Genomic DNA, 42,310 nt, shown 5'->3' on the forward strand with positions numbered 1-42,310 from the left:
GTTCGTTAGTGGTATTACGCTGCTGTTTGGCATACGTCCTGTTTTTGGCTACAGCGAAGTACAGCTCATTCAAATTTCCTGCCGCCTGAATCGGGTGAAGTACCAATTGGTAATAGGCATCCTTCTGATCTGCGGGCAGCTTACTGTTAATAAATTCTGCCTGAACCAATAAGCTTTTAAAGTCGTCAACAACTTTTTCAAATTCCCTGTAATGGTTTAAGCTATAAGTATCCGCATCTAATAACTCAGGTTTGATACGTCCGTTATATTTTAGGGTTAGGTCAATTAAACGTGCAATATCACGGGCATGGGTGCTTCCAAACTGTTTTTCTGCCCAACTGATGGTGTATTGCTGAAGTTTCTCGGCCGGTAAGGCATCGGGTGCCCAGGCATAGTCAAGAAAAAATTCAATCGGAAATTCCATCGGTTTCAGGTCACCCACGTTTACAATCCACACCTGGTTGGCGTCGTATTCATAAGCCAGGTTCATCTGTTCCCAGGTTTTCTGGATAGGGTTGGTATTAATCCATTTGTAATTTCTTGGATCGCCCACATAATCAAAATGGTAGTATATTCCATAACCACCGCTTCTTGGTGCTTCGTCCAGTTTTGGTAACTTCCTGATGTTACCCCAGTTATCATCGGCTAATAAAAGCGTCACATCGTCGGGTACACGCATACCTTTGTCGTAATATTCCTGTACCTCTTTATATAAGGCCCAGATTTGCGGGGTTTGCTCAGCCGGTTTTTTAGTTACTTTCTCAATAATGCTGCGTTGATCTTTCACTATTCTTTCCAGCAAGCTGGTGGCCGTTCCTTCGGTCATAGGTTCATCACCATCACCACGCATCCCTACAGAAAGAATCACTTCTTTATCGGCTACCCGTTGTAAACCAGTTTCCCAAAACTCCCTAAGCTGTTTTTCGTTTTGCTCATAATTCCACTTTCCCCCTTTATACCTGCGCCATTCGTCATGTGCACGGGTTAGAGGCTCGTGATGTGAAGTGCCAATTACCACACCATATTCATCGGCAAGTACCGGGTTCATCGGGTCATCAGCAATAAATGCATTACCCCACATGGCAGGCCATAGGTAATTTCCTTTTAAACGAAGGATCAGTTCAAACACATGAGTATAAAACTTGTGGTTAAAACCGCCGAAGGTTTTATGGGCCCATCCTGATAGTGCCGGGGCTTCATCGTTAAGAAATATACCTCTGTATTTTACCGCAGGTGATGCAATTTCATGGCGTCCTGCTGTAATATATAATGATTCATTCTTTTTAACAGGTACATCAGCCCAATAATACCATGGGGAAACGCCTATCTGGTAAGATAATTCGTAAATACCAAAGATGGTTCCACGTTTATCACTACCCGCAATCACAAGGGCACTATCTACACCGGGTAGCGGGTTTGCTACTACCTGGATAAGGGTGCTTTCCCATTTTCCAGCAATTCCGGCAACCTGAATTTTTTTATCTCTGATCAGTTGGTCAATCACCTGGCTATGTCCAATGGTGCCGATAATGACCATTTGCTGTTTTGAATTCGCGTTTAAGAGCGCTGGTTTGATACCGGTAACCAGTTCTATGTCTGTCAAGAGGTTTTTTGCGGCATGCATTACACCTTTAAAATCATTGTCGCTGACTAATATGCCGCTTACCTTGCCATTTTTGGCTAAAGTAAAACTACCGGGGCTATGCGCTGTTGCAACAAAGGGATCTGCGCCAGCAGCGTAGCTGCAGAGCGTGCCCGTGGCGAGCAGGAGGAGTATCAGTAATTTCTTCATACGTTTAAAATTTGGTTGGATTTGGCTGTTAAATTAAAAATTGGTCACTGCCCAAAACGCTTTTTTGGGCTTCAACTGGGCATCAAAAAGTAAAGGGTAATTTTTTCTTCCACTTACCGGATATTGGTCCAGCCAGGAATAACGATCGGAAACGTTCCAAAACGTCACATTCGTAATGACGTCTTTGTATTCCCTGAACACCTTAAAGAGCATTCCATAACGATCTGCCTGTTGCTGTTCCAACTCGGGAGTAAATAGGTCTGATTCACCTGCTTTACGGGCTCTTCTTTCTTTCTCCCAAGGATATATCGATAGGTCGAGTTCTGTAAATTGTATTTTTAATCCGAGGGAAGCGTAGCGATCAATGGCTGCCCGCAAGTTCTCGGCAGAGGGTTCCTGTAATGACCAATGCGCCTGAAGTCCCACACCATGAATCGGAGCGCCTTTTGCCAGCAGATCTTTTAACATGGTGTATATTCTTTCCCTTTTTTCTGGAAACTCGGTGTTGTAGTCGTTATAAAATAACTGCGCATCAGGGTCTGCTGCATGTGCATATTCGAACGCTTTCAGGAGAAAGTCGTCACCGAGGATCTGGTACCATGGTGATTGTCGCAATGATTTGGATGGGTCATCATCAATGGCTTCATTAATAACATCCCAGGCATAAATTTTACCTTTATATCGGCTTACCACTGTGGTAATGTGATCTTTTAAACGTTGTAATAGCACGGTTTTAGTTACCGTTTTTCCATCCTTTCCTATAAATATCCACTTGGGTGTTTGTTCATGCCATCCTAAGTTATGCCCCCTGATTTTCAGGCCATTTTGTAAGGCAAAGCTGACAATAGAATCGGCGTCTTTCCAATTAAATTTCCCTTCCACAGGTTGAATAGGGCCCATTTTCATGGCATTTTCTGCCGTAATGCTATTGAATTGCTTTTTTATCAACGCTGCTTCATCACCGGTTAGGTTTCTGGTTCCTACGGCAACGCCAATGGGAAAATAGCTTTTATAAACGTCTTTTAAACCCGGCTGTGAATAGGATAGGTTGGGCAGGCTCACCACCATGCAGAGTGGCAGCAAAAAAGCAAGTTTTTTGATCAGGTACAGGAACATATTTGGTTAATTTAGGTTGTAGGTTTAAAATCCGATGGAATTCCCTCCATCAACAGGAATTATTACTCCCGTAACATATTTAGCTGCATTGCTGCATAGGTAAAATACCGCTTCCGCCACATCTTCTGGTTCTCCCATCTTTCCCATTGGCGTTCTGGAAAAAACCTTGTTTTTCCGTTCCGGGTCTGCGTCTAAAGCCTTTGCCGACATGGCTGTTTTAATAAAACCAGGTGCCACACAATTTATTCGGATTCCCATAGGCGAAAGTTCGGAAGCCATAGCCCTGGTCATGCCTTCGATACCTGTTTTAGCTGCCGAATAAGCAATTACCTTGGGAATACCGTATTGGGCTGCCATTGAACTGATGTTAACAACAGAGCCACTTCCTGCTTTAACCATGTGTTTTATAGTCTCCCGGCTAATGGCGAACACGGCGTATAAGTTGGTTTCAATGATGCAGGCAAAATCTTCATCGGTAACCTCCAGAAATGGCTTTTTCATGTTAATACCCGCGTTATTTACCAGGATATCCACCTGTTGGTATTCTGCAACAATACCGTCTACCAAAGCAGGGATGCCCGACAGCTGCTGCAGGTCGCATACCCGGTAACTGCAAAGTTCGCCCAGGTCTGCAGCAACCGCTTTCAGGTTGTCTTCATTACGGCCAATCATGACCACATGAATGCCTTCCTGCACTAACTTCTTTGTAATGGCTAATCCTAGTCCGGTGGCACCGCCTGTAACGATGGCAATTTGTTTATTCATATAATTAATTATCTTTTTTTCTTATAGATGAAGCCCTGATTACCAGGGCTGAATTTAACGTAACTGTACTAGTAAAGCTGGGGTCTGTGTCGTCGTCTAACCGGTTTAGGATGATTCTGGCGATGGTTTCGCCCATTTCATTACCGGGGTAGTTTATTGTAGTGATGGCCGGTTCGGTTACTTGTGATATAAGGTCATTATTAAAACCCACAATAGCAATGTCATTGGGTACGCTTAGGCCGGCTTGTTTTAAAATAGTAAGGGCGTAGGCAGCAGCCGAATCATTCGTGATGAACAATCCGTCGGGAAGTTTATTCCGCCTCAAAACTTCATTAATAGTTTGTTGAACAGCTTGTTCTGAAAGGTCGTTTGAGAAAAAAAGTGCTGGGTCAAAGTCTATCTTCCGCTCTTCCAAAGCTTTTTTATAACCTTCAAAACGATCCTTATAAACATTACGGGTAATATTTCCGGTAATGTGCAAGATTTCTTTGCATCCTTGGTCCAACAAATGACTAGTTGCCGTGTAGCCAGCTTTGAAATTGTCAATCAACACTTTGGTTGCATCAATTTCTTTAGCAATACGATCGAAAAATACAATAGGAATACCTTTTTTAATAAAGGTATCAAAGTGGGTGAAATCCTTTGTGTCGGAAGACAGGGAAACGATCAGCCCATCTACCCGGCTGTTAAACATGGTGATGGTATTGGCACGTTCTTTAGCTTCCTGCTCAAAAGATTGTGCGATAATGAGGTTGTAACCAGCATTATTTACAATTTTCTCAATTCCGGAGAGAACCGATGACATGAAAAGACTGTTCAGGCGAGGTACTATAACGCCTATGGTATTGGTTTGTTGTTTACGTAAATTACTTGCAAATTTGTTAGAACGATAGCCAAGTTCATTTGCCAGGGCGAAAATTTTCTTTTTTGTTGTTTTGTTAATTGCTGGGTGATCAGAAAGCCCTCTGCTTACTGTAGCTGCCGAAATATTTAATTTTTGGGCAAGGTCATATATAGTGATTTCTTTATGGCGCATTCGATTTACTGTACTTGTTGTAGCAAGTTAGGGTAAATTTTGTAAAAATGCAATCGGTTGCATAAAAATTTTATCCGGTTAGATATATTAATGTAAGACTAAACTTGTATAAAATTCGTTAGATAGGTGTTTGATAAAATATGAAATTAAAAAATGAATCTTAGGATATCACCATTAAATATGGCGACTATCATAGGGCTCAAATAAAGTTTTTTCATGATTTGTTCGGTTTGGCTTGAATTTGGATAGGTTCAGCATATAATTTTAAGTCAATGTTGAAAAGATGTGTTAAATTTTTGTTAAAATTTGTTTGTGTATTTTGTACACTAAGAAATAATTACCATATTTGTAGTATCAAACATCAGGGGAGCCTGATTAACAGTTAAAGTTTATGTCTGCTTTGAGTCGCGGTATAAAGGTTAAAAACCTTTCCAGCTTAAAGAGAATTAAGAGAAACCCGTTCATACAGGTTTATATTTGGTTAGAATAGGGATGTGCGTGGATGCGGCACCCCTTTCTTTTTTTTAAGGCCAGATTATCAATGAGTTACAATCCAGTAAATCACTTTTCTTTACTCCCACTTTCACTAATTACTACCCGTTTTTAATGGTTTTTTAGTACTAAACTGATTAAATAGTACTAAAAATAGCACTAAAATATTTGTGCTTATTTACCCTTAGATTTCCTCAAAATGTCCTTTTCAATGTTCTGAGCTATGATTTTCTCTAGGGTAGGAATTCCTAGTTCTTTAGTCTTAATAGATTTTGGTGTCTTCATTTCTTTTACTAATTGCTTTAATAAGTCCTTAGGAGTGTTATTATCAAGCTTGGTGTTGATATGATTTATACCGGTTGATATAGTATTGATTAATGTGTCTACCTGCTTTTAAGCCTTATAATCTCTAATTCTGATTCGTTGGTGTTATTCCATAAATGGATAAATGATGCTGATATAGGTATTTTTTTATGGTCTAAAGTATCAGGAGCAAGGAATTAGTCATTTTTATGCGTGTTGATTTTAGTACTATTTATTAGTACTATTTAAGGTAGTGCAGGAAATAAAAAAATCAAGTCTTCAGTTTATAAATTTATAAAACTCAGGCAATAAAAAAGGCTACATGTAAATGCAGCCTTTAAATGATCCAATAATATTTACGACTACTGCATTTTACTTTTGATAAGTTCAACCAACTTAGGGTAAAGAATCTGACCGTAATTTTTATGAATCGTTATATTATCTTCATCAACTAATATTGTCATTACTTGACGATTAGTAATTTCGGGTATTCCGACTGTTATTGAACTGAGTGCACTATCAAAACTAAATCTTAATTCTTTACCAATATTATCTAGTTCAGAATGTACATATTTTTCAAATTCATTCAATAAAATAGTTAATTGATTGCAGGTTAACTGCGTGGTGTTTTTAATAATTGTTTAGTAGTTTTTATATTCTTCCATTTTAATTTATATCATTGTTTTTTGTCTGCAGTATTGCTTTATCGATTAGTTCTAATATTTTGCTACGTTTCAATTTTTGGTTTTCTTCACCTGGCAGTTGTCCGATGAATTCTTTGATTTCTTTCGTATCATCGTCACATTGGAATATTATAGTATGAATACCCAAGTCAGGGAATAAGTGGCCTATTAAAATGTAACCGCCCTCACTTTTTTCATTAAGTACATATCCGTACTTTTCGATCAACACATTAATTAGTTTTGTTAGGTTTATAGTTTTCTCACTCATAAATTTATATTTGGTTGAATCAAACCTAACTAAATTTTCGAAATTTTATGAAAATTAAGAAGGCTACCAATTTCAGTAGCCCTTTATTCTTTTTAGCTCATTTTGCCATTAAGAAATCTAGCAGTACAGGGTAATACTCTTCATCTGTCTTTTCCAATATGCTTACAAAATCTTTGTCAACTATATGTATAACATCTTTACCACCAATAATCATATAAATAGCATCGTTCCGATAACCACAATCTATTATTTCATTTTTATTCAATTTTTCGTTGTATAATTTTTCAAAATCTTTTCTGATTATGAATGTACCGTTAATTATAAAGCATTTCTAAGAGCTAACAGTAATTTATCTATTTCGTATCTACTCCATTTTTTCAGAATATACATAGGAGGATCTAACTTAATCTTTCCAATTTTCTTTTAACCATTGAAACATACTTTTGTCATCCTTCCTAGTTTTAAATTCCAACTGGTTCTTATCAATGGAAGATGCCATAGAGAAAGTTGAAGCCTGGACAACAGAATATAATACCTTTAGACCACATAGTTCCTTGGGCGGATTAACGTCTCATGAGATGTGGAAAAAAAGCAATAATAGTCTTGATTTACGAGTTTAGGGTGTCTTAAAATTGAGGGAAGGTCAGGTTCTACATTTCCAAAAACCTCATGTCCGTTTTCCGTGTTAAAATAAAGCTAACACACACCTATAAATCTACGCGACATGAATCCTGTACACATATTTGGTGAAGAAATTATTGATGATAAAACCGTTAAGCAGTTGCAAAATTGTTTGTTGGAAGACTCTATTGGCGTTTTAACCGCCGATGGACATTATGGTTATAACCACCCCATCGGTGGAGCCATTGCCTATAAGAATCACGTATCTGTATCAGGAGTGGGCTTTGATATCGGATGCGGTAACAAAGCTGTACGTACTGATTTAACGCTCAAGGATATCAACATCACCAAAATTATGGATGAAATTCAACGAAGGATTTCCTTTGGTGTGGGGCGGAAGAACAACGAGCAGGTAGATCATGAAGTGCTGGCCAGGATAAGCGAACATCCTCTGAAACACATTTCAGCCATGGCCAAACTAGCAAGCGATCAATTGGGCACAGTGGGTTCTGGAAATCATTTCGTTGATGTGATGGTTGATGAGGATGGTTTTATTTGGGTCGCCAATCATTTTGGCTCACGGGGTTTCGGGCATAAAATCGCATCAGGCTATATGGCCATGGCATCTGGAAAAAAATGGGGTGAGCGCCATAAAGAAGGAAGTATGGACGGAAAACCAGTTTTGCTCCGTTTGGATGAGCAATTAGGTCAGGAATATTGGGAGGCAATGACCGTCGCTGGTGCCTACGCCTATGCAGGCCGCGATGTGGTGATTAACAAAGTCCTTGAAATTTTAGGCAATCCTGAGGTCACCTTAAGTATACATAACCATCACAATTTCGCCTGGAAAGAAACACATTTCGGTGAACAATACTATGTAGCCAGGAAAGGTTGTACGCCGGCATTTCCTGATCAACTTGGTTTTATCGGTGCAAACATGCGCGACCAGTCGGTCGTGGTCCGGGGGCTGGAGTCGCCGGTTTCGGCCAAAGGATTGTATTCCACGGTGCATGGTGCTGGCCGTGTTATGTCAAGAACACAGGCTGCCGGCAAAAAGAAATGGGTGTTTGATAAAAAAGCTGGTCGCAAAATACCAACTATGGTTGGTGGTGGCTGCGTAAACTTTGCAGAGACCCAACAAGAAATGCGTAACCTTCAGATCCAGCTGCGTGGGGCAGGTGCCGACGAATCGCCGCAGTGTTACAAAAAGTTGACCGATGTGCTGGAATACCAGGGCATAGGACAAACTATAGAAGTGATTACAAAATTAACTCCTGTAGGAGTAGCCATGGCGGGCGATGAATATGACCCTTATAAGGATTGATACCAACTACAGCCTTAAATGCTGTAATACGTAACCCAAAGCTTCGGCAGAAGACAATCGTTCCGCATCTGGATCAATATCTATTTCTTCCAGCACCAGCTTAGTACTTCTTTCGTCAGTATAACTATCTATAGCTGCAGGCATCGTTAAACCTGTTAAACTTTCAATCAGCGATATATTAACCTGATAGGTGGCTGCATCATCAAATTGCAGAAATAGATTTTCTGCTGCAAACTTTAAAGCCAGGCCTTTTACAATCCCGCTATCAATAAATAGCCTGTTTTGGCTCATCATAAAACCAACCCGGTAAAGTCTTCCATCTGCTTTAGGGTAGACCACCACTTTCCAGAATAAAATGGGTAGCTGAATAGTATCCCCCAGAATGCGCGTCACAAAAAACGGATTATTATAAGATAATACCGGACCGCTGAATACACATACCCTTAAGCCGTGGTTTACCGTTTCAGTATGAAGGATGTAATCCTCTAAGCTCAACCAAATATCCTGATTTAAGCCGGCATGCTGCGGTACTGCATTGGTGTAGTAAAAAGTTGTGTCAGCAGCGCGACGTGCCAGGGCAATAGTTTCGCCCCATTGCACATCCTCGCGTTTGGCGAGGTGCCCTTTGTCGAAATTACTTTTTGTGGCCCGGTACAATTCTTCACCCCACTGTTCGTCATCATTAATTCTTGGATCCTTGCGCCAGTTGTTTGTACGTGGTGCATTCTTAAATAACTTGCCATCGATGTTAACGGCTGTAAAAAAAGGAAATTTGTGTGTAGCAGATAATTGGATAGAATAGTTAATATAATGTAGAAGCGGTTCGCCAAGTTCTTTGGTAGTCACTATATCTTCCAGCTGATCGCTGTTTAATTGCGGCATAGCAACCGGCAGCAGCGCCCCGGTTTCACTTAGCAAGAAGTTGCTGTTGTAACCTTTATATAGTTTTTCATCGAACATTTACTAATCTAACCATTTATTTGTCTTTAACACAACGGAATCCCACATGTTCAATACTGCTGTCTTCAGTGCTTTTCATCCGTCTGGCTACCCGGTAACCGGAGCAATAGCTGTCATTGCATAAAAAAGATCCACCACGCATTACCCTCTTTCGGGCTAGCGGTTCGTTAGGGTCGTAGCTTTTTACCGGACCTTTCGGATTATACACTCCATTCTTTACGTCAGCATAATAACCACTGTGATATAAGTCTGCGCACCATTCCCATACATTGCCAGCCATATCATATAAACCGTAGCCATTAGCAGCAAATGACTTTACGGGCGCTGTACGGGCAAATTGATCCAGCAATGTGTTTGTCGCAGGGAATTCACCCTGCCAGAAATTGGCCCGCGGTTTACCCACATTCACTGATGTATTTCCCCAGGGATAAATATTATCCTTTAATCCCCCTCGGGCAGCCCATTCCCATTCCGCTTCAGTTGGCAGTCGTTTGCCGGCCCATTTGCAATAAGCCTGGGCATCAAACCAGGAAATGTGTACTACCGGATGATTTTCCTTGCCTTTCAGGTTACTTCCAGCGCCATGGGGCTGGCGCCAGTTTGCACCCGCTTTCCATTCCCACCATTGGTTATGGTCTTCCAGGGCAACCTGTGTGCCTGGTGATTTGAAAACCAGTGAAGCGGGCACAAGCACACTTTCATCAGGCTTAGGTGTTCCAGGGGGAACTTGATTTTTCAATACTTCCCAATCTGGTTTTTGTTCAGCGGTGGTAATATACCCCGTTGCTTTTACAAAAGCTGCAAATTGTTTATTGGTTACTTCAGTCTCATCCATCCAAAAATCATTTACCATCACCTGGTGTTTGGGATATTCATCGGCCGCTGCCTGATCATTGTCGCCACCCATGGCAAAAGCACCTCCTTTAATGTGTACCATGCCTGCATGGGAGCCAGCATCAATAGGCTTAACCACTGTTTCCACAGCAGCAGATGCAAAACGCGATGGCACTTTCGAGACGCAGCATGAGGCTTTGCTTCCTGTAATAACCACCATTGATGTGTCCTGGAGCGCCACCGATTTTCGATCAACACGCTTTTCGCCGCTGCAGGAAATCAATAGTATTGCCGGCAGCACCCCTATAAATAATGAAAATTTTTTCATATCAGGTTTATAAACTTGTCACCCCATAACCACTGCGCGGCAGTTCTTGTACCTTACTCTTTCTAAAATCTTTCATGTTCTGTGGCTCCTTGTCTTCAATTGTGCTAAACTCCACCACGCCTGTTTTCTTCGCCCAGTCAAAATACTTTGTTGAAAGCTTACTTACGATATCATGATGCTGGCGCGCTACATTATTAGTCTCTCCACGGTCGCTGTCCAGGTCATAAAGTTCCCAAGTATAAGAAGGATAGGTAGAAACCAGTTTCCATTTTCCGTCCCTTACTGCACGGTTACCTGCGCGTTCCCAAAATAAGGGTTCATTTCGCGGCACTTCTTTTTCTTCGCCGAAAAGTATTGGTAAAAGACTTTTGCCGGCAAGTGGGTGTAGGGTAACTTCATTCAACTTGTTCGGATAGTTTGCCGATGCTAGTGCGTAAAAGGTAGGCGCGAGGTCAATGACGTGCCCTGTACCTTTCTCTACGGCGCCAGCTTTTATTTTGGAAGGATACCAGGCAATAAATGGAGAACTGATGCCTCCCTCATACAGGTAATCTTTATAGGCTAAAAATGGCGTGTTTGAAGCGTAAGACCAGTTTTTGCTTTGCGATTCATAAGAGCCTATCGTGCCTACCGGTCCCGTGTTTCTAATGGCGCCATTATACCATTTCACCATTTCCTCGGCTGGAGCACCATTATCAGAAATAAACACAATCATGGTATTGCCATCTTGTCCTTCTGCTTTCAGTTTATCCAACACTTTGCCAATACCCTGGTCCATGCGGTCCACCATCGCAGCAAACACTTCCATTTTTGCTGCCCACTGGGTTTTTTGATCATACGAAAGCCTGTTCCATTCATAAACATCAGCATCCTTAACAGAAAGGGGCGTATTTTTGTCAACCACACCTAATTTTAACTGTCGATCATAGCGTTGTTTTCGCAGTTCGTCCCAGCCGATATCATATTTTCCTTTGTATTTGGCAATGTCTTCCGGTAATGCATGTAATGGCCAGTGGGGTGCCGTATAAGCCAGGTATAGAAAGAAAGGTTTGTCTTTTTTGCCTTCAGCGTCCAAAAATTTCACCGCATGGTCGGTAATCAGGTCTGTCTGGTAGTATTTGCCGGCCTCCAAAGGGTAGGGCTTTCCGTCTATGAAATAAGGGATTTGCTTGCCGCCATTGTAATCTCCCTGGTCGAAATAACTTCCATTGCCTAACAGCAGCGTATGGTCAAAACCCCGTTGCCATGGTAAACTTTGTCCCTTTCCATTCACGTGCCACTTGCCCGACATCAGGGTAGTATATCCATTGGCTTTTAATACTTCCGCCAGCGTCAATGATTCCTGGTTCAGGTAACCCTGGTAAGCTGGCAGACCCAGGTCGTTAGAAAAATAACCTACACCTGCTTTGTGCTGGTATTGTCCGGTCAGGAGCGATGCGCGGGTAGGAGCGCAAATGGAGTTGTTATAAAACTCCCTAAGTCGCAAGCCTTCTTTTGCCAGCCTGTCGAGGTTAGGGGTTTTGATTTCAGAGCCATAGGCACCCAGATCTGCATAACCCAGGTCGTCGGCCAGGATCAGAATGATGTTCGGTTTATCCTTTTTTACTGTAGCCTGCGAATAAGCCGCGATGGCGAAAGCGGAGCTGATGATAATTAATATTAACTTTTTCATAAACTGTTTTAAATAGAAATACCTGTTTAATTGTTGCGTCTGTCTGTTGCGGGTGCCGAAGCTGCCGTTGCCGGACGTAGTTTCTCATAATCCACCACATCATTGGCTAAAGCCCATTCTTTATAGGCGGCGGCCAGTCTTTTCACCACTTCCGGATGTTGCCCCGCAAGGTCTGTGTTTTCTCCGCGGTCCGTTTCCAAATCATAAAGTTCATATTGTGGCGTTGGTCCCGCCAGGGCTACCAGCTTCCATTTGCCATCGCGTACCGCTTTTTTTCCGCTACGTTCCCAGAAAAGGGGGGTGCCTCGTTCTACCGCGTTAGCTTCCCCTGTTAAAACCGGTAACAAACTTTTTCCCACCAAAGCATTAGTTTTTAAATCTTTGTACTGCGCAGGATAATTAACGCCTGCTAATTGATAGAAAGTAGGTGCCAGGTCAATCAGGTGTCCTGTACCCTGGGCAATGGTGTTTGCCTTTATCTTTTCTGGATACCAGGCGATAAATGGGGCGCTGATGCCACCTTCGTAGGGCGAATCTTTGTAATTGCGTAATGGCGAATTGCCGGTTTGCGACCAGTTGCTGTTTTGTCTTTCGTAAGATCCTGCAGTGCCCACAGGACCGGTGATCCGCGAGGTGTAAACAGGCAAACCATTACCACCTTGCGCACCATTATCAGAAATAAAAATGATCAGCGTATTTTTATCCTTTTTAAGTTCTTTTAACTTATCAAGCAATTGCCCGATTCCCTGATCCACATGATCAATCATGGCAGCATATACTTCCTGACGCCTTTGCCAGTATTGCTGTTCATCGTAGGTTAGTTTATTCCATGGTCGCAACTGCTGGTCGGCTGCCGCTATTTTTTGACCTTCCGCTATCACACCTTTTTCAATGGCGTTTTTATACCTGATGGTTCTTAATGAATCCCAGCCCATGCTGTAACGGCCTTTATATTTGGCGATATCTTCAGGTAATGCCTGTAACGGCCAGTGGGGTGCATTGTATGCCAGGTACAAAAAGAATGGTTTTTTTGTGGTGTTTTGTTCCGTCAAAAATTGCAAGGCATGCCCCGTAATTTCATCCGTGAGGTATTTGCCGGGTTCCAGGTAATAAGATTCATTGTTCAATAGCAGTTTTACTTCAGCTTTTTCTTTTGGAGCCACTTCAAAAAAATTGCTGGCGCCAGGGATAAAGCCAAAGAACTTGTCGAAACCGCGTTGATTAGGCCATTGGTCCTCATCGTCGCCTACATGCCATTTCCCTGACATGAGGGTGGAGTAACCGCCGCTTCTCAATACTTCAGCCAGGGTAAGCGATTCTTTATTCAGGAAACCCTGGTAAGCCGGCAAACCCAGGTTAACGTTAAAATAACCGACCCCTGCCTTATGCTGGTACTGGCCCGTCAGTAGCGATGCACGCGTAGGCGCACAAATGGAATTGTTATAAAATTCTCTCAGTTTCAAACCTTCTGCGGCCAGTTTGTCCAGGTTGGGGGTTTCTATTTCCGTGGCCCCATAAGGACCGATATCTGAAAAACCCAGGTCATCTACCAGGATCAATACAATGTTTGGCCGCTCTGTTTTTTGTGCAAAAGCAGGCGCCAGGGTTCCGAGCAGTAAGACCGGAAGCCAGTGTTTTAGGGTCGAAATGTTTTGTAATAGCGTTTTCATGCCAGTATATTTTTAGAGTTTGAGTTTAAAAGCCTACCCAGTCTGGGTGCTGCGTAAGTTTAGGATTAAGGTCTATTTCCCGCTGTGGGGTTGGAAAGTGTACGTGTCGTGCAACAGCAAGTGTTTTTCCGGCAGCTTTCAATACTTTAATGTAATAGTCAGGTCCCCGGCGTACCAGGTCAAACCATCGCTGGTATTCGTATACCAGTTCCTTTCGCCGTTCCTGAAATAGGGTGTCTCGAAATTCATCCTTGCTCAAACCAGGACTCAACTCCTGCAGCTTATCGATTCCGGCGCGGCTTCTCACTTCGTCGATGGCGGCATAGGCTTCGGCAGTTGGGCCGGCCAGCTCATTAATGGCCTCTGCATGGATCAGCAAAACTTCCGCATAACGGATGATCGGCAAGTTTTTTGACGACTGGCTCTGGTTACCCACCACTGCCGGGTCGTAGTACTTGTGGAATTGAGGATTGGCCAGCGTGTACAATTTGCCATCCACCGGACTCACAATTTCTGTGATAAAGGTTACCGCCCGGCGGCTATCGTTTGCCGCATAACTTTGGTACAAACCGCCCGCTATATGTAAAGCATCGGCATAATCACCGTTGATGCCGGGTACATCTGCTGGAGCAGACCTACCCGCCAGGCTGTTGCCCTGGTAACCTGCATTGCCTAAAAATTGAGCAGAAAAGATATGTTCTTTACCATTTTTTGTGGCCACGTTAAATACATCAGCAAAATTTGTAAAGAGCTGGTATTGGCCACTCTCCATCACCTCTTTGCTTTTATCTGCCGCTAGTTTCCATTCTTTTTGGGTCAGGTAAACTTTTGCGAGTAAACTTTTAGCCGAGCCTGAAGTAGCGCGCCCAATATCGGCATTGGAATAAGTGGCAGGCAAACTTTCAGCGGCTTGCAGATCCGATACAATCTGCTGGTAAACTTCATTTTCAGTTGATTTAGCTACATACAGGGCATCCTGATTTAATGAATTCAGCTCATGTAATACCAGTGGAACGCCACCAAACCAACGTACCAGGTTGAAGTAATGGAGGGCTCTTAAAAACTTCGCCTCGTTAATTAGCCTTTTTCTTACGTCTTCAGCGATATTGGCGCCATCAATTTGTTCGATGCGATCTATAGCTACGTTTGAGACATTAATGGCGTTATAACTTTGTCGCCATAGTTCCTGCATCCTGTCGTTGGAAGCATCGTGCGTAAGGCCAGATAAGGCGCGTACATGTGCGTTTCTTGCCCTTGGGCCAGCCTCATAGTCGTCTGTGGCCATTTCTACGCCAATTTGAAATAGTCCGTTGTATAAGGATTGTCCGCTTTCGTATAACTTGCGGTAAGCGGCCGTAACTGCTGCGGTGGCCTGTTTTTCATTTTCGTAAAATTGGTCAGTCACCAATAATGCTGCAGGTTTTTCGTCCAGCTTGGTGCAGGAAGCCAGGCCAAGGAACAGGCTGGCCAGTACTATTAATATATACAGTTTCATAACATGAGTTTTAAAGAATGTGTGGAGTTAAAAACTTAATCGTGCACCAAGGCTAAGGGTTCTGGCTACTGGATAAATGCCCGCGTCAGTGCCTGGTGATACATTACTGCCAGAAGTGACCTCAGGATCAAAACCTGTATAGTTGGTCCAGGTTAACAGGTTCTGCCCGGACACAAATAGGGTTAGTCCGCTGAGTTTTGCCCTGCTCAACGCTGTTTTAGGTACACTGTACCCAAACGTGAGGTTTTGCAGACGTAAAAAAGAGCCATTTTCAATAAAGCGGTCAGAGAAAATGGGTGCGGGATCTAACTTTGCGCGTGGCACTTCCTGGCTCGGGTTTGTCGGCGTCCAACGGTCTAAGGCCGATGCCGCGGCATTCTGCTGACCAGTAAACAACTCCAGGTTCTGCCTGTTGGTATTCAGGATCTGGTTACCATAAGCGCCTTGTAAGATGATGGATAAATCAAAACCCTTCCAGGAGAAGTTGTTGCTCAGTCCAAAGGTGAAATCAGGTTGCGCATTGCCGATGATTTCTTTGTCGGCAGCCGTGGTAAACATGCCGTCGCCATTAACATCCTTGTACAGGCGGTCGCCCGCTTTAGGTACCGCGTTTCCTGTGAATTTGCCTTTAGTGGCCTCTTCTCCGCTTTGCAGAATCCCATCCGTCACATTTCCAAAGAAACTTCCCAATGGCTGGCCTACCCGGATGATGTAATTGCCGCTGATGTAAGAACTGGCGCCATTGCCGATGGTCAATACCTCATTGCGGTTCATGGAAAAGTTGATTCCGGTCGACCAGCGAAAAGTTCCGTTTAGGTTTTTTGTCTGTATCCCCAGGTCTATGCCTTTATTTTGTACCGCACCAAAGTTTTGCAAGGAACTGGCATAACCCGTTGTCCATGGGATTTCTACATTTAACAGCAGATCCGTGGTTTTTTTATAATAGGCATCCAGGCTGATGGTGACCCTGTTTTCAAGAAACCCAATATCCAAGCCGGTATCATACTGGTAGGTGGTTTCCCAGCCGAGTTTATCGTTAACAATCCGATTTGGAGAAAACCCAGTGAGGATTTGATTGCCGATCACATAACTGTAACTGCCCAGGGTAGCAAGCGACTGGTATTCGCCAATCTCCAGGTTACCGGTGGTGCCAAAACTTGCACGCAATTTTAACTCACTGATGGTTTTTGCCAGTCCTTCAAAGAAAGCTTCATTGCTGATTTTCCAGGATACGGCCGCTGAGGGGAAGTTACCCCATTTGTTACCTTTACCGAACCTCGAGGAACCGTCGGCACGGATGCTTCCGGTAATATAATAGCGGTTGTCGTAGTTATAATTTAGCCTGGCCAGGTAAGAGTTTAAAGTCCATTCCGTGGCATCCGCAAAAGGTTTTACCAGGGTGGCTCCACCCGATAGTCCGTCAGAACCGAGGTCGTCTACAATAAAATTTTGTGCACCAGCAGTGAAGTTTTCACGGGTAAAGTGTTGCTGGGTAAATCCTGCAAGTACATCAAAACTATGTTTGCCTAGTGTTTTGGCATAGGTCAGCGTGTTTTCATTTAACCAGGCATACGAATTCAGGGAGCCTCTTCCTGCAGTACCATTGTTAAGGCTGCCCTCGTAAATGGTGCTGGGTATATAACTTCTTTCGGTAATATTGTTCACATCGATGCCCAACAAAACCTTGGCTTCCAAGCCGGGCAACAAGGTATACGCTGCAAAGGTGGTTCCCAGCAACCGGTTGGAGGTAGATTTGTTCTGTTGTTCGTATAAGGTGGCCAGTGGATTGGCGAAAATATTTTCGAAGGGGTTTCTTAAGGTATACGAGCCATCACTTTCATAAATAGTTGCGGTAGGTGGCATCAGTAATAAGGAGTTCACGATGCCGGATGGTGCAACGTTGGCATCTGATTTACTGGCGGTGAGACTGGCACTAACTTTTAATATTTCAAACGGTTTGGCATCTACATTGGTGCGGAAACCCAGTCGTTTAAAATCAGTATTTTTAATAATCCCATCCTGCGATAAATAATTACCGGAGAGCAAATAGTGAACCCTCGGATTCCCTCCGCTAAAGGTAAGCTGGTGGCTTTGCACGGGGGCTCTTTGAAAAGCTTCGTCCAGCCAGTTTGTTCCTCCACCTAATTGGTCTATTTGTGTTTCAGAAAGATATTGATTTGGGCCTTTTGCTGGTGAGGCGTCAAAAAGAGCTTCATTTCTTAAACGTGCGAATTCAGGTGCGTTAAGCAGGTCTACTTTTTTACGGAGTGTTTGTGTACCGAAACTCACATCGTAGCTCAGTGTATTCCGGTCGCTTTTTCCTTTTTTAGTGGTGATAATGACTACCCCGTTGGCACCCCTTGATCCATAGATCGCAGTAGCGGAGGCATCTTTTAATATGTCGACACTTTCAATATCCGCAGGATTGATGCTGGATAGTTGGTTGGTGGGTGTGCCACTTAAGGTACCCGCCGATTGGGTACTGTTATAAAGTGGGAAACCATCAACTACATATAATGGTTCGTTACCGCCCTGAATTGAACTTCCGCCACGGATGCGGATGCTGACCCCACCGCCTGGCTGGCCGGAAGTCTGGGTCACCTGAACCCCTGGGGCCGCACCTTTCAGCGCCTGGTCGACCGAGGTAACCGGCTGTTGCAAATTAGTTTGTGCGACTGATGACACAGCCCCGGTAACATCGCTTCGTTTCTGGGTGCCGTAACCGACCACCACTACATCACTTAACTGGTTTGCCGTCTCTTCCAATGGGATGGTTACCGGGCTGCCATCTACGTACACTTCAGCTACTTTATAACCGATGTAACTTACCTCAAGGGTGTAGGGGAGTTTCTGCCCGGTAACAAGGTCAAATTCGCCGTTATGATCTGTAGAAACGGAATGGGTAACCCCTTTAATTTTAATCGTAACTCCAGGCAGTGATTCCTTTGTACGGGAATCAATTACTTTTCCATGTACCTTGGAATTGATCAATGGGCTGGATGGAACCTGGGCTAAGCCGATTAGCGGGAATAAAAACAGGACGCAGCTGAGCAGCGAGAGGTACACGTGTTGGTTAGCCAATACCGGAATTACCGGATTGACTTTCTCAAAATTATGCATAACTTTGATAAGAGTTAATTGGAATAATTGAAACAGGTGCAACGCCAATTGATTTCCTGTTTCGTTAATTAGCTGGGGAAAATACTTAACTGTATTTTCCTTTTTTTATGTCGTAGAATTTGTCCGTTCAGGACATTCGCGAAAGATGGAACTTGAAACAACAACAACTGCATTTCGAAGTCAATAGCGATTTTAAGGATAATGAACGTACTGGTTCATAGTGGTTTGAGGTAAAAATTGTTTTCATAATCTCTGATGATTGTAAGGCAAATATAACAGTTTAAAATAAACTACCAATTTAATAGACTTTATTTTTTTTCTTTCGTTTTTCCTGCAAAACTGAATTTTTAACGATCTATCGCCTGGCGAAATAACGCTGCTAATTTTTGAACAAAAATTTTCGTTGGCGCCATAGTTATAAGGGCTTTAGAAGGGGGTTAGAAGGGCCTTTGAAGGGCCTTAGAACGGCTACAGCCGTCTAAGCACCCTTATAACCCCGTCTTAACGGTCAGTTAACGGCCGTTTAACTGGCATTTCTACCTTAGGTATACATCGGATAATTTATGTTCCAGGCACAAAAAAACCTGCAACCATGAATATGGTGCAGGTTTATCTATAGCATTAAGCTTTCGCCTGGACGTCAAGAATGGATTCGAACCCTAGACTTTAATTTTTGATTATTTTTAAATCGCAGCTGGAGTAGTCTCCGCGGTTTACCACATTGATGTTAATCACCTTGGACCCAATCGTCCAGCTGTAGGCGTTATTGGAATCGTCTTTTTTTAAGTCCTGGTAGGCTGGAGCACCAGCACCCTGATGGGCTTTTCCATATTTTTTGGCCACCAGGTCTTTCAAAATTTCTACTTGGGGCAACAATTCTTCTTCATAGCGGTCCCGGTGAATTAAATCGCCAGTCATATCCAGCTCGTTTAGCTTATCGTTGTTAAACTTGCCGTTTAAGTCCGAAAAAAGATATCCACCTATTGCATAAGTAGTCTGGTGTTCGTTATGATCTAAGGTCGCCATGAACGTCTGTTCGTCTTTTTGAAATTGCTTTTTGTCAATCCCAAAATTGATGTTACCAATTACTTTGTTTTCATCAGCTGCTGAAAACATCGGAGTGGAAGTTGTGTCTTTTTTACTAAGGGTATCGGCCACTATCGTCGCATCTTTGGTTTTAGGGTCGTTTGAACAGGCCATTAATAGGGCAAGGGCAAAGCAAAGTGTGGGTAACGTAACTTGATTTTTCATTACTTAGAATAGTTTTCAACGTTTTATAATATCCATTGATGGTGAACAACAACTAATATGGTAATAATATTTATATAATGGCTGATTCAATTGAAACGCCTTATTTGTAGAAAACATTATGTTTCTCCGGATGGTTTGCCGATGACTATGCCAATGATTCGGCGCTACTATGATTTTTTTTACAAAAGCGATATTATTTAATATTTCCTGCAATCGGTTGCCTCTTATTTAATGTACCGTAGAGCAATGCTGATCAATTTGAAGAACAGGTATGGTGCTTAATTTTAGGTATGCGCGAGGCAAGGGGAGGGTTACGACGGTAATTACCTATGATTGATAAAACTTCCTATTCTTATAAATTAGGTCTTTTTATTTTTAATTGAATCCTTTTAACGACGTGTTCGTCTTCGTTAAGCCAGAGTTTAGGGGCCTGAAATCATTTAATTATCTAAACAGATATGGTATATATAGTAAGTCTCAACTCACTTTAGTAAAGGCTTTATATATTCTTATGGCCTAAAAATTAAATAAAAAAAAAGTTTTATGCAATCGGTTGCAAATCACATTTATAATTTCTACTTTTATTATAACCAAATATCGATAAGTTCTTTACTGCCCTGCCAGGGGGAGTAAAGAACTGGAAGATTTATTTAAAACTGCAGTCCCATGGCTGCAAGCTAAATTGAACCTTTTATGACAAAACCTGAACGGAAGACAACCTTTGAGTGCGCGGTGTTGCAGTGGCTACCGCCATAACGATGTTATACATGATACATCGTGAAAAAAACAGACAAGATCATTAAATCTCAAATAACCAAATATATAAACCTTTATTAAACACCTTAAACGTAAGCTTATGCAAATGACAGTTTACTCTAAAAAAAAGGTAATAAGATGTAAAGGGTTTCAGTTCAAAAGCACATTCACTGTTGCGCTGGTTACCCTGCTAACATTTTTTTCCCTGTCGCTTTATGCGCAAAACATCAATATTACCGGAAAAATTGTTGATGCCTCCGGTCAGGCTATTCCGGGTGCCACCATTAGGATAAAAGGCACCTCTAATGGGGTAACGACCGATAACAATGGAAATTTCCAGCTATCAGCGCCAGGAAACGGCACTTTACAGGTGTCATCAATCGGTTTTAACACTCAGGAGTTACCTATTAACAACCGTACACGTTTTGATGTTACCCTTGCGGGTGATACACAAAACCTGCAGGATGTAGTGGTTGTTGGTTATGGTAACCAACGCAGAGAAGCCGTAACCGGTTCTGTAGCTTCGGTTAGTGGTGCCACATTAAATGAAATACCAGCAGCAAACATTGCGCAGGCCTTACAGGGGCGTGTAGCGGGTGTGCAGTTGGCACAAACATCAACAAAGCCCGGTGCCACTATGCAAATACGTATTCGTGGTACACGTTCCATCAATGCCGAGAATGATCCACTTATCGTCCTTGACGGGATTCCTTTCGGTGGAACCATCGCTGACATCAGCCCGGATGATATTAAAAGTTTAGACATCCTAAAAGATGCTTCTGCAACTGCCATCTACGGTTCACGTGGTGCAAACGGCGTTATCCTGATCACCACCAGAAAAGGAAACAAGGGCCAGGAACCACAAGTAGCGTACAATGGGTATTTCGGGATCAAAGATGTGATGAAATATCCGATGATGCAGTCTGCATCATATCTTAAGCTGAGAGAACGTGCGGGCTTAAACATGACTCCTGGTGCTGATGAAGACCCGACAGGGGCTACAAACACCGACTGGCAAGACTTATTTTACAGAGAAGCCATGGTACAAAATCATGATTTAAGTGTAACAGGCGGTTCAGCAAAAGGAAGCTACAAATTTGGTGCGGGATACTATAAAGATGAAGCTCCAATTCCTTTGTCTGAATACAACCGTATTTCTGTACGCGGATCATTAGATCAGGAAATTGGTAAACTATTGCGTATTGGATTTACGTCAAATAACAATTACAGTATTACTGATGGTGCAAACTTAGGAATGTATGGTGTGTTAAGCATGTCGCCATTGGCTAAACCTTTTAATGAGGATGGTACTGTTAAACGTACTTTAGCAATGCCACAGGATGTACAATGGGTTTATACAAAAGAAACCTTAGAAGCCCTTGGAGATCGTTATATTAATAGAACAAAAGATTTCGGTTCTTATAACTCTGCTTATGCAGAATTGAAGATCCCAGGAGTGGATGGCTTGAAATATCGTTTAAACCTAGGTGGTAACTTCCGCAACAGTAACTCAGGAAGTTATACAGGGATAGGGGTGTTCAGTGCCGATGTTTCCAATCCAAATACAGCGTCTATAGCAAATGCGTATACCACACAGTGGACCATAGAAAATTTGCTTACTTACGACAAAACCTTTGCGGAGAAACATAATTTTAACGTGGTAGCGCTTTATTCGTCAGAACAAACCAGCTACAACCGTTCCTCTATTGGAAGAAGAAACCTGGCTGGTGACAGTTTCCAATACTTCAACTTAGGCCAAACCTCTTCTGGAAGTAATGATGATATTTCCATTGATCCAGGTGCACAAAATTATTATGAAAGTGGCCTGAACTCTGTAATGGGAAGGTTAATGTATTCTTATGACGATCGTTACATGATCAGTGCTACATTCCGTAGTGATGGTTCATCGAGGTTAGCTGAAGGTTATAAATGGCACAGCTATCCGGCGGTTTCCGTGGGATGGAACATTGCCAGAGAATCCTTTATGCAAAATGTAGGTTGGATTAATTCATTAAAACTACGTGCTGGTTATGGCGAAACTTCTAACCAGTCTGTTTCACCTTATGCCACACTAGGGCAATTAAGTGTTAGACCTTATAACTTTGGATCTACCAATGCTAATGGTTATTATGTAACGCAATTGCCTAATCCAAACCTGGGTTGGGAATATTCAAAAACTCAAAACATTGGTTTAGATTTCTCCTTATTTAATAGCCGTTTATCAGGTACAGCAGAAGCGTATATCACTAAAACCAGTGATTTATTATTAAGTGTAGGCCTGCCTGCCACATCTGGTGTTAACAGTTATACAGGAAACGTGGGTTCCACACAAAACAAAGGATTTGAAGTATCCTTAAACGGTGTGATCATTGATAACAAAAATGGATGGACTTGGGAAGCAGGCGTGAATTTATACCGCAACCTGAATGAAATAACCAGCCTTGCATCTGGTCAGATGCGCGATGAGGGCAACTGGTTATTTGTTGGTCAACCATTAAACGTGATCTATGACTTCAAAAACATTGGCATCTGGCAAGCTGACGAAGCTGCTGCGGTTACTCAATATGAAGGTAGCGGTGGACAGGTTGGTATGGTTAAGGTGCTTTATACCGGTGAATTTAATGCAGATGGTTCTCCTACACGAGTTATTGGTGCTGCCGACAGACAGGTAATCAATGCCGATCCTAAGTTTTTGGGTGGTTTTAATACCCGTGTTGGTTATAAAGGTTTAGACCTTACTATAATTGGTGCCTTCCAGAATGGTGGTGTTTTGAACAGTACGCTTTATGGTTCTAATGGTTACCTTAACTTATTAGACGGACGTCGCGGACAGATTGATGTAGACTTCTGGACTCCAGAAAACACAGGTGCCAGATTCCCTGATCCAAAAGGACCTAAAAATAGTAACAACCCTAAATATGGTTCTACCTTAGGTTATTTCGATGCCTCATATCTTAAAATTCGTACCATTTCCCTGGGTTATAATGTCACCGGTAATTGGGTAGAAAAAGCAGGTATCAGCAGGTTGCGTGTATACGCTACGGCACAAAATCCATTTGTTCTCTTTTCTCCATACTACAAACAATCAAAAATGGATCCTGAACCTAACACCTATGCAAATGATGGTGCAAACATGGCAGTTTCCTATGATTATGGACAAAGAAGATTGCTTACTGTAGGTTACAATACACCAACAACGCGCAATTATCTATTAGGAATTAACGTAACATTTTAAAATATACGACAATGAAGCGAGTATATAAGAATTATTTTACATTGATATTTTGTGCAGGAATTGCCCTCACAGGATGTAAAAAAAATCTGGAAGAAACGCCGAGAGCGATCTTTACACCAGAATACTTTAAAACACAAGCGGGTGTGCAAGGAGGAATTACTTCACTTTATGGCCACCTACGTTATATGTTTGGCAATGGCTATTTTTTGAATGCCAATGTAATCAGTACAGATGAGGCTACCTGGGGACAAAACTCCGATGGTAACATCAAGAACCTTGATTTTTCGGGAGTTGGAAATATAGATCCATCTACGAGTAACACCGGCATTCTTTGGGGTGCAGCATTTGGTGCAATTAACACTGCAAGTGGTGTTATTGAAAATGGAGAAGCTGTAGGCGTATCTGAAGCCCTGCTTGCTGAAGCAAGGTTTTTCAGGGCCTTTGATTATTTCTGGTTGGTGCAAACCTTTGGAGGTGTGCCATTGGATTTAGGTGGCGGAGAATTAAAATTCAACACTTCAACAGTGAGAACTTCAGTTCGTAATACGGTACCAGAAGTGTATACAAAAGCGATTTTTACTGATTTAAAAATTGCTGTGGATAAGTTGCCTGCCACCGGACGTGTTGTAGGCGGTGTAACTAAAACCGTTGCACGCCTTTACCTGGCTAAAGCTTACCTTACTTATGGCTGGTGGTTACAAAACCCCAATAATATCCCAACTTACCCTGCAGCACAAAGAACCGACCCTGATGGTCATGATGCAGCCTGGTATTTTAACCAAGCGTATACAATCGCTGCAGAAGCTATTGCAAGCCCTGGAGCAGCTGGTTTACAGCCAACGTTCTATGATATTCACGTAGGTACCAACGACCGTAATAACGAAGTGATTTTGTATGCTGATCATACGCAGTCAAGCAGTTTATACAATGGTGGCGACCTGGGTTATAGCGGTGGTGGATTTGGCACCGATAGTTTTGCGCAATGGTTCTGGCAATGGAGTTATCCAAATATTAGAAGTAGTACTTCTGCTACAACGTGGACACCTTATAGTTCTGTTCAGCGTGCTGCAGAGCAGCCATTAGGGCGCCCATGGACCATGTTGGCTCCGCCTCATGGTGTATTTAAAAATACTTTTGCTGATAAAACCAACGATTCACGTTACGATGGAACTTTCGTAACCCGTTTACGCACCAACTTTAAACAGGCTGGTTTAAATGCAACTACCTTATACAACGCGAATTTCTTGCCTGTTGGTCCGAACGAGCCTGTATTAAGCTTTTTACCGGAAGATGTGGGGGGTGTTGATTATTCAAACACGAAGTTCAATAGTACGGTAGGTGCAGGGGTATTACCTGGAAGAGCAGACTTTGTAATTGAGCCAAGTGCATTCAGCAGAATTGCTTATCCTGCGATTTGGAAATTAGGTCCTTACCGTACTGATAATAATGGTGGTTTAGGCTCACCAAATGGAAGTCTTACCCGTCCTTTCCCGGTGGCTAAATTCTCTGAGTTGTTTTTTATAGCTGCAGAGGCTGCAGCGAAAGGTGCTGTAACTAAAGCTATAAGTGGTCCGTATGCTAACGATGGTACGGCCAGAGGTTTAGTGAACGTAATCCGTGCCCGTGCAGGTAAGTGGCGTTTTGACAATGCCAATAATGTTGCTAAGGTTCAGGACAACAGTGCGGCGTTAACAGCTGCTACACCTGCTTTAGTGGATGTTAATTATATTCTTGCAGAGAGGTCACGTGAATATTTTGGTGAAGGTTACCGTTGGTTAGACCTGGTTCGTACCCAGAAGCTGATTGAATTTAGCAGCAGCTTTACCATTGCTGGTAAAACGAACCCTAACAATTGGAATGACCATACGATCGGAACGTTTACCCGTACCTTTACACCAAACCATTACCTGCGTCCGATCCCAACATCTCAGTTGGATGGCATGGATATGAGTGCAGCTGATAAACAAGCCTACCAGAACCCGGGATACTAGGATCTGTAGCCAGTTACTTATTTATTAATTGTGATGATAATAAGGAGAGACGGCTGTCTCTCCTTTTATGTTATAAAGCATATACACCAATCTGTTTACGTTTTGCCTATGAAATATTCCATTTTAATCGTGTTATTGGTCCTGGTAAAATGCCCTTCACTACTCGCACAGCAACGAGGAGCAGCGCCGGCTAATGCCAGGGAACGAATTAATCTTAATACAGGATGGTTCTTTATGCGCTATGAAGGCGAAACCGACGGCTTAATTTATGATGAACGGCCTGTGGACTTTAACAGGCAGGATGATGTGGTTGCCGATAGCCGGCCATCGCAAGCGGTTTTTAAAGGGAGTTCCGAAAAAGTACTAAAAAAGTGGATCCTGCCTACGGCCAATGATTTTATCAAAGATCCTTCGCAACATTATATCAGGCCTGCCGGAAACCCTGGCGGCGATTTCTCTTTTGTGCAACCGAACTTTGACGATAAAAAATGGGAGCAGGTAAATTTGCCTCATGACTGGGCAGCTAAAGGCCCTTTTTATAAAGAAGCCAATGCCATAGTTGGTGGCGGAATGGGACGATTACCGATACAGGGAGTAGCCTGGTATAGAAAGAAAATAAATATCCCTGCTGCTGACCGCAATAGATCTATTTACCTGGAACTGGATGGCGCCATGTCATATGCCATGGTCTGGTTAAATGGGAAACTGGTAGGCGGCTGGCCTTATGGTTATAATTCTTTCCGGCTGGACCTCACACCTTATATTAAATTTGGTGCCGATAACCAAATTGCGATCAGGATTGATAATCCACCACATTCGGCCAGGTGGTACCCGGGTGCCGGCTTGTACAGGAGTGTCTGGCTGACTAAAACCAATCCGGTGCAAATTGCACAATGGGGAACTTCGGTGATTACAAATAAGGTATCGAAGGCTTCTGCCATGGTAACACTGGCGGTTACGATCCAGAATAAAGGATTAAAACAAGAGCAGGTAAAGGTGTTGACTGATGTTTACAGGCTTGACGAAAAATTCGAGAAATTAAATAAGGTAAGTAGTTTTCCGGTCTCGACTGTAAAACTGGGAAAAGAAGAGAAGCAGGTACTTGAAGCCCAGGTAGCGATAAAGCAACCCGCCCTTTGGGGGCCGCTACCGACACAAAAACCGAATATGTATGTGGCGGTGACACAAATATTCGCCGGAGATCGACTTCTTGATCACTATGAAACTCCTTTTGGCATCCGGGATATACAATTTGATCCGGTAAAAGGTGTAATTGTTAATGGTGAACAGATTAGAATACATGGTGTAAACCAGCATCACGACCTGGGTGCACTTGGTGCAGCTTTTAATTACCGGGCAGCTGAACGGCAGCTGGAAATGTTGAGGGAACTTGGAAGCAATGCGATCCGGTTTGCTCATAACCCGCCAGCACCGGAACTATTAGACCTCACCGACAAAATGGGTTTTCTGGTAATCAATGAAGTGTTTGACTGCTGGGCACAGGGAAAAACGCCTTTGGATTTTCACCTTATTTTCCCCGAATGGCATGAAGCCGATACCAGGTCATTTATCAGAAGAGATAAAAATCACCCCTCGATCATGGCATGGAGTTATGGCAACGAAGTAGGCGAGCAATATACTGCTGCTGCAGGAGCGGCCATATCAAGTAAACTAAGTGCCATTGTAAAAGATGAAGATCCGTCCAGGCCGGCTACAGCATCTATGAATTATGCGAAACCAGATATGCCATTTCCGGGCACGATGGATTTGATTTCGCTCAATTACCAGGGGGAGGGCATCCGCGATGCGCCGGCATATGCCCATCTTAAAGGGATTAAAACGTCGCCTTTGTATGCTGCATTTCATAGCAAGTTTCCGGAGAAACTGATGCTGAGCAGTGAATCGGCCTCCACCTTAAGTACCCGTGGCACCTATATCTTTCCAGTGTTTGAAGGAGTTAGTGCGCCGGTGAGTGATTCTACAGGTGGTGATCCGAAAAAACAACAGGTAAGTGCCTATGAATTATACACGGCGCAATTTGGCGCATCGCCAGACAAAGTTTTTGCCGCACAGGACAACCATCCTTTTGTGGGTGGAGAGTTTGTATGGACGGGTTGGGATTACCTAGGTGAACCTACACCTTATTACGGGGCACGCAGTTCTTATTCTGGTATTATTGATCTTGCCGGTTTTAAAAAGGATAGGTTCTACTTGTACCAGGCGCGCTGGCGTCCTGAACTTCGCTTTGCTCATATCCTGCCACATTGGACATGGCCTGGCCGGGAAGGGGAAGCTACACCAGTACACGTATTTAGTTCAGCTGATGAAGCAGAACTGTTTCTAAATGGCAAATCACTAGGTCGTAAAAAAAAGGCATCATTTGAATACCGTTTCCGCTGGGATGATGTGAAATACACACCTGGAGAATTGAAGGTTGTAAGTTATAAAGATGGTAAACCTTGGGCTACAGGAACCGTGAAAACCGTGGGTGCTGCAGTGACATTACAATTGATAGCCGACCGGAATATAATCCGCTCAGATGGAACGGACCTTTCCTTTGTGACAGTAAAGGTGATGGATAAAGATGGTAATCTGGTGCCTGATGCGCTACATAACATTACGTTTGCTATTTCTGGAGCAGCAGAACTTGTGGCAACAGACAACGGTGATCCTGCAGATTTAGTTGCTTTTCCTTCCAGGGAGCGGAAAGCTTTTAGCGGCAGGGCCTTGGCGATTGTTAGATCTTTACCGAATAAAACTGGAGAAATTGTGGTGACAGCTCATGCTCAAGGTTTAGCGGAGGGTAAGCTGGTGTTAACGAGTAAAAAGTAAACAAATATACGTGAGGCAGGTATACGCGATGAATATGATAAAGAGATAGGTTTAAGAGGGGATTGAACCCCCTGACACTTTAAGTTACAATTTTGGTTAGTTGTATGATAGAGGCCGATCATTGAAAGATGATCGGCTCTCTTGTTTTTAATAGGTTTTTACTTATACCTCAATTGCTGTTATTTACCTGTGATTCAGCCTTACTTAAGCTGGCTTCAAATGGTGAGGCAGGCAGGTTCTCTTTATTATAAAGGTTTGCAGTATCGGGGTTATGTGCCCAGGCATACCTCACAGAAACTGGTTTGCTCATGTTATCGTTCCATACCACCACCTGGTTGCCTTTGATTTCAGCTTTGGCCCATTGGTATTTACCATCACTTCCGGCTATGGCAAAATGTTTGAGTGCGCCGCCACCAAGTGATTTTAATCCTGACCCTGTATTGGAAAAACTGATGACCAGTTTATTTCCTGCTGCGGTTATATCCTTAAATAGGGGGCCGTTGTGCACCGTATTTTTGTTTCCGTAAACCAAACGTTCAGCCTGTAAGGCCAGTCGTTTGCCTACATCTTTTTTATTTAAGGGGTGGATATCGTTCCACTCGCCTAAATCGAGGGCAACTGCCATACCAGTGTTATTCACTTTTAATAGTCGTAATTGCTCCATTCTTAATTCCGCCCAATTGCTTTCTTCCGGTAGGGTATTACTTTCCATAAACCCAGGCAGCTGCACATAAAGAAATGGGAGTTCTGGTTTGTTCCAGGCTTGGCGCCAATCCTGAACCAACACAGACATCAACTCAGCGTATTCGGAGGTCTTTGCTGTATTAGATTCTCCCTGGTACCATAAAAGGCCCTTAACATTATAATTAACTAAGGGTGCAATCATCGAATTATACAAACCTACGGGTTTCCAACGTACAAAAGTTGTGGAAGGGGTAATGCCCATTTTAGCACCTAATTTGTATTTCCATGCACCTTGCAGACTAAGCGTATCTGTGCCGGCAATGAGCTGATAGGGTTTATCCAATACGAAACCACCCTTGCCCGAATTGTTAATCACTTTAACAGCAATGGTATTTTTGCCTTTTTTCAAAGTTTCTCCGGAAAACAAGTACCTCCTTGGGGGATACTGGTAGCTGGTAGAACCCACCAGCTTGCCATTGATAAAAACTGAGTCGGCATCTACGATTCTTCCCAGTAGCAATTTAATTGGTTTTCCAACCATGGATGCCGGAACGTCGATTGTTTTTCTAAACCATACGGCTCCATTTACATTTTTCAGTTTCTGGTCATGCCAGTAGCCAGGGATGTTCATTTCGTCCCAATCCTGGTCGTTTAAATCTGCAGCTTTCCAGTTTCCTTTTAACCCCTGATCTTGCTGGTTAAGGCTGTTGTACCAAGCTTCAGCAGCTGATTTATCTTTTTTTTCAATGCTTGAAATTAAACTGTCGTCTTTAAATTTCTGTAGTTCCTGCTCATATTCCGGGAAGTTCTTGATGGCTTTTTCACTGATCCAGGCTTGAGCAGGAGAGCCACCAAGGGCAGTGTTGATCAGGCCAATAGGAACTTTGTGTTTTTTATGGATGTCGAGGGCGAAAAAATAGGCAACACCCGAGAAGTTCAGAATGTTATCTTTGGTTGCCGATTTCCAGGAACCAGAAGATAAATCTTCCTGTGGTGCTTTAAAGTTATACTCGTCGGGAACCAGAAATTGTCTGATCTGTGGGTAATTTGCGGTTTTAATTTCGTTCGGGTATTGGTCAATTAAACGGTCTAAAGGCAGTTCCATGTTCGACTGGCCACTACAAACCCATACATCACCAAAGAGGATATCTTTCAACACGATTTTATTACTCGCGGTAAAGGTCATTTCGTAAGGACCACCGGCCGCTTGCGGCGGAAGTTTAATAAACCATTTCCCATTCTGGTCGGCGGTGGTTTCGTAAGTTTTTTGCTTAAATGAAAGTTTGATCCTTTCTTTCGGGCTTGCCCAGCCCCAGATGTTTGTGGTTTCTGCTCGTTGCAATACCATACCATCACTAATCAATTTTGGGAGCTTAATTTGCGCTACCGCAGGGCTTGCCAATAGGAAAAGGGCAGGGAGCAGGTATCTTTTATTAAAATTATTCATACAGAGAAATCAGAATTTGGTTTCTCTAATTTATAAAAATAAAGCGGTTGTGCAATCGGTTGAATTTTTAGTGAGTATAGATAATTGGGGTTGCAATCAAACTTTGAGGTTAATTCACTGGTTATTTTAATTCACCAATTTTTTAAAGTTATGCAACCTATAAAAGACGAGGATTTTAAAGGGAAATCTATGGGGCTGGCAGAGATGGCTGTATGCATTATGAATACCCAGGCCATGGTAGAAGAGTCTATTCATATGCAAGCAAAAATTTTAGCAAAATTGAACGGCACTACTGTCGAGGAGGAAAATGCCAAGGCTGTAAATCATATTGAAATCAATTTTAAAAGTATTTTACGGGAGCTGTTAATACCTGAATAATATACTGAAGGTTTGGTTTTACAAGCCAGATGATGTAAATGCTCATGAAACAAAAACCCCTCTATAACAACTGTTAGAAAGGGGTAAACTGCTTTGGCCAGGTTAATTAGTCAGGTTTTTATGCCAAATAACTTACAAAAAACTTAATGACTACGTTATTTAAAATGTCAACAAAGAAAGCACCTACCATAGGTACAATTAAAAATGCTTTATGAGATGGTCCGTATTTGTCGGTTATGGCTTGCATATTAGCTACTGCAGTTGGAGTTGCACCCAGTCCAAATCCACAATGCCCGGCACTCAATACAATGGCGTCATAATCTCCCCCCATTACCCTAAAGGTGATAAAAATGGCAAATAGAATCATTAATATTGTTTGCAATACAAGAATGATCAGTACCTGGGAGGCTAGTCCTTGTAATTGCCATAATTGTAAAGACATTAAAGCTACGGTTAGAAACAGGTATAAACCTGTGTTGCCAAGAACATCCACAGCATGATCATTCACAATATAATCAGAAACGCGGGTGATAATATTTCGAATAATAACACCAATAAACAGACACCAGACAAAATTAGGTAATTCAAGCCACGATCCTTTTAAATAGTCATATAATAGTGTCCCTGCTGCCAGGCAAATGGCTAACATGGTCAATGTTTCAATCATGTTCCGAACGTTGATTCTTCTATTCGAACTTGGGTTTTCGAACATTTCGACTGGTTGTGAGTGTTCTTCTTCCTTTTTAGGAGGGAATATGTTCTTTCTTTTTAACAGTATCATGGCTACAGGACCACCAATGATACCCCCCATAACAAGGCCATAGGTAGCACATGCCATGGCTAATTCCATAGCGCCACCGATTTGAAATATCTCTGTGAGGTTTTCTGCCCATGCGGCACCTGTTCCATGTCCTCCAGTTAAAGTTACAGAGCCTGCAATCAACCCATAACTGGGGTCTAAACCTATTAACGAGGCTACAGACATTCCAAAAAGATTCTGAAGCATAATGAATGCACCGGTCAGCATTATGAATATTAACAAAGGTCTGCCGCCTTTTTTTAGCTTTTCGAAATCAGCACTTAATCCTATGGACGAAAAGAAGACGAGCATCATCGTTGATTGTAGTGAGCCTTCGAAGGTAAGGGTGATTCCTGCCGTATAATATAATACATAAAGAATAATGGCGATGACAAAACCGCCAACTACGGGTTCGGGAATGTTATAGTTTCTAAAAAAACTTACTTTTTTAACAATAAAAAATCCTAAAAGTAAGACAAGGCAGGCAAAAGCTAGAGTTTCAAATAATCCAAACGTCATAGTGTTTCGTATAGGTTTTGATTTAAAATAAAATGGAAAGGTAAGAATAAAAAAATAAGTGAGGTTTTTCAAGCTTCTAAGCCTATTAGACGTTTACAAACCACAAAACAATAGGGTTGACCAATAGTTTTTTACTGGGGGGCTAGGGAAGATGGCAGATTAAAATCAGTGTTTGGAAGCAGTGTATCGGGCGCTTTTATTTTCGCGTGATCTTGTAAGCTTTTCCCGTACTATCATAAGTAATCCATTCGCCAAACGGCTCTCCTTTTTCAAAACTGCCTGACCGTTTTAGTGTGCCGTCAATTCGGAACCATTCCCAGTATCCTTCAGGTTTGCCATCCACTATTTTCCCTTTAGACCATATTGTTGTTCCGTTTGCATGGTATTTTATAGCTACGTCGTTAATTATTTCCGTCTTTTTATCCTTAATTGTTTTGTCTGCCATTGCTTTGTTATCACATTCTAAAATTAAAGTTACCAATTGTCAGGCCTCACCAAGCCTGCCATTTTCGGTGGGGCAACCATACAGTAAGCCGTTGTAAGTGCGTCTTTGAACAGATCTGCAGGTACTTTTTTCATTTTGACCAGCGTCCAGCCCTTCTTACCCCATTTATTATCTATCGGATAAATAGCTGTCTGCAAACTCAAATCATTTAATAACTGACATTAAACTGCCAGCAACAATTTACGATTAATACTTTTAAATCGAAGTAAAGCAAGAGATTACCCGTCATTATTTAGGAATGGCTTAAAGCTCCTGTTGGATATGAAGGTGAGCAGGGCGAAGTTAGTTGAAAAGAAACAAGGGCTTAAAGATGTATAAGAAACCTGTTTTTCGTTTGAAGAGAAATGGATCAACGATCTTGCAAGGGGTTATATTAAGATCCTGAATATGTGGGTCACAAAATCGGACAATCACCAGCATGGTGTTCTACAAACAAATTATATTAATATACCAGTTTTTTTGAACATCATTCAACGATGAATCGATATACTCATAATCGCTTCAAATGACGGGAAAAGGGCAATTGTGAGCTATAAAAAAAGGGATGATTTTTCAATCATCCCTTTTTGCGGAGAGAGAGGGATTCGAACCCTCGGTACCGTTGCCAGTACGACAGTTTAGCAAACTGTTCCTTTCGGCCACTCAGGCATCTCTCCAATTCCACTCATTTACTTGCTGTGAGGGAGTGCAAATATAGCAATTCATTGATATTTGCAAAAGAAAATTACACAGTTTGTAAATAATCTATTCGTACATGATAGATGCTCATGAGCATCGTCTTGAATATCAGCTTTATAGTTTCTAAATCTTTTAACGTTAAATCGCAGTTGTCTAACTGATTTTGTTCTAATTTATAGTTAATGATGCGTTCTACGAGGTCATTTATGTTTTGAGCATCCGGATTTTTAAGACTTCTCGACGCCGCTTCTACCGAATCTGCCAACATTAATACACCCGTTTCCTTAGAAAATGGTATCGGACCAGGGTAGCGAAAGATGTTCTCATCAACAAATTTCTCGGGGGAGTTCTTTAAAAAAGACTGATAAAAATAATCTACACGGGTGTTGCCATGGTGCGTTCTAATGAAGTCGATCACACTCTCTGGTAATTGGTGTCTCCGGGTAATCTCAATCCCTTTATGTACATGTTTAATGATGATCTGAGCACTTTGCTCGTATGGCAACTTGTCGTGCGGACTTACCGCTGTATTTTGGTTCTCGATAAAATATTGAGGGTTCTCAATTTTACCAATGTCATGGTATAATGCACCCGCACGAACCAGCAGTGAATTGCCGCCAATTTTGAAAATGGCAGCCTCAGCAAGGTTAGCCACTTGCAATGAATGCTGAAATGTTCCCGGGGCTTTAAAAGCCAGTTCACGCAATAATTTGTTATTGGTGTTTGTTAATTCTATTAACGCCACATCAGAAGTAATCCCAAACATCCGTTCGAAAGCGTAAATTAATGGGTAAGCTAGTAAGGAGAGCAATACACTCACTACAAAAGGAACAAAGTTTGCCCATTCAATTTCCTGAAACGAGCCTTCTCTTAAGAGGCCAATTCCTAAAAAGCAGATGAAATAAGAACTAAGGATAAATAGGGCAGACAAAAGTAGTTGTTCTCTTTTGATCAGGTTCCTGATACTATAAATTGCTACCATACCGGCTGTAATCTGATAATAAACAAACTCGAAGCTGTTGGGAACAAAGAAACCCGCCAATAAAATAACAAGCAGGTGCAGGTATAGGGCCAACCGGGTATCAAATAATATTCTGATAATGATAGGAACGATGGTAAAGGGAATGTAATATAAAGAAGGTAAGTTCAACTTAATGGCCCAGGTTAAGGCAAGCAGCATAATAGTGATTACCAGGAGTAATAAAGATAACTGGCGGTTATCGGCGAAAATATCCTTCCTGAATAAATATAAAAAGACCATTAATAGACTTAAATTAAAGCCTACGAGTAAGATCTGGCCAATATAGACCAGGGTACTGTCGCCTATAGTTTTTGTTTGCGCTTCATAAGTAGACCTGAACGAAAGTAGTTTCTGGTAGGCTTCATCGTCTATTACGCTGTTTTTTGCAATAATCAATTCGCCTTTCTGAACCATGCCATGTGTGGTAGATAAACTATTCACGGTATTGTCTTGAACAATCGTCGTCATGCGTTCATCAAATATAATATTGGGCTGTAGGTGATTTTCTATTAAACCAATTACTACATCTTTATATGCTGGATTATTAGCTTTAAAGTTTTCCTTTGCGTATTCCAGTGCCGACTGTACCGTAAACAGGTCCTGGCTATTAACAGTTTTTGTGATGTTGTTCTCTAGCAGAGAAAGGTCAAAGGGCTTCTTTTCCTTCTGGTGTTTTAAATCAGGGGCAATGATGCCTTTTTTGTAAATATAGGTCAGTAATTTATGGGCTGCAGTTTTATAAGCCTGCCTTTCGTTCTCAGGGAATCCACTTGTTTTCCATTTAACATCAAACTCATTCAAGAAAGCTTCCTCAATTGCGCTATACATGTCGGTTTCGTAACGATAAATAGGTAACACATTCTCTAGTGCCTCTTTTTTATCGGTTACTACCTGAGGATTCGTTTTCAGAATGGCAAAACTGAAAGGTGATATCAGGTCCTTGTTCAACCATACCTTACCTTTTTCAAATTCATACCTGAATCTCGGCTGTTTGGGTAAAAAGAATGTGATGATCAATACCGTGAGCACCATCATAATATACTTGATATTTGATGAGTACTTTCTGTAAAGCACTTTATGGGAATTCTGTTTAATTTTAGCCAAAATAGGATGGATTGATTTAATTCAAAAATAACATTAATTAAGTAATATCAAGATAGGTGTTAAGCAGCTGTTACAGATTTTTAAACGCTGTTGGGCGGCTGTGGGTCAATTGGAAAAAAGCTTTGCTAAAAGCCGCAAGACTATTATAGCCAACAGCAAATGCAATCTCACTGGTCGATTTGTTTGTTTCCAAAAGCAGTTCTATTGCCTTCACCATGCGTAATATTTTGAGGTATTGTAAAAAGGAAATGCTCATACTCGACTGAAATAACCTCGATAAACTTCGTTCACCCATACCAAATAATGTGCTAATATTAACCAGGGTTAAAGCGCTGGCATAATTATTTTCAATGTAGTTGATTACAGGAGCAAGTCGCTCATTTGTGGTGGTTGGCAAAGCAATGGGGATGGCTGGCCTGCTCCTTTGAGGCAATAGCCCTTTCAAAGCAGATAAAAACTGATAGGCCTGTTCGCCAGGTGCGATTACCCCTTTCCAGCGTTCAGAATATAAAATCATTTCGTACAGCAGGTTATTAACAGGGTAAATGCCCAGTTCCTCGTAAAATGAACTGTCCTTATTTCGATCAATCTGGTAATAGATACTGCGGGTAATGGTGCCATGATTTCTCACTTGGAGATAATGCGACATCCCTGCGGGCAGCCATACATAATGACGCGCAGGGATAATATAACTTACGTTTTTAACAGTAATGTATGCGATTCCTCCTTGCACATAAGTAAGCTGTCCTTTTTGGTGGGTATGTTCAATTAAACGACGTTCTACCTTTTCATGCAGTACATATATGCTTTCGGGTTCCTTGTCAACTAATTCGAGATATTCCTGGGTTTGCACAATATTCATTGTCTGGAATGGACTAATTTTTGGCAATATAGATAATATTTCGGGTAGCGTTATCATATAACTTTGCGCATTCTTTATATATATGATTCCGCATAACAAAATAGGCCTGCTTATAGGGCTTGCCTTACAGGTCTCCAGCATCGGTTTTGCACAGCAAAAACACGATACCATGCCGCTTTCCCTCCCCGAAGTCTGGCAAAAAGCAGAAAAAAATAACAAAATCATTAAAATGCAATACCTCAAGCTGGGCATGACTGAAGAGGTGATTAAAAATGCAAAAGTTGCGAGATTGCCGGAAATCAGCGTTGGTGGTGAGTATGCAAGGGTAAGTAATATGCCTATTTATGAGCAGGGATTATTCAAAACGCCCACCCAAGGGGCAGTAGTCCATACCTTATATGGAGTAGGGGCCAATGCTTACCTCAATCTCTACCATGGACATAAAACGAAGCTTAAACTGAAGCAAGCAGACGAGGAAAAGCAACTTGCCGAAGTCATACTGGAAGCAACAACTGCAGATGTTAAATTCGTTGCAACATCCCATTTCCTGGCAATTAAACGTGACTTAATGTTTAAAGCACTGCTTCTTCAGAACATCAGCGATCAACAGAAACAATTAGAAGAAATCAGAGAGCTGCGTAAAAATGGTGTAGTGCTAAAAAGCGATGTACTTCGTGCAGAATTAAAACTTTCTCGCCAGAAAATGTCCTTAATAGAAATTGACAACAACCTAGTCCTTACAAACCAGAAACTGGGAATATTAATAGGCGAGAAAGACGACTTCATGTTGCAGCCTATAGATAAAGAGCAGGCTATGCGTCTTACTCAAACTTATGAAGGGTATCTGGAAGAGGCTTACCTGAAGTCCCATGAATATAAAATTTCAGAAACAGAAACTGCGCTGAGTAAGCTGGCGCTTAAGGCAGTAAAGTCTGGGGTATCCTTAAAATTAGGCTTATTTGCGAATTATAATTATAGTTATCCGCAATTACAGTTTTATCCCTATTCCGTTGCTTTGTATGGCTTGGGTATGGCAGGATTAAAAGCAAGTTTTCCCATTTCTGCACTTTATCATAATAAACATAAAACCAGTGAAGCAAAGCTGGCATTAATGCGCCAGGAGGAGGAGCATCATGACGTTTCAGATCAGGTGCGTCAACGAGTTAAAGAGGCTTACCTGCGCTATGAAGAAGCAATAACCCGCATAGCCGTAGCCGAAGAGAACATTATTCAGGCCAAAGAGAATTTAAGAATTGTAAACAATACTTATTTCAACCAACTCTCCTTACTAACCGATTTGCTTGATGCGGATACACAATTACTACAAACACGCTTTGATTTGGCCGCCGCGCAAATTGCTGCTCAATTACAATACTTTCAACTACAAAAAGCCATAGGCACCCTATAACATGACGAAGAAAAAAAACTACACCACTGATCAGATAATCACCAGGGTCACGGGCTGGATTGCGGGGGCTATTGTTGTGTTATTGGCCATATGGGGTATTTCATCAATGGTGAAATTGTATCGTTATGAGGAAACTAACGATGCTCAGGTGGAGGAATACATTAACCCAGTAACCACCAGGGTTACGGGGTACATCAGGGAAATCAGGTACGAAGAACACCAGGAAGTACAAAAAGGAGATACGCTATTGATTATTGATAACAGCGAATATAAGTTAGGCCAGCAGGAAGCAGAAGCGTCTCTGATGAACGCGCAGGCGCAGATACAGGTAATGGAAAGTAACAAAACCACTTCCGGTCGCCAGGCAGATGCCAGCCAGTCTCAAATTGCAGCTGCCAGGGCCAAACGCCTCAAGCAACAGCAGGATCACGAGCGTTATGTGAAGCTTTACGAAGCAGAATCTGCTACGCTGCAACAGCTCGAAAATAGTAAGGCTGCATTAGACATCGCTGATGCAGAGTACCAGACTGCCATTAATAACTACGAAACCTCTATTTCGAAAGTAAACGATATTAAATCACAGAAAAACGTGGTCCTGGCTGAGGTCAAACGCAGGGAAGCTTTACTTAATCGCAATAAATTAGATGTTGGCTATACCGTTATCGTTGCTCCCTATAATGGAAAAATGGGCAGGCGACTGATCCAGGAGGGGCAATTGATACAGGCGGGACAAACCTTGGGTTTTATTGTAGATCAGGAGGCGGGCAAATGGATTATTGCCAATTTTAAGGAGACGCAGATTGCAAGTATGAAAGTAAACGGCCTGGTTAAAGTAGAAATAGACGCTTTCCCTGGAGAATACTTTAAGGGGAAAGTTGTGTCTTTATCTCCGGCTACAGGAGCGCGTTTTTCTTTGTTGCCTCCCGACAATTCTACCGGAAATTTTGTAAAAGTGGTACAGCGGATCCCGGTGAAGATTATACTGACGGATCCAAAAAAACTTACCCGGAAACTTCGTGCAGGCATGAATGCTCAGGTAGCAGTTGCTAAAGACTAATGGATCAAAGTGTGCCCGTTATCAAACCCTGGGTGCCTGAATGGTTAATCAGGGGAATTATATTCATGGTGGTGCTGCCTTCCTGGTTGCTTTTTGGCCTTTCAGTTACAAATACCGCTGCTGCTGTTGGCTATTATGGTTTCGAACCTGCAGATGTGCAATATTCTGTGATTGTTTTCTTTGCCGCATTAGTGAGTTATTACGCCCTGGAACGGCGCTTTTTCGAATACCTTGGTCCTAAAGAGTATTTTGTTGTTGGTACGCTAATTCATTTCATTGCCGCTTTTGTATGTTACCATACGCACAACCTGTATGTATTGCTGCTGTTCAGGTTTATACAAGGGATGGCCAATTGCGGCATTACCAGTATTTGTATCACATTGATATTTGGCCGGCTCCGATCAGAACGATCCAGAGAAATAGGCTACTCAGTGTATTACGGCTCAATGTTATGCTCTGCACCATTTTGTCTGTTATTAACGGCACAGCTTGTGGATGCTTATGATTATAGTGTTATCTATAAAGCTATGATGTACTTTCTGTTGCCGGGTGCTATCGGTTTATATTTGATACTGAACTCCGTACGGCTACACAAAAAGATACCTCTTTACCAGATCGACTGGGCATCATTTGTTATCTATTCTTCTTTTTTGTGTTTGCTTGGTTACGTATGTGTTTATGGGCAACAATACTATTGGTTACAAGACAGGCGTATTCAGGCAAGTGTGGTTGCACTGATAGCACTCCTGATTCTTCATTATTATCGGCAGTCGGCCTTAAAGCGCCCCTCACATCATATGAACGCCATGTGGTACCGTAATTTTTGGGTAGGATTGGTATTGCTGTCCATTTTATATCTGATTAGAGGTTCACTTGTGTTTACTACCTTATATTTTGGGAATAGCCTGGGGATGGACCCCATTCATATTTCGTATATTATGATAGCTAACATTTGTGGTATAGCGTCAGGGGTGCTCATAGCATCGCGGCTCATGCTTTTAAAAAAATCCATGCGCATGATTTTGAGTAATGGCTTTTTAATTTTGCTGGTATTTCATACTTGGATGATATTTTTGTTCAGCACGGAGGCTGATATGGCGACATTTATATTGCCATTGTTACTGCAAGGCCTTGGGGTAGGGCTGCTCATGACCCCAATTATCGTTTTTTGCATTTCTTCGGTACCTAAACAAATTGCTGTTACAGCAGCAGCTACCGCAGTACTATTCAGGTTCCTAGGCTTTGTTGCCAGCACTGCCATGGTCAATTATTACCAGCTTTATAATCAAGCAAACCATGTAAACAGGTTTCAGGAAGACCTTAGTATTTTGAATGGGGCGGCTATTGACCGTATGGAGACGTATAAAAGTTTGTTGCTGGGAAAAGGGATTCCTGCAGATCAGGCAACAAACATGGCCAATAAGCTTTTCTCTAAGTCTGTGGAACTGCAGGCGCAGTTGCGTTCCGCAGTTGATTATTATAAACTAATCAGTATACTTTTAGTGGTGGTTATTTTAGTGATTGCATTCTTCCCCTATATTAACCGGACCATCATTAATGTGAAGTCAAGGCAACCGGCGCCCTGACTACTTTTTAATAAGTTTGTCATCCTCAGGATCCTCATCATCCCGGTCGTTTCCAAGGTCGGAATCATCTGCAGTGCCTGTCAAGGATTCGTCGTTTTTAGTGTCCATACCTGCTTTATTGCTGGTCTCATCGGCGTGCAACTGGTCTTCTTCATCATTTTCTTGATTTAAATTTTCTGGTTGCGGCAAACCTCCACTGTCTCTTTTATCCGTATCACTAATAAACTCCGGTTTAGTGAGGTTTTGCGGATGGTTGATGTCATATCCCTCATCCTCAGGTGATTTAAATTTTTCGTTGTTTTCTTCGTTGCTCATCGTCATAGATTTTAAATAACTTTTGAATTAAACAAACCGCGTAATTTATAGTTTTGTGATAAACAAAATATATACCCAGACCTTTCTAACAACGCTATTCATTTGTTTGAAAAGCAATAATTATTATCTTTAAACCCAAAATACATTTATAAACGAACAAAACCCATGGAAAAATTTTCAAAATTAAAAGAACTTATTGCCGGAGTAGAGGCTGATGCTGAGAAGTTTTATAACTCAGGAAATGGCGCTGCAGGAACAAGAGTACGTAAGGCAATGCAGGATTTAAAAACTTTAGCTCAAGATATCCGTACGGAAGTAACTGAGAAAAAAAATAGTGCGAAATAATAACTACACGCATTAAAAAAAGGTCTGCTTCGGCAGGCCTTTTTTATTTGGTGCCTGTTGCAATTACTTTAAAAGATTGTCGTTATATATTAAATTTAATATTGTTCTTTTACGGTCATTAAAAAGTAATAGATTGATGTCTAATTCTTTACTAATAATATTTTCTTATCTTTGTATAACCATTACCTTAAATAGGTTAAACAAGAAAAACTTATTCTTTCAAGAACACACCTAAATCTATACCTATGAGAAAATACATTTTAGGGTTATCCGCCACCATGGCAATTGGTATTGCCTTAACCATTAGTAGCTGGACTTCAACCGAAAAAACTGTCATCATATCTAAGCCTATCCCGGTTGTTGATCTTCCAGAAGCCTTATACAATTCACACATCAGAGATATTTATGTAACTGCACAGCTTGCAAACCGTGGTTTGTCGCTTACAGTATTTGAAAAAGCGGTTACCGGTTTTTATAACCTAAGAAATATTGGTAAAGTAGCAGACGACAAATCGATTATTTCCATTGCAGATTTCGACCAAAACAGTACAAAAAAGCGTTTATGGATCATCGACTTAGATAAAAAAGAACTTTTATTAAATACCTGGGTAGCGCATGGACAGAACAGTGGTGCTGACATCGCATCGAAATTTTCCAATGTGAACAATTCATTCCAAAGTAGCGTTGGTTTTTATGTAACCGGCGAGATCTACAACGGGCAGCATGGACAATCGTTACGTCTGGACGGAATGGACGAAGGTTTTAATTCTAATGCCCGTAAACGTGCGATTGTGGTGCACGGCGCAGATTATGTAAGTCAAGGTACCATTAATGCGTTAGGAAGGCTAGGACGCAGCCATGGATGCCCGGCAGTGCCGTCTGCTTTAGCAGCTACGGTGATTAATACGATTGGAGGTAAAACAGTATTGTTTATCAATTCCAGTAATGAGGATTATACGTCCAAATACCTGAACCAACATCAGGCAGCTTTACTTACTGCAAATACTTTAAAAACAGAAAAAACCTTAGATACGCCATCGCGCAGCTAAGGTTTCCAA

32 protein-coding genes and 1 tRNA gene are annotated in these 42,310 nt (G+C 41.9%); 11 read left to right on the top strand and 22 right to left on the bottom strand.

Translation table 11 applies throughout. The features are described from left to right. From ACR2F3_RS15120 to ACR2F3_RS15150, 7 genes are all read right to left on the bottom strand, one after another. Positions 1–1,792: glycosyl hydrolase 115 family protein (locus ACR2F3_RS15120; RefSeq protein WP_432710818.1), on the bottom strand; the 1,792-nt coding region annotated here is incomplete at its 3' end. A 33-nt stretch (positions 1,793–1,825) separates the two neighbouring features. Then, positions 1,826–2,908 carry an endo-1,4-beta-xylanase gene (locus ACR2F3_RS15125; RefSeq protein ID WP_432710819.1) on the bottom strand — a complete coding sequence of 361 codons (1,083 nt, stop codon included), beginning with the start codon at positions 2,906–2,908 and terminating at the stop codon, positions 1,826–1,828. 24 nt (positions 2,909–2,932) lie between these two features. Next, complete coding sequence (locus ACR2F3_RS15130; protein WP_432710820.1) at positions 2,933–3,673, bottom strand: SDR family NAD(P)-dependent oxidoreductase; 741 nt, start codon at positions 3,671–3,673, stop codon at positions 2,933–2,935. A 4-nt stretch (positions 3,674–3,677) separates the two neighbouring features. Then, positions 3,678–4,709 carry a LacI family DNA-binding transcriptional regulator gene (locus ACR2F3_RS15135; RefSeq protein WP_432710821.1) on the bottom strand — a complete coding sequence of 344 codons (1,032 nt, stop codon included), beginning with the start codon at positions 4,707–4,709 and terminating at the stop codon, positions 3,678–3,680. A 1,157-nt stretch (positions 4,710–5,866) separates the two neighbouring features. Then, positions 5,867–6,094 (bottom strand): hypothetical protein, encoded by a 228-nt coding sequence (locus ACR2F3_RS15140; protein WP_432710822.1) that lies wholly within the window; start codon positions 6,092–6,094, stop codon positions 5,867–5,869. A 76-nt stretch (positions 6,095–6,170) separates the two neighbouring features. Further along, on the bottom strand, positions 6,171–6,455 hold the full coding sequence (locus ACR2F3_RS15145; protein WP_432710823.1) for a hypothetical protein: 285 nt from the start codon (positions 6,453–6,455) through the stop codon (positions 6,171–6,173). Positions 6,456–6,552: 97 nt separating this feature from the next. Continuing rightward, positions 6,553–6,720 carry a hypothetical protein gene (locus ACR2F3_RS15150; RefSeq protein WP_432710824.1) on the bottom strand — a complete coding sequence of 56 codons (168 nt, stop codon included), beginning with the start codon at positions 6,718–6,720 and terminating at the stop codon, positions 6,553–6,555. Between the two features lie 178 nt (positions 6,721–6,898). Between ACR2F3_RS15150 and ACR2F3_RS15155 the strand changes: the two genes are divergently transcribed. Then, complete coding sequence (locus ACR2F3_RS15155) at positions 6,899–7,075, top strand: integrase core domain-containing protein (RefSeq protein ID WP_432710825.1); 177 nt, start codon at positions 6,899–6,901, stop codon at positions 7,073–7,075. Between the two features lie 104 nt (positions 7,076–7,179). Continuing rightward, positions 7,180–8,400 (top strand): RtcB family protein, encoded by a 1,221-nt coding sequence (locus tag ACR2F3_RS15160; protein ID WP_432710827.1) that lies wholly within the window; start codon positions 7,180–7,182, stop codon positions 8,398–8,400. Between the two features lie 6 nt (positions 8,401–8,406). On the opposite strand, the gene ACR2F3_RS15165 is transcribed toward ACR2F3_RS15160, so the two are convergent. The 7 genes from ACR2F3_RS15165 to ACR2F3_RS15195 form a co-directional block, all read right to left on the bottom strand. After that, positions 8,407–9,360: a DNA/RNA non-specific endonuclease gene (locus ACR2F3_RS15165; RefSeq protein WP_432710828.1), complete on the bottom strand. Its 954-nt coding sequence runs from the start codon at positions 9,358–9,360 to the stop codon at positions 8,407–8,409. A 16-nt stretch (positions 9,361–9,376) separates the two neighbouring features. Then, positions 9,377–10,522, bottom strand: coding sequence for a formylglycine-generating enzyme family protein (locus ACR2F3_RS15170; RefSeq protein WP_432710829.1), 1,146 nt, complete (start codon positions 10,520–10,522; stop codon positions 9,377–9,379). Between the two features lie 7 nt (positions 10,523–10,529). Beyond that, positions 10,530–12,194 (bottom strand): arylsulfatase, encoded by a 1,665-nt coding sequence (locus tag ACR2F3_RS15175; protein WP_432710830.1) that lies wholly within the window; start codon positions 12,192–12,194, stop codon positions 10,530–10,532. A gap of 26 nt (positions 12,195–12,220) precedes the next feature. After that, entirely contained in the window at positions 12,221–13,864 is a 1,644-nt protein-coding gene (locus tag ACR2F3_RS15180) for an arylsulfatase (RefSeq protein WP_432710831.1), read from the bottom strand. 25 nt (positions 13,865–13,889) lie between these two features. Then, positions 13,890–15,359, bottom strand: coding sequence for a RagB/SusD family nutrient uptake outer membrane protein (locus tag ACR2F3_RS15185; RefSeq protein ID WP_432710832.1), 1,470 nt, complete (start codon positions 15,357–15,359; stop codon positions 13,890–13,892). Between the two features lie 27 nt (positions 15,360–15,386). Beyond that, entirely contained in the window at positions 15,387–18,479 is a 3,093-nt protein-coding gene (locus ACR2F3_RS15190) for a SusC/RagA family TonB-linked outer membrane protein (protein WP_432710834.1), read from the bottom strand. 666 nt (positions 18,480–19,145) lie between these two features. Then, positions 19,146–19,730, bottom strand: coding sequence for a hypothetical protein (locus ACR2F3_RS15195; RefSeq protein ID WP_432710835.1), 585 nt, complete (start codon positions 19,728–19,730; stop codon positions 19,146–19,148). 856 nt (positions 19,731–20,586) lie between these two features. Here ACR2F3_RS15195 and ACR2F3_RS15200 point away from each other — a divergent pair. From ACR2F3_RS15200 to galB, 3 genes are all read left to right on the top strand, one after another. Next, complete coding sequence (locus ACR2F3_RS15200) at positions 20,587–23,721, top strand: SusC/RagA family TonB-linked outer membrane protein (protein WP_432710836.1); 3,135 nt, start codon at positions 20,587–20,589, stop codon at positions 23,719–23,721. Between the two features lie 11 nt (positions 23,722–23,732). Then, entirely contained in the window at positions 23,733–25,712 is a 1,980-nt protein-coding gene (locus tag ACR2F3_RS15205; RefSeq protein WP_432710837.1) for a RagB/SusD family nutrient uptake outer membrane protein, read from the top strand. A 108-nt stretch (positions 25,713–25,820) separates the two neighbouring features. Then, on the top strand, positions 25,821–28,544 hold the full coding sequence (gene galB / locus ACR2F3_RS15210; RefSeq protein ID WP_432710838.1) for a beta-galactosidase GalB: 2,724 nt from the start codon (positions 25,821–25,823) through the stop codon (positions 28,542–28,544). 169 nt (positions 28,545–28,713) lie between these two features. Here the strand turns inward: galB and ACR2F3_RS15215 are convergent, their stop codons facing one another. Beyond that, on the bottom strand, positions 28,714–30,675 hold the full coding sequence (locus ACR2F3_RS15215) for a sialate O-acetylesterase (RefSeq protein WP_432710839.1): 1,962 nt from the start codon (positions 30,673–30,675) through the stop codon (positions 28,714–28,716). 150 nt (positions 30,676–30,825) lie between these two features. Between ACR2F3_RS15215 and ACR2F3_RS15220 the strand changes: the two genes are divergently transcribed. Beyond that, on the top strand, positions 30,826–31,053 hold the full coding sequence (locus ACR2F3_RS15220) for a hypothetical protein (protein ID WP_432710840.1): 228 nt from the start codon (positions 30,826–30,828) through the stop codon (positions 31,051–31,053). Between the two features lie 118 nt (positions 31,054–31,171). Here the strand turns inward: ACR2F3_RS15220 and gltS are convergent, their stop codons facing one another. The 6 genes from gltS to ACR2F3_RS15250 form a co-directional block, all read right to left on the bottom strand. Next, positions 31,172–32,371 (bottom strand): sodium/glutamate symporter, encoded by a 1,200-nt coding sequence (gene gltS / locus ACR2F3_RS15225; protein ID WP_432710841.1) that lies wholly within the window; start codon positions 32,369–32,371, stop codon positions 31,172–31,174. Positions 32,372–32,567: 196 nt separating this feature from the next. Beyond that, positions 32,568–32,816, bottom strand: coding sequence for a hypothetical protein (locus ACR2F3_RS15230; protein ID WP_432710842.1), 249 nt, complete (start codon positions 32,814–32,816; stop codon positions 32,568–32,570). Between the two features lie 29 nt (positions 32,817–32,845). After that, positions 32,846–33,019, bottom strand: coding sequence for a hypothetical protein (locus ACR2F3_RS15235; RefSeq protein WP_432710843.1), 174 nt, complete (start codon positions 33,017–33,019; stop codon positions 32,846–32,848). Between the two features lie 426 nt (positions 33,020–33,445). Continuing rightward, positions 33,446–33,532: transfer RNA gene (locus ACR2F3_RS15240), tRNA-Ser, on the bottom strand. A 68-nt stretch (positions 33,533–33,600) separates the two neighbouring features. Continuing rightward, positions 33,601–35,679 carry an HD family phosphohydrolase gene (locus ACR2F3_RS15245; protein WP_432710844.1) on the bottom strand — a complete coding sequence of 693 codons (2,079 nt, stop codon included), beginning with the start codon at positions 35,677–35,679 and terminating at the stop codon, positions 33,601–33,603. 70 nt (positions 35,680–35,749) lie between these two features. Further along, complete coding sequence (locus tag ACR2F3_RS15250) at positions 35,750–36,598, bottom strand: helix-turn-helix domain-containing protein (protein ID WP_432710845.1); 849 nt, start codon at positions 36,596–36,598, stop codon at positions 35,750–35,752. Between the two features lie 25 nt (positions 36,599–36,623). On the opposite strand from ACR2F3_RS15250, the gene ACR2F3_RS15255 reads away from it, so the two are divergent. From ACR2F3_RS15255 to ACR2F3_RS15265, 3 genes are read left to right on the top strand one after another with little or no spacing between them, the layout of a single operon-like run. Further along, a complete protein-coding gene (locus ACR2F3_RS15255; protein WP_432710846.1) occupies positions 36,624–37,949 on the top strand; it encodes a TolC family protein in 1,326 nt (441 codons plus the stop codon). 1 nt (position 37,950) lies between these two features. Next, complete coding sequence (locus ACR2F3_RS15260; protein WP_432710847.1) at positions 37,951–39,006, top strand: HlyD family secretion protein; 1,056 nt, start codon at positions 37,951–37,953, stop codon at positions 39,004–39,006. Beyond that, complete coding sequence (locus ACR2F3_RS15265; protein ID WP_432710848.1) at positions 39,006–40,592, top strand: MFS transporter; 1,587 nt, start codon at positions 39,006–39,008, stop codon at positions 40,590–40,592. Before ACR2F3_RS15260 ends, ACR2F3_RS15265 begins: the two co-directional genes overlap by 1 nt. On the opposite strand, the gene ACR2F3_RS15270 is transcribed toward ACR2F3_RS15265, so the two are convergent. Then, a complete protein-coding gene (locus ACR2F3_RS15270; protein WP_432710849.1) occupies positions 40,593–40,907 on the bottom strand; it encodes a hypothetical protein in 315 nt (104 codons plus the stop codon). 165 nt (positions 40,908–41,072) lie between these two features. Between ACR2F3_RS15270 and ACR2F3_RS15275 the strand changes: the two genes are divergently transcribed. Then, entirely contained in the window at positions 41,073–41,252 is a 180-nt protein-coding gene (locus ACR2F3_RS15275; RefSeq protein WP_432710850.1) for a histone H1, read from the top strand. A gap of 245 nt (positions 41,253–41,497) precedes the next feature. After that, a complete protein-coding gene (locus tag ACR2F3_RS15280) occupies positions 41,498–42,301 on the top strand; it encodes a murein L,D-transpeptidase catalytic domain family protein (protein WP_432710851.1) in 804 nt (267 codons plus the stop codon). Positions 42,302–42,310 lie beyond the last annotated feature (9 nt).

Origin of the sequence: Pedobacter sp. (assembly GCF_045627485.1) — a bacterium.
Taxonomy (GTDB): Bacteria; Bacteroidota; Bacteroidia; order Sphingobacteriales; family Sphingobacteriaceae; genus Pedobacter.

Coding starts and splice junctions, on each gene's coding strand:
- ACR2F3_RS15125 (WP_432710819.1), bottom strand. CDS start 2,908: ATGTTCCTGTACCTGATCAAAAAACTTGCTTTTTTGCTGCCACTCTGC.
- ACR2F3_RS15130 (WP_432710820.1), bottom strand. CDS start 3,673: ATGAATAAACAAATTGCCATCGTTACAGGCGGTGCCACCGGACTAGGA.
- ACR2F3_RS15135 (WP_432710821.1), bottom strand. CDS start 4,709: ATGCGCCATAAAGAAATCACTATATATGACCTTGCCCAAAAATTAAAT.
- ACR2F3_RS15145 (WP_432710823.1), bottom strand. CDS start 6,455: ATGAGTGAGAAAACTATAAACCTAACAAAACTAATTAATGTGTTGATC.
- ACR2F3_RS15160 (WP_432710827.1), top strand. CDS start 7,180: ATGAATCCTGTACACATATTTGGTGAAGAAATTATTGATGATAAAACC.
- ACR2F3_RS15165 (WP_432710828.1), bottom strand. CDS start 9,360: ATGTTCGATGAAAAACTATATAAAGGTTACAACAGCAACTTCTTGCTA.
- ACR2F3_RS15170 (WP_432710829.1), bottom strand. CDS start 10,522: ATGAAAAAATTTTCATTATTTATAGGGGTGCTGCCGGCAATACTATTG.
- ACR2F3_RS15175 (WP_432710830.1), bottom strand. CDS start 12,194: ATGAAAAAGTTAATATTAATTATCATCAGCTCCGCTTTCGCCATCGCG.
- ACR2F3_RS15180 (WP_432710831.1), bottom strand. CDS start 13,864: ATGAAAACGCTATTACAAAACATTTCGACCCTAAAACACTGGCTTCCG.
- ACR2F3_RS15185 (WP_432710832.1), bottom strand. CDS start 15,359: ATGAAACTGTATATATTAATAGTACTGGCCAGCCTGTTCCTTGGCCTG.
- ACR2F3_RS15190 (WP_432710834.1), bottom strand. CDS start 18,479: ATGCATAATTTTGAGAAAGTCAATCCGGTAATTCCGGTATTGGCTAAC.
- ACR2F3_RS15195 (WP_432710835.1), bottom strand. CDS start 19,730: ATGAAAAATCAAGTTACGTTACCCACACTTTGCTTTGCCCTTGCCCTA.
- ACR2F3_RS15200 (WP_432710836.1), top strand. CDS start 20,587: ATGCAAATGACAGTTTACTCTAAAAAAAAGGTAATAAGATGTAAAGGG.
- ACR2F3_RS15205 (WP_432710837.1), top strand. CDS start 23,733: ATGAAGCGAGTATATAAGAATTATTTTACATTGATATTTTGTGCAGGA.
- galB (WP_432710838.1), top strand. CDS start 25,821: ATGAAATATTCCATTTTAATCGTGTTATTGGTCCTGGTAAAATGCCCT.
- ACR2F3_RS15215 (WP_432710839.1), bottom strand. CDS start 30,675: ATGAATAATTTTAATAAAAGATACCTGCTCCCTGCCCTTTTCCTATTG.
- ACR2F3_RS15220 (WP_432710840.1), top strand. CDS start 30,826: ATGCAACCTATAAAAGACGAGGATTTTAAAGGGAAATCTATGGGGCTG.
- gltS (WP_432710841.1), bottom strand. CDS start 32,371: ATGACGTTTGGATTATTTGAAACTCTAGCTTTTGCCTGCCTTGTCTTA.
- ACR2F3_RS15230 (WP_432710842.1), bottom strand. CDS start 32,816: ATGGCAGACAAAACAATTAAGGATAAAAAGACGGAAATAATTAACGAC.
- ACR2F3_RS15250 (WP_432710845.1), bottom strand. CDS start 36,598: ATGATAACGCTACCCGAAATATTATCTATATTGCCAAAAATTAGTCCA.
- ACR2F3_RS15255 (WP_432710846.1), top strand. CDS start 36,624: ATGATTCCGCATAACAAAATAGGCCTGCTTATAGGGCTTGCCTTACAG.
- ACR2F3_RS15260 (WP_432710847.1), top strand. CDS start 37,951: ATGACGAAGAAAAAAAACTACACCACTGATCAGATAATCACCAGGGTC.
- ACR2F3_RS15265 (WP_432710848.1), top strand. CDS start 39,006: ATGGATCAAAGTGTGCCCGTTATCAAACCCTGGGTGCCTGAATGGTTA.
- ACR2F3_RS15270 (WP_432710849.1), bottom strand. CDS start 40,907: ATGAGCAACGAAGAAAACAACGAAAAATTTAAATCACCTGAGGATGAG.
- ACR2F3_RS15275 (WP_432710850.1), top strand. CDS start 41,073: ATGGAAAAATTTTCAAAATTAAAAGAACTTATTGCCGGAGTAGAGGCT.
- ACR2F3_RS15280 (WP_432710851.1), top strand. CDS start 41,498: ATGAGAAAATACATTTTAGGGTTATCCGCCACCATGGCAATTGGTATT.